Raw genomic sequence first — 42,532 nt, 5'->3', positions numbered from 1 at the left:
ACCTGTAATACCTTCATTGGAAGTGGTTGGCAGAGCTGTCAAACTATCTCCTGAACATATTGGACCTACTTGAGCAAATGTCGGGCTTACAATAGGGTTTACCGTTATAGTCATAGTCGCACTTAAAGCACACTGATTTGGATTGGGCGTAAAAGTATATATTGTTGTTTCTGTATTATTCAAAGCTGGCGACCACACACCTGTAATACCTTCATTGGAAGCGGTTGGCAGAGCCGCCAAGGCATCCCCTGAACATATCGGGGCTACTTGAGTAAATGTCGGACTTACTATAGGGTTTACCGTTATAGTCATAGTCGTACTTAAAGCACACTGATTTGGATTGGGCGTAAAAGTATATGTTGTTGTTGCTGTATTATTCAAAGCTGGCGACCAACTACCTGTAATACCTTCATTGGAAACGGTTGGCAGAGCTGTTAAGGTATCCCCTGAACATATTGGACCTACTTGAGCAAATGTTGGTGTAACATTGTTTGGTATTACCGTTATTGTAACGGTTGTAGGCGTCATAGAAGTACATTGACCTGGGTCAGGATTAAATGTATAATCTGAAGACCCTAAAACCGAGGTATCCACCACCGAAGGTGTCCACGTCCCTGTAATAGGCAATGAGTTATTTGAACTTGTTGGTAAAGGGGCTGTATCCCCCTGACAAACGGTAGATGGAATCCCGCTAAAAACCGGAGTAGCCAAAGGCAATACAGTTACATCCAAGGTTTGCGTTGTAGCACAGGGAAACAAAATAGGATCCGGGGTAAACACATAACTACCGCTTACGGTATTGCTCACGACTGCTGGCGACCAAGTTCCTGAAATTCCATTAGGTGAAGTAGGCTGTAAAATGGGAGCTGGTGACCCTGTACAAATTGGAGGGATCATTAGAAAATCGGGGCTCACGGTTGCTGTACCACATGGTATGGTACAAGTAAGAGTTTCAGAAGGAACACAAGGATATCTTGTATAAGACAAGGTTATAGTTGCACTTTGCCCTGGTTGCATTCCAAAAACTTGAAGATTTGAGGGTCCCGTTGTTCCCGTAACAGGAGCTCCTCCTTGAATAGTATAAGTATAAGTATAAAGATTAATAGGATTCAAGGGATTATTAGACCAATCAAAAAACACAGAACTATCCCTGTCTGCTGGCGCAATTTGGGATGGGTCACATCTCAAATTCAAAATTGCTCCCCCAGTATCAGCAACTACATTTACCACTATAGAGGCTCTTGGGCTTTCCTCGAGTCCATCGGTTTGGCTAACATAATAAGTAGTCGACCCTACGGTACTTGTTGAAGGTGTTGGAGCAATAGAAGATGGCGTTCCTCCAGTTGAGGCTGTGCCATACCAAATCAACGTATGCCCACTTAAGGCCGTTGCCGTTAAAGGCGACGCAGAACTGTTTTGGCACAAATAAATGGGCGAATTTACCACTGGTGCTGGCGGAGGAAGTATTTTAAAATCAGAAGAATAAACTAACTCTTCCTTTATACTCTTGGCTATCACACTCTCGTTACTATGTATGCTATTTTCCTTAGCTATGCTACTGCCATACAGATTAGTATGCAATACAAAAAGAACTATATAACTAAGACCAGTTAATGACATGGGGGGTTTTTTCATAATTCAAATTTTTATAAATGACTAAAAGTGATGAATTACTATTGCGTCAATTATTTAGTAAATATATAAATTTGTTCAGTCTTGAAAAAAGGCTATAGACCAAATACATCATTATAACCACAAAAAACATTTATAGGCAGGCTACAAACAATTTAGCATACAGCACTTACAATTGCTCGATGGTTTTATTTACCTAATATTTATCTATTTTAATAAAACATCAATCACTAAATATTTTGGAACCAGTTTGAAATAATAGAAACTCCAAAAACCTGAACCCATTCCCGTTATGAACTTTTGTCCATGACGCCAAAGAACAGTTAAATACTTTAAAAAAAAGCTCTATCACACCTGGGAATACTACCCCAACCAACCTTCTCTATCCAAACTTCTGTATTGAATGGCTTCACTAATGTGTGAACCATTAACTTCTTCTACTCCTTCTAAGTCCGCTATCGTTCTGGACACTTTTAAAATCCGGTCATAAGCTCTGGCGGACAAATTCAATCGTTCCATGGCTGTTTTAAGCAACTGTTTAGACCCTTCATCCAAAACACAATGCTTCCTGATTTGCTTCGTATTCATTTGTGCATTGTAATGCACAGTATCACTTTCTTTAAAACGTTCGGTTTGAATTTCCCTAGCTTTGGTAACTCGCTTTCTGATTTCAACTGAGGATTCACTTTTTCGGTCTTCCGATAATTTTTCAAAAGGCACCGGCGTGACTTCAATGTGAATATCGATTCTATCCAATAATGGCCCTGAAATTTTACTTAAATAGCGTTGCATTTCAGCAGGACTAGAGGTTACTGGGGCATTGGGGTCGTTAAAATAACCACCCGGACTCGGGTTCATACTCGCCACCAACATAAATGACGACGGATAGGTTACCGTAAATTTCGCTCTCGAAATGGTAACTTCTCTATCCTCCAAAGGTTGTCGCAACACTTCCAAAACATCGCGTTTAAATTCGGGCAATTCGTCTAAAAACAAGACGCCATTGTGCGATAAGGAAATCTCACCCGGCTGCGGAAAACTACCTCCGCCAACAAGCGCCACATTTGAAATGGTATGGTGTGGACTCCTAAACGGTCGTTGTGCCATCAAGCCAGTATCTTTTACACGCCCGACAACCGAATGTATTTTTGTGGTTTCCAGAGCCTCATGAAGTGTCATAGGTGGCAAAATACTTGGCAATCGTTTGGCTAACATGGTTTTTCCTGCTCCCGGTGGGCCGATTAAAATAATATTATGCCCTCCAGCAGCCGCAATTTCCATACAACGCTTAATACCCTCCTGCCCTTTTACATCGCTAAAATCAAACTCAGGGAAATCCAAACTTTTATTAAACTCTTCACGGGTGTTGATTATGGTTTGTTCTAAGGCTTCTCCATTATCAAAATAATTGATGACTTCCTTGATATTTTCAATGCCGTAAACTTCTAAATTATCAACTATGGCAGCTTCTTTGGCATTCACCTTGGGTAGAATGAAACCTTTAAAACCTTCTTCCCTAGCCTTTACCGCAATAGGCAATGCACCTTTTATGGGCTGTAAACTACCATCAAGGGACAATTCACCCATAATTAAATATTTCTCAAGGTTTTCGGCTTCTATCTGTTTGGACGCAGCCAATATTCCAATGGCCAAAGTGAGGTCGTAAGCACTTCCCTCCTTTCGTAAATCGGCAGGTGCCATGTTGATGGTAATCTTTTTACCGGGGATTTTATAGCCATTATTTTGCAGAGCAGCAGCAATACGATAATTACTTTCTTTTATTGCGTTATCTGGCAGTCCAACTAAATGGTAGCCAATACCTGCATCTACATTTACCTCAACCGTAATGGTTGTAGCTTCAACGCCAAAAACGGCGCTTCCAAAAATTTTTTTAAGCATATAATTTGTTTACTGCCTAAATGTAGGAAATGTATTTGAAATACTGCAAAGTCAAACTAAGAAGATTGCCATAATTTCTTTCTTAATAAAGAAAAAAAACTTCGTGTTAAATATTCAAATTTGTTCTACAATGATGCACAAATCAATTATATTTGTATGCATAATACAAAAAAACGCCAATAGTACGAACATTGACGTTTAAATAGGAGATTAGACTTTGGACACCTAATCGGAAACACTTTGAACATTCTTTTAGTAGCTTTGGACACCACTAAAGTTATTGAATATTGTAAGAGCAACTTTTTCCAGTAAAAAAATTACAAGCACTCAATAATGGGTGCTTTTTTATTTGTAGATACCTACACTTCAAAGATAAAACTAAAAGATTATAGTTCGAAACAAACTTATTAACATTCAGGCACCGTATTTGAAGTTAAAACCTCCAAAATAACTAATGCAAGAATTTGTTTTTCAATCACTTATGTTATTATATAATATTTTGATTTACAATAAAAACATTGAATGTTTAAAACTGAATATTAACTTATTGTTTTACACACGAAACAGAATTATTACTTTTAAGCCTCTTTTAAAATCACCAAAAAAGAATCCCGCCAAAGGCGGGACTCCGATTAAATTGGAAAATCAAACTAATAACATTAAAATGAAAATTATTTTTCCAATCCTTTATATATAAATGAATTTTTTAGTTGGATCCGTTTAAGAATTTTGGTTTAATCACTAACATGGCCCAGCCCCAGTTTTGCGAATCTGCAGCGGCACTTTCAGCAACTCCTTTTAGCTCATACATACCATCGCTTGGGAACATATGCGAATAACCCAACACTAAAGCATAACCTTTAAATGCCTTTTTGAACACCAAATCAAGTTCTGTCCCTAAAGATTTTTCACCACTTGGCAATTCTTGGTCGCCACTAAAGTTTAAGGCCTTAACCAAAAGGCTAGATTTTTCTCCTAATTTAAAGTTGGCACTTACGTGAACATCCACCAACCCAATACTATTTGCATGATTTCCTACGTAGAAATAATCCATGAAACCATTGAATTTATGGTTTGTTCCGTATAAAGGGAAGAATGCACCGGTATTGGCAGGGTCGGTTTCGTCATTACCGCTTATAATTTCAACCCCGGCACCCAAGGCTACTTTTGACGATGCCCTAAAACCTAAATCTAAACTAGCTAAGTATGCGCCTTTTACGTCTTTGTAAGATGTTCCATAAATCGCTTCACCTGTTTGCAAATAAGCATTACCCGTTAAGGAAAAATCACCTTTCGAATACTTTAAATGCGCACCGATAGTTTGCAAATTAGCTACATCGCCCAAGCCAGAACCCGTATTTTGGAATCCATTATTCATAAGTAATAGACTTCCTGAAAAACTTTCCCAAGCTTGGCTTAAATGCGCCATTTGCATGGTCTTATAGGAAAAGAATCCAGAAGTGTTGTACGCATTTCCCGCCGATATAAATCCTGTAGGGTGTGAGTAGTCTTGATTAAAGGCAAAAGCCACGTCTAGCGCAAATTTATCCTTTTTGTACTTTAACAGAGCAGCATCATGGTTACGCCCTTGTTGCGCCCAGTCTAAACCCCCAAGGATTCTTTGATCATCATACGACAGTACCTGACGTCCTAATTTAGTGGACCAACCCGACCCTAAATTAAGTTCTGCCCAAGCCTGAAATACTGCAAATGAATTGTTTAGGTCGTAAGGCAAAATCTGTCTGTTTTCACCCCAAACCATAATATCCTGAAAGCTTAAAAAGACTTTATAAGACTCTGTGCTGTAACCAGCATTTAGTCGGGCACGTGTTGAAATACCAAATCCTGGTTCGGCGGCTTCTGGAATGAGGCTGCCAAATCCATTTCGGTATTCTGTGCGTGGCCTAAATTCGCCATCTAAAGTAAATTGTGCTTGTGCAAATTGTAAACACCCTAGCAACAGACCTATTATTACAAATTGTTTTTTCATCGTTTTCTTGTTTTAAAGTTGAATTGTTTTTGAGTTTCTATTAATTAATTTTTAGAAAGTTAGGAGTTTCAAGTATGAATATTTTCATTGTAAACGTCATGACTACATACTTAAAGCCTAACTTGCTTAAAGACCTTTTAATGTTCCAAAAAGTCTATTAAATGTTTTCTGTATTTATAATAATCGTCATGTTCTAATACAGCTTTTCTAGTTCTAGGTCTTTTAAAATCAATATCTATAACATCACCTATTTTAGCCCTTGGACCACTGGTCATCATCACCACACGGTCGGCCAAAAAGATGGCTTCATCAACATCGTGAGTAATCATAACCGCGGTTATTTTTTCTTTGTTCCAAATTTCAATAAGGATATCCTGAAGTTCACCCCTTGTTAAGGAATCCAACATTCCGAAGGGTTCATCCAGTAATAACACCTTAGGCTTAATGGCAAAGGCACGAGCGATTCCAACACGCTGTTGCATACCTTGCGATAGGTCTGACGCTTTTTTATGAAAGGCATCTTCCAGGCCTACTTTTTGAAGGTAATATTTAGCCACATCGGTACGCTGTACTTTTGAAGCATCTGGAAACACTTGATTTATACCAAGCATGACATTTTGAAGCGATGTCATCCAAGGCATTAAACTTGGCGACTGAAAAATAACACCTCTGTCTGGCCCTGGGCCTTTTATATGTTTTCCCAATACGGAAATGTTTCCTCCTGAAATTTCGTTAAGCCCAGCTATCATGGAAAGCATGGTGGTCTTGCCACAACCAGAGTGTCCAATTATGGTAACGAATTCCTCTTTTTTAATTTGAAGGTTTAAGTTTTCCAATACGGTATAATCACCTTTAGGTGTTGGATAAACCTTTTTAAGATTATGCAAATCCAACATCACTTCAGATTCCGGAAAAAGCCCATTATCAGTTAGATTGACTGCTCTATTTTTAGTTAAAATATTCATCTGTTCCGTTTTTTAAAATTGATTAACAAAATCCTTCGGAGCCAAATCTGGAAGCTCATAAACTTCTTGCGCTTCAGACTTTCGTTCGTTGCCAATATCCATTAAATATTCAATAATGGCATTTCTCGTTTTCTTGAAGTTGATGTTATCATTCATTTCTGTTTTATCTCGTGGACGGTCAATATCTATTTTGAACTCCGGACCTAAAGTAGCATTTGGCCCCGGACGTAACGGAATAATACGATCGGCCATGTAAATACCCTCATCCACGTCGTTGGTAATCAACAATGCCGTACGCTTATCTTTTCCCCAGATATTTAAAATTTCATCTTGAAGATTTCCACGGGTTAACGCATCCAATGCCCCTAATGGCTCGTCCATAATAATCATCTCTGGTTTCATAGACAACGCTCTGGCAACTGCCACACGCTGACGCATACCACCCGATAATTCTTTTGGGCGCTTGTTTATCGCTGGTGTAAGACCTACCATATCAACATAGTCGGCTACTATAGCGTTCAATTCTTTCTTACTTTTCTTTGGAAAGGCTTCTTTTATGGCCATGTATACGTTTTGCCCAACGGTTAACCAAGGGAGTAGTGAGTAATTCTGGAAAATCACCCCACGCTCATGGCTAGTGCCCGTTACAGGTTGCCCTTTAAACAAAACCTCTCCTTCAGTAGGGGCCAACAAACCATTTATCAAGTTTACCAAAGTGGTTTTTCCACTTCCGGTGAAACCAACTATGGCTACAAACTCGCCCTCTTCGATAGATAGGTTGATATTAGACAACACTTCGGTGTCATTATCATAAGATTTGTAAACGTTTTTTAACTCTAAGTATGCCATTTTAAATTGCTTTTAGATTAGTCAATCCGTTTTATATACCTTCATTTTTATTAAAAGACACCATATTTTGAACGGTTAGCATCAGTCTGTCCAATAGGAAACCAATACCGCCAATCACGAACATGGCTACAATAATTTTAGAATTGGAATCTATCGCACCATTCTGGAATTCTTCCCAAACAAAAGACCCTAAACCGGGACTTTGTGCCAAAAGCTCAATGGCTATCAAAACCATCCATGCTACAGACAGTGTAATACGTAAACCTGTAAATATTAATGGTAATGACGATGGCAAAATCACTTTGAATACTTTTTGAAATGGTCCCAATTTTAGCACTTTGGCTACATTGATATAATCCTTATCTACTGATGCCACACCCATGGCCGTATTAACCAAGGTTGCCCACATGGAACAAAGCCCCACACTGATGAACGATATGATAAATGCGCTATCAGAATTTGAATCTTTGGTCATTGTCTTAACTATCATAAACACCAACAACAACCAAACTACGGGGGATACGGGTTTAAAAATTTGAATCAACCAGTTTACCGAACTGCGCAATGTTTTACTCAGTCCAATAATAACACCAATGGGTACGGCAATAATCAAGGCTAAAAGAAACCCTGCAAATACTGTTTTTAAACTGGTGAATATTTGATCGACAAAAGAAGGCCTTCCTGTATAAGTAATGGCATCTTTTCCTTCTGCAATACGTTTGGCATTTAAAGCGGCGGTTTTTTCAACAAACGCCGCTTTATCTGCGCTAATAATTCTATGATCTCTTAAAAGTGATTGATACGACTCCCAAACTTGTGCAGGAGACGGTAACGTATTCGGCTGGCAGCTCACCTCACCATTAGCTATACATTGACGCATGGCTTCGGCGGCCTCAGGCCCTTGATCAGTTAGAGCTTTTTCAATTTTATAGTCTGCCTCGATATTATAAAGCGTCCTTGCTCCTAAATGCCACAGACCAATAAATAATAGAATGGAAGCAATTGGCACGAACACTTTTCGTAAGACATTTTTAAAATCTTCCTTTCCTAACTTCCCAGTAAATAAATCTTTTAATGTGGTTAAAAAACCCAATCCCATAAATTTGGTTACTTTTCCTAATGTTAAACTTTGCTTCATAACTCCTCTTGTTTACTAAATCTGTAATTTAATCTATTGATTATTGTACGGCTTTCTCTTTGTTTCCTATTTTAAAACTGTTGATGTATGAAATAGGGTCTTTGGCGTCGTAAGTGGTACCATCGATAAAATCTGAAGTTGGTGCTTTGTAGCCGTCTGTTGTTGGTATATCTTTTTGTGGAATATGACCTTCTTCAACTAAAAGCTTAGCCGCTTTTTTCCAAATATCTGGTCTGTAAATATCATTAATGGTTTCTGAATACCATTCTGCTGGTTTAGACTCAGGAATTTGTCCCCATCTTCTCATTTGTGTTAAGAACCAAATACCATCAGAGTAAAATGGATATGTAGCGTTGTACTTGTAAAATACATTGAAGTCTGGCATCTCACGCTTATCACCTTTTTCGAATTCAAATGTTCCGGTCATAGAGTTTGCCAAAACAGCTTCATCAGCACCAACATATTGAGACATCGATAGAATTTTTACAGCCTCAGGTCTGTTTTCTGGCTCGTCTAACCATTTACCGGCCCTAATCAAAGCTTTGGTAACAGCTACTGCTGTATTAGGGTTCTCCTCTACAAACTTTTTGGTCATAACGAATACTTTTTCAGGGTTGTTTTTCCAGATATCGTAGTTTGTTGTTACAGGCACTCCTATACCTTTAAATACAGCTTGCTGGTTCCATGGTTCACCTACACAGTAACCGTAAATAGTACCTGCCTCTAGTGTTGCTGGCATTTGTGGTGGAGGTGTTACCGATAATAAAACTTCGGCATCAATTTGTCCTTGAACATTTTCTGCTGTGTACATACCTGGGTGGATCCCAGCTGCAGCTAACCAATACCTGATTTCGTAGTTGTGTGTTGAAACCGGGAACACCATGCCCATTTTAAAGGCTTTACCACTGTTTTTATATTCTGTAATTACAGGTTTTAAAGCATCAGCTTTTATTGGGTGTACTGGCTTCCCTTCAGCATCCTTAGGTACATTAGGTTTCATTTTAGACCACACATCGTTTGAAACGGTAATCCCATTTCCATTTAAGTCCATTGAAAAAGGAGTTACCAATTCCGCCTGGCGACCAAAACCTGCTCCAGCTGCAATAGGCTGACCGGCTAACATGTGCGAACCATCCAATTGACCATCAATAACACGGTCAAGTACATTTTTCCAATTTGATTGCGCTTCAACTGAAACAAACAAGCCTTCATCTTCAAAGAAGCCTTTTTCCTTTGCAATAGCTAAAGGAGCCATATCGGTTAATTTGATAAACCCGAAAGTTAATTGTGGTTTTTCTATGTCTAATGTTTTAGTTTTTGAAGTTTCAGCCACAACTGTTTCAGCTATGTCTTTCTTTTTTTCCTTACCACCGCAAGCAAATAGCAAGATGGCTACGGGTAAAATCCAAGTCGTTCTTTTAAGTAGAGATTTCATAATTATTGTTTTTTGTTTTAATTAAGTAGTAATACTTATTTTTTGACAAAGATATACGTAGTTAATCTTCTGCTCTATGACATTGCCCATGTAAACACCTCTTTTTACAACACAACCAAAACTGCGAAAAAACATGTCTTCCGAATAATGCACTCATTAACAACAACTTAAAATGGATAAAGCATAGAAAAAACATACGTATTTTACGTATGTTTTTTTTATGAAATATTTTAAAATACGTAAAAACTTCATTTATAACCGAAGTTTACTACGTAGTTTTTTATTTTAAGAAAAATAAAAGCCATAAATAAACCCAACTTTAAGTAAGATTCAGTAATTGAAGAGAATTCTTTATCTTATTTATTCAGATTTTCCAACCACTCCTTTTGGGATAGAGCAATGTATTTTTTGTCAGTTCCATATGGATCCTTTCCTCCATCAAAATAATGCTGAATAGATTGCATAGGTATAGTATCTGATATTTTTACAGGAACATCATACTTATGATTACCATGAAAATCATGACATTGGATGCATGTAAACCATTCATCTTTTGCAATTAATTCTTTATGAGAAACATCTAGCGGGTCATTATCAATTTCTAAATCTTCATGACAATTCATACAATAATCAATAGAAGCTACAGAAACACGTTCTTCTTTATGTTCGGTATGGCACGTAATACAGGTTGTAGCATCAATATTACTTATAGCATCTTTAAACCTTGGCTCAGAAAACCGATAGGTTGGGTGCCTATCATTTGGCCTATCATGACATTGCAAACAATTATCTACAGTCACGTCTTGAGTTCCAAAATCAACCCCATCTTTTCTCACACCAAAAGCATGCGATATATTAGATTGCACTTGCTGCACCAAATTGCCTTTAGCGTCGGCATGACAAGCAAAACAAGATAAATCTTGATGCCCTGTGTTCATTGGACCAATTGAAACATATTGTTCTGTTGCATCTAATGTTAATACATAAAATATTGCAACACCCACAACTACGCCTAGGATTCCTCCTAAAAATTGCCTTTTTCGTAACGGACTAATCTTAAACATTTAAATAATAATTATATTTCCAACACCACCTTTTCGCTAATCGGATAACTAACACAAGTAAGTATCGCTCCATTCTCCACCTCACTTTCTGGAAGAAAATGACCATCTATCATTTTAACCTCACCTTCAACACATTTAGCCTTACATGTTGAACACATCCCCGACCTACACGAATAAGGGATTACTACATTTCCTGACATGGCCTCTTGCAAGATGGATTTGTCTCTACGCACTTTAAACTGATGCTTTTTTCCTTCAAAACTTAGGGTAACATCACTTACCAAGTTTTTCCCTGTCAATTTAACCGTAGCTGGATTAAACACTTCAACCATTATTTTATCTCGAGATATACCATTTTCCCTCAAAATATTCTTTATGCTGTCCATATAGCCAAAAGGACCACAAATCATATAATGATAATCTTCATAACTTAAATTGTGCTTTTTAAAAATAGCATCTATTAATCCTTTGGTGGCTAAGCCATAATGGTAGTTACCTTTATCTGCTTTAATAGATGAAATTATATGCTCTACTGAAAATCTATCAGGATAATTATTTTCCAACGATTTAATTTCATCATGAAAAATAATAGAGTCCATATTTTGATTCGCATAGATTAACAATATGTTTGAACCGAATTCTTCTGATAAGACAGCCTTTAAAATTGAAAATATTGGAGTAACCCCACTCCCTCCTGCAAACAAAACATATTGCCTACCTACCCTTTTGTTTGGCTCTACAATAAATGAACCGGCAGGATCATCTACAACAAGCCTATCTCCTTCTCTAATATGGTCATGGACATAGTTTGAAACCAGCCCTTTTTCAACGCGCTTTATCGTTATTTTTAAATTCCTATCAGTAAACGGGTTACTACTGAAAGAATACGCACGCTTATGCACCACACCATCAATTGGCACATGGATTGTTAAAAATTGACCAGGTTTGTATTTAATTTTCTTGAAGAAGTTTCCATTATTAAAACAGATACTTACCGCATCTTTTGTCTCTTCAATTACATTTTTCACTTTCAATTTCATATTCAGAACCTATTTATAATAAAACACAATTGCCACATGGAACACCAGCATTATTGATACAATTATTGACAGAGCAACATGCATAATCATCCAACCTTTAAATAAAGCGTCACTATTATTTTTTACGACATCTAGATTGAAGTACCCCAAAAATGTATTAGCAAAAAATACATATGATAACAGCAATAAGTACCCGTAGCCTAACGACATGCTATGAATATAGAACAACAAAGGACTAACGGCACCTAACCATTTATGAATAGTTTGCATAGACATGGCATGCTTTCGCAATTTTTTAACTACCCTGGTGAAAGTTAAAGCCCATTGAAATATTATAAACAATGCTAAACCCAATCCGGACCAACGCTTATACATTTCATCTTGCTGAAGTTCAAACAACCAGTTCCAGTGCAGGTTTAAAAAAAACTGTAAAAAGAATGCCGTAAGCAATACCAACCCTACCAATGTAGATTTATTACTGAATACCATAATTAAATACTTGGAGATGTGTGCTTTTAAGGATAAAAATTAAAGAGACTATATTATTTAACTGCCACAAGGTGTTTCATTGTTTCGTAAGATGACAGTTTCTTGACACTATCAAGAAAAACTTCTGCCGTTGGCAAATATTTACCTTCTGCAGGCCATTTATCTCCTATTTCAGGTTTTTCGCTCTCTTCAAACTTCGCCACTTCATCTAAATATTCTAGATAAATATCTACCGTTCCTTTAGCATAAGAACTCAAAACGTCCACCGTTTCTTTATAAGATAACGAATCTTTTGGGTATTGCCATGTAGTTGCACCCATCACATCTCCCAGTACCCAATCTGATTTAGTGGTTTGTGGATGTTTATTATGACAGGACACACACGCCCCTGCACTGGCAAGATCAGCAAACATAGCAGTATGCAACTCTTGCTCTTCGTCATAGAAGAATTGAGGCTTTTGGTCCTTTTTAATTTTACTAAATAAATCGGCCTGTTTTCCCTCAAACTTATTGGCAGCGTTTACTGGAAAATCAGACCCCAAATACAAGCCCAATGGCACCGGACTTTTTCTTATACTTGTTGCAACTCCTCTCAAAAACAATGCTGGCAGCGGGCCGGCCTCAACATCATCTTTCCTCCAATCTTCGTCAAACTTCATGCCTTGCGCTTTTCCCTTGCCCACAATGGCTTTTGTATATAGTGTTCGGGTTACATCATTTTCCTTGGCGACCATTTCCAGAACTTCTGCCACAGAAAATACATTTTCGGTAGCTGCCGTCCCTGATTTTTCCTCTGGAACACCCCCACAGGAATTTAAAACAATTGCACTTAATATTATTGATATGTTGAATAAATATTTCATCGTATTAGTTTTTAAATTATTAGTAAGACGCCTCTATCATTACACTAGACATTGTACCATAAACGCTAGTCCAAGCTCCTTTAACCTCTGGCGTAAAATCATCTCCCAAGCCAGCTTCTAACGTTCCTAGCAAGGCAGCACCAACAGTGTCATAATGAGAAGGCTCTACCTTGTAAGCAACATGCCGTTTTCCTAAATCTTGTAATACTGGTATTAAAGCATCCAAATTACTCAACCCAGCCACGGCTGCTGCTAGCATAGTCATAAGCTTATTACCCTGGGTTTTCATTGCTTCCTCTCCACTTGGAAATAATGGTTTTAATTTAGGGTCTAGTTCAAACAATTTCGAGTAAAATATTTCTGCAGCGGTAGGCGCAATAGGCTTAACTTTTTCGAATGAATCTTGCACTAAGGCAATAGTTTTCTGTTCCATGGTTATAATGTTTTAATTTGTGATTTTTAGATTTAAGTATTAATACTTAATCGGTGGTAAAATTAAAAGATGTCCTGTTAACTAAGTATGAAATAATACAGTATCAAACAATCTTTTAGACATACTAAGGACTGCCAAAACACAGGTTTTCACTATAAACGTTACTTTTTAATGGGTTTCAACACCATAAAACAAAAAAACCATACGTAAACTACGTATGGTTTAAAGAAAAATTAACTTAAAAATTTGAGTATATATATATACTACTTAGCTGTCTAAATAAAAGTTATGTTCGCTAATCTCACTTTTAAGAAGTTGAATATCGTTAATACCTATTTTCTTTCCTTTTGTTATAATAAGGTTTTCTTTTTTTAAGGCCGAGAACATACGGATAACCTGTTCCTCAGTTGTCCCAGCATATTCAGCATATTCGCGTCTACTTAATGAAACGTCTAAAAACCCTTTGTTATTACCAAACTTTCTATTGATATATAGTAAGGTGTCTATTACGCGCTCTCTAACCGTCATCTGGGAGATGGACTTTACTTTTGACTCACTCCTATTCAATTCATTGGCATAAAATAACATTAAGTCATATGCAAACCTTGGATTGTTTTGCAGCGAATTCTGTAATTGGACTTTTGAAAAATAACACAACACTGTATCTTCAAGAGCTACTGCTCCAATCGAATAATATTCTTCAGTTCCGAAGCCTCTATGCCCAATTATTTCACCTTCTTTTGCAAAACGTACAATTTGCTCCCTACCATTAATTCCTGTCCTAAAAACTTTTACTTTACCTTTTAAGACAAAGAATAAACCATTTACAGGGGCACCTTCAATAATAAACTGCTGCCCCTTTTTACAACGCAAATTGTTTTTCTCAACAGGGTGCTTATTGTTATCTAGAGAATTTAAGTTTCTTTTTATCAAACAGTCGTGATTTTCACAAACACCACAAGACACATCATAAGAAGTACGCTTTCGGGCAGTTGTAGAAACGGTATTTAAATAAGCGGTTTGCAAAAAATATCTAATTTATTTGCTCAAATATAAGTATTAATACGTATTCAAATACATAAAATACTTATTTTTATTACTTATTGAATTATTTTAATACGTATTATTAATATGAAAATTCATTTATGAGAATTTTACAATATCATCAAATTTCCAAATTTTCATTTATGGAAAGACATTCAAATAGCAGTAATTCGTTATATTTGCAAAGACATAACGAGTAACAAAATGATTTCGATTAGGGAAGCTGTCCAATATGTAAAAAAACATTCCAAACCTCTTTTAAGGGAAGTTACAAAACCTTTGGAAAAATCTGGTGGTTATGTTTTGTGTAAAGATGTTATTTCTCCTATTGATATGCCCCCATTCAGACAATCTGCCATGGATGGTTATGCCTTAAACTTACACACCAAATTAGAATACGACTTAATTGGAGAAATAAAAGCTGGCGATAACTACCATCCTATTTTAGAACCTGGTGAAACCGTTAGGATTTTTACTGGAGCTGCTGTACCCAAATCGGCCAACGCCGTAGTGATGCAGGAGAAAGTGGAATTAACCAATTCAAAAATAAGAATTGAGCACCACATTGACCAGGATATCAATATCCGTCCGCAAGGCGAGCAGGTTAAAAAAGGAAGCATTGCCTTAAAAAAAGGTACGAAACTTACCCCGGCAGCGATAGGCTACCTAGCTTCACTTGGCATTACAGAGGTTTCTGTTTACAAAAAGCCTTCTATTTCAATAGTCACAACAGGTAATGAACTCATTGAAGCCGGGCAACCACTACCATATGGCAAAATATATGAAAGCAATGCTACGATGCTTCAAAATGCGTTGTACCAATTAAAATTTTACGACATTACCTTTCATAAAATAGAAGACGATTACAAGAAGACTGTCGAAAAGCTTCAAACGGTAATAAATAAAAGTGACTTAGTAATTGCTACAGGTGGTATTTCCGTTGGTGATTATGATTTTGTTGGAAAAGCACTTAACGAATTGGGGGTCAAAGAGATTTTTTATAAAGTAAAACAAAAACCAGGAAAACCTTTATACTTCGGAAAAAAAGACAATACGTTAATTTTCGCGTTGCCCGGAAATCCAGCGGCTGCCCTGACCTGTTTTTATATCTATACTTATATGGCTTTACAACTTATGATGAACAGAGAGGCTATTGAATTGTCTGGGGCTAAAGCTACATCTGTTTCAAGTTTTCATAAAAAAGGTGACCGACCACAATTTCTAAAAGCTATTTTTAATAATGGAGAAGTAGAAATTTTAGAAGGACAAAGTTCTTCCATGTTACAAACCTTTGCACTTTCCAATGCGATAGTTTTCATGCCAGAAGACAAGACACAGATTAAGATTGGCGATATTTTGGATGTTATTTTATTACCTGTTTAAAGATTAAATCATGAACTATAAAATTAAAAGTAGAATATGGATTGAAGCCAACGGCCACGTACTTTTAGGAGAAGGGCGTGTACAACTTTTAAAGGCCATTGAAGAAACAGGGTCGCTATCAAAGGCTGCTAAATCACTCAATCTATCTTACAAAAAGGCATGGCAACTTTTAGATTCAGTTAATAAATCAGCGAAAGAACCAGTAACTATCAATAGTATTGGCGGAAAAGGTGGTGGAGGTGCAGAACTCACAGAATATGGTCAATCGCTTATAACGGCTTTTGATGACATCAACAAAAACTGTTGGGCGTTTTTAGATAAGCAACTAGAAAAAATTAAAGACATGTAATTATGCTACAAGTAGAAAACACCTATTTATTTTTACTTATACTTCCCATTGTGGCGTTTTTATATTCCAGTGTCGGGCACGGGGGCGCTAGTGGCTACTTGGCATTAATGGCTTTATTTTCGTTTGCTCCAGAAACCATGAAACCCACGGCTCTTCTGCTTAATTTGTTTGTAGCCGGCATTTCATTTTACTATTATTTTAGGAGTGGCTTTTTCAACAAAAAGCTGTTTTTTTATTTCGCCATAGCTTCCGTCCCATTTGCATTTATTGGGGGAACTCTTGAAATCGAGGCACCAGTTTACAAAAAAATATTAGCAGCCTTATTAGTGTTCGCCATTCTTAAAATGCTTAATGTTTTTGGCAAGGAAAGTCAAACCATAAAAGACATAAAACTTTGGCAAGGGCTTTTAGTTGGGAGCATCATCGGCTTCTTTTCTGGATTAATTGGTATTGGTGGCGGCATCATTCTAACTCCAATAATTTTGCTCTTGCATTGGGGCAAAATGAAGGAAGCTGCTGCTGTATCAGCATTATTTATTTGGGTGAATTCTGCTGCGGGATTAATAGGGCAACTTAGTAGCGGAGTAAGTTTAGAAAAAGAATCGTTCATCTTAGTGGCCATCGCCTTAATTGGCGGTGTTTTAGGCGGCTATTATGGAAGCAAAAAAATAAATAACCAAAACCTAAGGTATATTTTGGCGTGTGTTTTAATAATTGCATGCATCAAATTAGTTTTTACTTAAATGATTTACAAGAGCAACATAACTGGTATTATTTTAGCGGGCGGAAAAAGCTCTAGAATGGGCACGGACAAAGGTTTTCTAATTTACGATGGCGAACCCTTTGTTAAGCATAGTATAAATGCCTTAAAACCGTTAACTTCTGAAATCATTATTGTTTCAGACCACAAGGAATACGATGTTTTTGGATTGAAACGCATAACCGACCAAGTAGAAGACGCTGGACCAGTTTCAGGCATTTATTCTGGGTTGAAACAGTCGAAAACAGCATATAATTTGGTATTAAGTTGTGATATACCGCGGATTACTTCCGAAGTGCTAAAGAAATTGATTGATGCCACTGATGAAAAAACTGAAATTACCCAAATAGAAAGCAACGGCAAAACCATGCCTTTGGTTGCGCTTTATAAGAAAGCTTGTGCCAACAGGTTTTATGAACTTTTACAAACCAACGAAAGGCGATTGCAAGTGGCGGTTTCAAACTTTAAAGTTAGGACTATTCCGCTAAATATTAACGAACAACAAGCTGTAATGAATGTAAACACAAAAGAAGAACTAAAACAACTTGAAAATGAAAATAACCATTAAATATTTCGGACAAATTGCTGAGATTACCCGGCAAGACGAAGAGCACTTGGAGTTTTCAGGAACCTTAGTTTCTGATCTTTTAGAAACCCTTCATTCAAAATATGAATTATTACAAAACAAAGATTTTCAGGTGGCACAAAACCAAGAGTTAGTGAACACAAATACAGAATTAATAGGACCGGAAATTGCACTTTTGCCTCCGTTTTCTGGTGGATAATTTTTGTTTAAACGATTCAACAAATTAACAATTCAACAATGGTGAACAGATACAACAGACATATCATTTTATCAGAAATCGGTAAAGCTGGGCAAGACAAAATTTCCAATGCTAAAATTTTGGTTATTGGAGCTGGTGGGCTTGGATGTCCTATTTTACAGTATTTGGCTGCGGCTGGTGTGGGCACTTTGGGTATTATTGATTTTGATGTTGTAGAATTGTCGAATCTTCAGCGCCAAACTTTATTCGGAACATCATCCCTTGGAGAATATAAGGCTAGCGCTGCAAAAAAACGACTGGAAGACCTAAACCCAGAAATTTTAATTAACGCTTACACAGAAAAATTAACCTACCAAAATGCGATTGAACTATTTGAAAATTACGACATCATAGTTGATGGCTCCGATAATTTTGAGACCCGTTATTTGGTAAACGATGCCTCCATCATAACCAATAAACCTTTGGTATTTGGTGCGATTTTTAAATTTGAAGGACAGGTTTCCGTGTTCAATTATCAGAACGGACCAAGTTACCGGTGTTTGTTTCCAACTCCACCAAAAAAAGGTACTGTACCAAACTGTTCAGAAATTGGCGTTTTAGGTGTTCTGCCCGGAATTATTGGTAGTATGCAAGCTAATGAAGTATTAAAAATCATTTTAGGAATTGGCAATCCACTTTCTGGAAAGTTGCTTTGCTACAATGCATTAACAGTGCAATCTTCCATTTTGAAAATCAACAAATCAAAAGGTGAAATTCAAAAAGTACTAAATGTGAAAGCCAACTTTAATAAAAAGAAAATAATAAATGAAGATTGCGAATATAATTTCTCAAAAGTTTCCTTTGAAGCCATTCTTGAAAAAGAAAACATTCAGTTTATAGATATTAGAGAGCCACACGAGTTGCCTAAAATTGAACGTTTGGAAGTTACCTACATTCCGTTAAGTCAGTTAGAAAAGAATCTTGACCTGATGGATTCAAAAAAAGAAAAAGCCTTTTTTTGCCAATCGGGTATTAGAAGTAAAAAAGCCGTTTCAATGTTGAAAACTTTGAAAATCGAAAATTGTTTTAGCATAAAAGAAGGCGCTTCAGAAATAAAAAACTATTTAGAAAAATAACATAAAACCACAACTCATGTCCGCTAAAAAACCAAAAAACGTATTTAAGGCAGGAGCGATTTCTTCAGAGTTTATTGGAGAATCTATAGCCAAGCACCAAACCAAAACCAGCATTGGCGCCCATAACATTTTTTTGGGACAAGTACGCGCCGATAATATTAACGGAAAAACGGTTACAGCCATAGAATATACCGCTTACGAAGAAATGGCGAACCAAAAATTCTATGAGATTAGAGAAGCTGCTTTTGAAAAATTCGATATGACCTGTATGCATATTTACCACAGTTTGGGAACCGTGAAGGCGGGTGAAATTTGCCTGTTTGTATTTGTGTCTTCACCCAGACGAAAAGTGGTTTTCGAAGCCTTGGAATATATCGTTGAAGAAATAAAAGCCCATGTTCCTGTTTTTGGAAAGGAAGTTTTTGAGGACAACTCACATCAGTGGAAAGTTAATAATTGATTATTGACTAATTATTATTGATTATTATGAAAGAAACACTCAAGACAAGAACCAAAGTATTTGCACATTATTGCATAAAATTAACTAGCTATTTTCAAAATTCCTATTTAGCCAACCATATAAAAGGTCAGTTAATCAGGTGTTCTACATCAGTCGCTGCAAATTACAGAGCTACTTGTATTGCACAATCAAAGCCGAGTTTTATTGCTAAAATAAGTATTGTTATTGAAGAAGTGGATGAATCAAACTTTTGGCTAGAATTTGCTATGGATGAAAATTTAATTCAATAAGATAAAGTAAATATTCTTCTAAAAGAATCACGCGAATTAACTGCCATCTTTATGGCTTCAAGAAAAACAGCAAGCAAAAAACAATCAATTTTCAATAATAAATAATCAATCGGAATGGTCGACATTACACATAAAAATACAACATTAAGAATCGCAGTGGCGCAAGCTTTAGTTAAAGTAAGTAAAGCCGAAACTATCGAGGCTATTAAAAATGATGCAGTGCCAAAAGGCAATGTATTTGCCATGAGCAAAGCCGCTGGCCTACTGGGTGTAAAACGCACTCCGGATATTTTACCAGACTGCCATCCTTTACCTATTGAATTTACGGGTGTTGAATACGAAATTAACGGATTGGAAATAACCATACTTTTCACCGTAAAAACCATTTACAAAACTGGCGTTGAAGTCGAAGCTATGCATGGTGCCAGCGTTGTAGCATTGAATATGTACGATATGCTAAAACCTATTGATAAAGGCATTGAAATACACAGCATCAAATTACTGAACAAAAGAGGTGGAAAATCTGATTTTAAGGATAATTTCAGAAGAGATTTAAAAGCAGCGGTTGTGGTTTGTAGTGACACCATTTCGGCGGGCAATAAAGAAGACAAAGCTGGAAAGGCTATCATTAAAAAACTAGAGGAATGCAACGTTGAAATTTCAGAATATGTAATTATTCCCGATGAAAAAGAAATCATCACAGAAAAAGCAAAAAATTACGAATCACAAGGCATAGACATGGTCATTTATACCGGTGGTACAGGGCTTTCAGGCAGAGATGTTACCCCAGAAGCTTTAATACCTTTGTTGGACAGACGCATTCCTGGTATTGAAGAAGCCATTCGAAATTACGGTCAAGAACGAACGCCTTACGCGATGCTTTCTCGAAGTATAGCTGGTACTATGGGAAACACATTGTTACTCGCTTTGCCAGGCTCAACCACCGGCGCCAAAGAATCGATGGACGCTATTTTCCCATCGGTTTTACATGTTTTTAGAATTTTAAAAGGAGCGAGACACGATTAAAATGTTTATTCGAGGAGTCATTAAGTCGTTTAACCGATTACACAGCTCAGCGATTCAAAAATTAAACAGAGCGAAGAAATGAACGAAAATAATAACATATTACAAGATAAGTTTGGCAGAGACCACACCTATTTGCGCATTTCATTAATTGAAAGGTGCAATCTACGCTGTTCATATTGTATGCCTGCTGAAGGCATTCCATTAACTCCCAAGAGTCACTTAATGACTTATGAAGAGATTTGCGAAATAGCCAAAACCTTTGTTAAACATGGGGTTACAAAAATCAGATTAACCGGTGGCGAACCTTTGGTTAGAAAAGATTTTCCTGTTGTACTAGAAAAGTTAGCCACGCTTCCCGTTGAGCTTTCCATAACGTCAAATGCCGTTATAATCGATAAATTTATTGACGTTTTAAAGTTGAATGGTGTCAACAAAATCAATGTGAGTTTGGATTCGCTAAATGAAACTAAATTTAAACACATTACCCGTCGAAACGAATTCAAAAAAGTTTACGACAATATTTTATTGTTGGTTAAAGAAGGGTTTACCGTTAAAGTGAATGCGGTTTTAATGAAAGGATTCAACGACAATGAAATCATCGATTTTATAAATTTCACTAAAGATTTACCTGTTTCCGTTCGGTTTATAGAATTTATGCCTTTTGATGGCAATAAATGGGATATGAGCAAAATGGTATCGTACGCTGAAGTCATGGAACATGTCAATGCTTCTTTTAGTGAAGGTGAAATTGTAAGACTAAAAGATGCACCAAACGATACTTCAAAAAACTATAAGATAAAAGGTTATAAAGGTAGTTTCGCTGTAATAAGTTCTGTTACCAATCCGTTTTGCGATTCATGCAATAGGTTGCGCTTGACGGCCAACGGACAATTAAAAAACTGTTTGTTTTCTTCATCAGAATCCAATTTACTAACAACCTTCCGAGCTGGAAAACCTATTGAGCCCATCATTAATAAAGCGGTTAGCGCCAAGCTAAAAATGCGAGGCGGTATGGATACGCTTAAAAAATTAAAAGAACCAAAATTACACAATAACAATCGAAGTATGATTGCTATAGGGGGCTAATATGAACTGATTTTAAACAAATTAAAAGACAATACTTCTTCCTCATATTTTACAGTTATCTTATTACTGACAATATTGCTTGGTAACGGAATCTTTATTTTAAAATACGCTGAAGGATAGCAATAATTGTGATTGCTTTTTCCTCCGTCTCTATTTTCAGAAATAGTGGTTTTACTCTTCTCTGTAGTAACAACTAAGTCTTTTCCTGATACGTAAAAATTAAAATCTTCCCTAACATATCCAGGAATTTTTAATTCATAATGAAATCCTGTTCGGGTTTCCTGAACTTTAATATTATTCTTGCTAGGCTTATTTTGTGAATTATAATTTGATGTGTAGTTTGCACGTCTTTTGGACGCCTGAATGTTAATAGGGGACATAATAAAAGAATTAAAAATGATGTCTTAAAGAGGTATAGAATAGAATATATCTACCTAGAATAGTTCATCTTAAAGTTACATTAAAACCTTCATCAAAACAATAAAAATCAAACATTTAATAATTTCTTAACGAACTAGCCTTATCAGGTTATTAAACCTGGTTAATTTAAACTTCCTTATGCAACACTTTTGGTTTAAAACTACTTTTTGGTGCCTCGCAAATTGAACATTGGTAAGTTTCTGGTAAATTTTCAAAAGTTGTGTTTGGCAGGATATTTTGAGTTATGTCACCATAAACTTCATTGTAAATGGTAAGACATTCTTCGCATTGATACACTTCCTCTTCAATAGATTCTTTTATTGTTCTTAAATCTTCGCCATCTTCCCTTTCAGTTCCCAGTTGTTCAAAATACAACTGACTCAATTCCATGAGCAAGCCAGGCAATTCTACCATATCGACATCTTGCACGTGTAAAATATAATCCCTGGTATTCGGGTCGAAATTTTTTGCGTATAACAGGTTGTAGGTATCTCTAATTTTAAAACCACCTATAGATTCCGGCTTCTTGTTTTTTTCAATAACAATAGAAGTAAAATTATAGGTATCGCTATCGAAACTGGTAATTCCGAATGTTAATCCGTAGGTGCTAATATCGTTTTGGTCGAAATTGGTAACCAGATATTTTTTTAAATTAAGAGCACCCTTATCGTTAACAGGTAAATGCCAGTTCATTTCCAACATTGAATGTCGAACATTGATTCCGAATTTACCCAAAAATTTCTCCCATTGCAGTTTATGCTTTTGAGGAATACCTTTAACGATAAACGATTTCCATGGTGTAATGGATATTTTCCCAATTTTATTATCGGAACACAAATCGCACATGGCTTTTAAGAACTTTAAATCGTAACGATTATTACGCCAGTAAAGTCCGAGCCAATACCTATCGGTACCAATTCTGTTCATGCCTTCGTAATAAGGAAATGGGTAAAATGGCACATCCAACGGCTTATCAACGGTTCTATTATTGGTATCAACAGCATCGCTTACCAATTCAAAAAGGGTCTCAACATCTTCTGGCTCTTCTTGTAATACACTTTCAATAGCATGTTCTATCTTATCCATATCCCAACTATAAATAAGCGCTGGATACATCACCGTATTTTTCCATTCGGGAAGCCTTACATAGAGATACCAGTAATCTTCATGTTCTGATGCAATAAAATTTATATTACCCGTAAATAATGGCACCAAACGCTGTTTAGGGTCAGTAACGTTGATTCGTAATTTTGGTTTATGCTTAAACTGCTCAATGACATACAAATACCTATCACTGGTAAGCCAAGAGGTACTAGGCAAAATCTCAGCAGAAACATACGAAGAAGCAATGTTCTCAACACCATCTCTTCTGGGTTTAACGAATTTGATTTTATCAAACTGACTGAACTTACTTTCGTCTATTGCCTCAGGAAAAATAATGTCTTGGCGAGAACCAAAAGATATAGCATCTAAACCCAGTCCTTCTGCCGCTTCACAAATATATTTGAGTTCTCCAGGCGAAAGCACACCACCATTTATTCTTAATCTGTATGGTTCTTCCATTATGCTAATACTTTTGAATTATTAAGAATTTCCCTAACTTCTGTTTTACAACTTCCGCAACCCAATCCTGCACCTGTTTTATTACAAAGTTCAGTAAAATCGGCGCATCCTTTAGCAATGGCTTCTTCAATATTCCCTTCACCTACTTGACTACACGAACAAACCAATTTACCAACTACAGGCTCATTATTTGAAGAACCTCGCAATAAGGTCTCTCGTTTTTCGGCCATTTCAATTTTACTCTCTATCATGGTTTTAAATTCGGCAAATTCATTTTTATCGCCCATTAAAACCGCACCAATCAATAAATCGTCTTTAACAATACACTTTTTATAATAGCGTTTTTTAATATCGGTAAAAATGATTTCCTCATAACTATCGTCATTTTCAGGAACGCTAATTTCACCAATACTACACAGGTTTAAATCGTTAAACTTCAAAATGTTCATCAACACCGATCCGTTATAAGAACAACTGATATCACCAGCAATAAAGTTAGCCAAAATATTGGCCTGCTCTTCTGCTGCAGACGTAATTCCGAACAACTGATTATTAAACTCTGCAATTTCACCTATTGCAAAAATATCAGGATGCGATGATTGCAAATGCTGATTGACCTTAACGCCTCTACTACAAGCTATACCATTTTCTCTAGCAATTTCAATATTTGGAATGGTTCCAATAGCATAAACAATGGCGTTTGCTGTTATTAATTTTCCGCTTTTCAAAGTGATGTTTAGCTCCCCTGTATCTTCATCATCAAACACAGTGCTTACCTCATTATCAAAATATATTTGAATGCCACGTTCTTGCACATCTAAAGCCAATAATTTACTGGACACCTTATCCAACTGGCGCTCCATTAAACGCGAGCCACGTTGAACTATGGTTATTTTTACATTTTTATGTTTCATGGCTGCGGCCAATTCCAAACCTAACAAACCACCTCCAACAATAACTACATGCTGCTCTTCAGGAGGCAATCCTGTAGCATCTAAATAAGCCTTAAACTCGTCGGCATCTCTTTTGTTTCGCATGGTAAAGCGGCCTGGCAAATCAATTTGAACATCTTTTGGGATAAATGCTCGACTTCCTGTTGCTAGAATAAGTTTATCGAAAGTATGCGATTCATTACTGCTATCGGTAACAATTTTATTTTGCTTATCGATATCTGTTATGTACGTTTCGGGGTGACAATGAATATTCAGTTTAGACAATTCCTTTTGTTTGATTTTCAATAACTGCTCCCAACTTAATTCTTCAGTTACATACTCTGGCAACAACACCCTGTTGTAAAACAAATTGGGTTCTTTTGAAAACACATGTATTTCGTCGACTTCGTTAAATTCTCTATAATTTTGAACGAACCTGAAAGCCGCTGCACCAGCACCTGCTATAATAATTTTTTCGGTCTGTTTTTTATATTTTGAAACCGATACACGAGTGAATTTAAAATCGGGTTCCTTAGAAGTGGGGTCTACATGGGTATTGGTTAAATTGTTAGTCCGATTCAAATCGCTCTGAAGCTGTTTGCCCCAGTGCATTGGTAAAAACACAACGCCTTTTTTAATATCGTCGGTTACTTTTGCTCGTACCCTTACTACACCATTTTCACTTTTAATTTCGGTTATATTACCATCTTTAACCTTGTTTAAATAAGCATCAACTGGATTTATCTCAAGAACAGGTGTTGGGTAATGCGTTTTTAATCGCGACACCTTACCTGTTTTGGTCATGGTATGCCATTGATCGCGCACTCTTCCAGTAGTTAATATCAACGGAAAATCATCATTGGGCTGTACCGAGGTGTTTTCGATATGGCTTGGTATATTAAACTGGGCCTTTTGCGAGGGCGTGTAAAACTTTCTATCTTCAAAAAGCCTTGGCGTTCCTTTGTGCCTGTACTCTGGCACTGGCCATTGAAATGTGCCTTCGGTTTTTAGTCGTTCGTAATTTAAAAATGAAACATCAATATTAGTGCCTTTTGTCATGGCTGCGTACTCATCGTAAATTTCTTCGGAGTTGTTGTAGTTAAACCCTCTAAAGCCCATTCTACGTGCAAAATCACAAAATATTTCAACATCTGGCCTCGCTTCCCCTGGCGCATTTATTTCTTTGGGTAAATATGAAATTCTACGTTCAGAATTCGTCATGGTTCCTTCTTTTTCCAACCATGCCGCTGCAGGTAAAACCAAATCAGCATGAGCCACTGTATCTGATTTATGTGAAATATCCTGAACCACCACAAACTTAGCATTTTTCATGGCTTTTTCAATACGATGAGTATTGGGCATACTCACCAACGGGTTGGTACAAGCAATCCAAACGGCCTTCATTTTTCCGCTTTCAAGCGCATCAAACATTTCGGTAGCTGTCAATCCGGGTTTCGGGTTAATTTTATCAACCCCCCAAAATTGGGCAACTTCTCTTCGGTGCTCCTCATTCATTAAATCCTTATGGACTGCTAAAAGGTTGGCCATACCTCCAACTTCTCGACCACCCATAGCATTAGGTTGACCAGTTAAGGAAAATGGACCAGAACCTGGTTTCCCGATTTTTCCGGTAATAAGTGAAAGGTTTAATAACGAGACATTTTTATCGGTACCCACCACACTTTGGTTAAGCCCCATGGCCCACATACTTATAAAACCTTTTGAAAGCCCAATAATATCAGCTGCTTTTCGTATATCTTTTTCTGGAACACCACATAATTTCGACGCTTGTTTTAAAGAAGTCTTAAAAATTAAATCTTTATAATCGTCGAAACCTTCGGTGTGCTTATTTATAAAATCTTCGTCAATTAAACCGCGTTTGTAAAGACATCTGCCAATAGCGTTATAAAGAACTACATCGGTTCCAGGAAGTAATTGCAAATGCAGATCGGCAAAGTTTGCTGAGTCTGTTTTTCGAGGATCGACTACTATGATTTTTACTTCGGGATTTTCTTCCTTTCGCTTCTCAATTCGTCTAAATAAAATCGGGTGACACCAAGCTGGGTTTGCACCAGTAATTAAAAAACAATCTGCCAACTCAATATCTTCATAAGAAATAGGCACGCTGTCTTCTCCAAATACTTTCTTATAACCTACTACTGCGGAACTCATACACAAACGTGAATTGGTATCGATGTTGTTGGTTCCTAAAAATCCTTTGGTAAGTTTGTTTGCAATGTAGTACTCTTCGGTTAAACTTTGACCAGATACATAAAAGCCAACACTATCCGGTCCGTGTTTTTTTATTATGGATTTAAAAACGCTTGCCGCCCTGTCTAAAGCATCGTCCCAACTAACCCGCTCACGAGGGTGCGAACGGCTCCAACGCATTTCGGGATATAAAACCCTATCAGAAACATCATTAGCAACGTAATGAAGGTTCATGCCTTTAGAACATAGCATACCCTTATTTACAGGATGGTCTTTGTCGCCTTCAACAAAAACTTTATCGTTATTGTCTTTTTTAACAACAATACCGCAACCTACACCACAATAAGAACACGTTGTTTTTACTTCGCTTTTTACCATTTAAACCAACATTTTTATACTAAGTAATACATTTTATGAACAGAAAACAAATGCTTAACACATTATTCTTGATACCCTAAAAAAGAGCTTAATAATTTTTCAATCCGTAAAATTTCACGCTATAATTTGGCTATTTGCGCACACTTTTTTCCATATTATGACTTTACAGGAATCAAGTCTTTTTCTGTAACTTTTAAAGCTGAAGTTTCGGCGCTTTCTTCTTCAGTAGAAAACTTAATAGCCAATGCCGAAACAGCCGCTATCAACACCACAATACCAATAATAAAATAACCCGAAGATACAGCTGTTGATGATGCGGCTGATTGCGCTGCCTTTACAACTTCCTCACCTAAACCTTGGTTTGCGGATATGGCAGCCTTTTCTGCTACGGCAGACTGCGATTTTAACAACATAGCCGCTAAAAACGCTCCTACATTTCCTCCAGCACCAACAATACCGGACACTGACCCAATAGCTTTTTTATTAATAAAGGGCACCACTGAAAATGTTGCTCCCTCTGCCATTTGAACCGATAAACTAAATAATATCAAAAATACAATTCCTAATATAAGACTTGTTGTTGTAGAAAACGTCATGAGCATAACACCTTGCAAAGCTAAAATTCCAGATAGAAACAACACCCTTCCTCTTAATCCTTTCAATTTACCAAATCTATCACCAAAGAACCCACCAAGCGTTCTAGCAAAAATATTCATTAATGCGAAGGACAATACAATATTTCCGGCCGTAACTCTTTCCAGTTGAAATGTATTTTGCAAATAATCATCCATGGTGCCATAAACCGTAAGTTCAATACCAAAACTAGCAGCATAAACCAAGAAAAGAATCCAAGTTCTATAATCTTTTAAGACCGTGGCAAAACCTACTTGATCTTTCTTTTTTTCTATTTCAACACCTGATGCTCTTAACTCACTAAAATTTCCTTTAGGCGTATCTTGGGTAAAAAAGTAATAAACAATTCCCATTAAAAAACATACTACTCCAGCTATAACCATTGAATATCTCCAAGCATTCCCTTCAGCAACCCCAAGACCCACAACCGCAGCGGCTATGATTGGCATACCCAATCGGTTAGCACCACCACCAAGGTTACCCCAACCTGCAGATGTAGCATTAGCTGTTCCAACAATATTGGGCGCAAACATTAAAGAGGTATGCACTTGAGTAATTACAAATGAAGCACCAATAAAACCAATAAACAACCTACATATTAAAAATTGAAGTGGTGTTTGTACTAAACCACATAAAATAACAGGAATGGCCCCTAACATAAGCAACCAGGTATAACATAATCTCGGACCGTATTTATCACATAATTTACCAATAAGCAAACGTGCAAACACAGTACCGGAAACAGCCAAAATAATAGAATTCCATTTTTGATCTGGAGTTAGACCTAAATCCTTAACCACATCTGGCATAAAAGGAACAATACCAAACCATGAGAAAAAACACAGAAAAAATGATATGGCCGTAATCCAAAATGTACGTATTGAGACGTTTTTAAGGTCGAATAAATTAAGCTTTGTAGACTTTGTTTGTGTTAAATTTGACATAATACATTGTTTTATACGTACAAAACTAAGTATTTATACTTAATATATGTCTATAAAATTTACGTATTTACGTATTTATATCAGATTAACAATTTTAGAATGTTGTTTTTGACAATTTGGTAAAACCGGTCAATTTAGGTTTTGATTTTTTAATTATCATCACTCATTTAAAATAATAATGCTTAAACCAGTTCGTATTCTTTGGCTTTGTTGGTTAGCTCCATTAGGTTCTTCACTTCTAGTTTTTTCATTAGGTTAAAACGGTGTACTTCGGCCGTGCGCTTGCTGATTTGAAGTTCTTCAGCAATATCTTTATTGTTTTTTAACTGGAGAACCAATTTAAGTATTTGCTTCTCGCGCTTTGTTAGCTTAAAAGGTATTTCTTTGGGTTCATTTTTAGTAACGACTTTGTTGGTGTTTCCGTTTACAAAATTATTCATAATTATGGCAGAAACATCACCAGTAAAATACTTTCCACCCGAAGCCACATTATTCAAAGCTTTTAAAAACTCTTCTTTACTAGCGCCTTTCAATAAGTATCCATCAGCACCAGCCTGAATGGCCTGTACAACATATTCCTCTGAATCATGCATAGACAACACCAAGGTCTTTACATCTTTATAACGCTTATTAATTTCGCCAACTACTTCAATACCGTTCATCTCAGGCATTCTAATATCAACAATCAACACATCTGGCCTATTCTGCTCTACAATCTCCAATGCTTCTTTGCCGTTTGAAGCTTCATCAACCACAACAATACCGGTTTGATCTTCTAAAAGAGCCCGAATACCGTCTCTTACCAAAACATGATCGTCTGCTAGCACTACATTAATAACTTCTTTCATAATATTTTAAATTTATCCCTGCTTGTAAAGGTAAAACTAGGATGGCTTGCAACAAAAATAAGTATTTCATAATTAAACTACGTAGTTTAATTTAATGGAATGTTCAGGGTTACCCGCGTTCCCTTTCCTAATTCAGAATTAAGAAACAGTCTACCTCCAATATAATTTATACGTTCTCGCATAAATGTCATACCCATTCCGCCATCTCCGTTTTTAATCTTTTTTACTTTTTCAGGCTCAAAGCCCTTGCCGTTATCATCAATTACAATGCTTATAATATTTTCACTATGCGATAGCGACACCACAATATGCGTAGAATCGGCATATTTAATTGCGTTGTTTATGGCCTCCTGAACGATTCTATAAATATTAATTTCAGCTAACGAATCCAACCTTTGATTAAAATCGGTTTTATTAAAAAGCACAATTTCCTTGCCTGTAAGTCTAGTCAACTCATGGGTGAGTTTGGTTATGGCTGGTACAATTCCGTGGTCTGTTAATTCAGGGGGCGTTAAATTAAAAGTAGCTGTTCTTACACCCTTTATAATGTTCGATGTGAGTTCTTTTAGGTGTTCAATTTTAACAGTAGCCTTTTCAACATCCTTTGCATCTATACTTTCCAAATTATATTTTAAACCAGTTAACATCTGGCCAATACCGTCGTGAACATCTTTTGCTATTCGGTTTTGTTCCTTTTCTTGGTTTTCAATAATTTTACTAGAGATGATTTTTTGTTGGCTCATTTTCTCCTCGAAACTTTGTTTTGTGAGGCGTTCAATTTCTACCTGAGCCATTTTTCGTGCTGTAATTTCCGATGCAATAATTAACAATTCCGATTTATCTTCTGTCGGACTAAATGGTGTTATCGCCATTTCCAACCACACATCATCACCGTCTTTGGCTGTTGCCTTCACCTCACCCTGCCAACCTGTTTTTTTGTTTTTGGAAACTATCTCCTCTATAATCAACTGTTCAATTTCAACACTCGATAAAACGTTCCAAATCAATGTGCTATCACCAAACTTTGAAAACTTGAACAACCTTGAGAACTTATTACCCATATGCACGACCTGTCCATTAGGCAAAACCCTGGCGAACAATAGTGTTTCGTCCATGGCGTGACTAAGCGCACGCAATTCCTTAATAGACTTTTCTTTTGAAATGCTCAATTTATCAGCATCCATGGCCATTTTCTTGGCACGCTTTTCAGCCGACAATAATTCTGCTAAAGTATTTCTAACGCTTTTCGCTGTGGGCCAGAAAATAAACATAAACTCACCCAATAAAATGAGTAAGGTAAAACACATTAGCCAAATCTCGAGGTTGCGCAGCCAATCAACTTTTTCGTCAGCTTCCTGATCATATTGATTAACAATATCATCCATCATAGCTAGAAAACCAGCTTCATTAGCCTTTACCTTCTCAATATCAGCACTAAACGTACTAACCGGCAAAGGTGGTATATTTTCAATCTTCTCTATAATGGCCTTGGTGGCGCTTGAAATAGTATCAAAAACTGGATTTAAAGAATAAAATTTCTGACTGACCGCCTTACTATTTTTTTTAGGCAAGCCCAAACTATCATTTCCACGTTGAAGCGCGTAATGTGAAACCTCCCAAAGATGAAGGGTTTCTTTTATCTTATCTTTAAGGAGTAACCTTTTTTCCAAATTGGGTTCTGCCGATATTGAAACCACATCTTTAGTGAGTTTCTGGCTGAGCATACGCTGTCTACCGGCCACATTGATTACAGTAGAATCACTCTGTTGGTCGTTTAAGTGTTTTCGTATAAGAATTTGGCTAGCAATTACCGAAACGGCAATAGTGCTTAAAGCAATAATATATAAACGGCTTAATTTATCAAACGTACGTTGGTCTAATGAATTACCGCTTTTTGACATCTGTTTATAGTTTAAGAAATCGCTCTTTTAACGAGAGACAGGCCTTTATCTGAAAACGGCAACTTCAGTGCTTCCTCATGGCCTCTTTCAGACATTTTAACCCATGTTTTTTTCAAAATATCAATAACTTTATCATCCTCATGTTTGGCAGCAAACTCTTCAAAATAATAATCTAAAAACACCAAACAAATAGTGTCTTCCAAAGTTTGTGTCTCCTCATTTTTCTTAATGAGTTTTTTGTTTATTAAGAATGAAACACGGTCTACAAACTGTTGGTCGTAGCCCACTTGATTTAAAATTTCGGATGTGAGTTCTGCATGCATTTTTTTCAAAGTTTCACGCCATTTTAAATAACCCACTCGATCCATTGGGTATTCGTCCCTACCAATTTTCCATCGGCAAATATGTTGGGCCCGCGCTGCAATTTGTAATGCTTTCGAAGCATTGGGTTCAAATTGCAAAAGCTTACGCGTCATACGCTGAGAATACAAAAGTTCCTTAGGGTAGTTTAGTCCAAACACATCATAAGTATTAGTGTCTTGGCTGTTTTTTTCGTCTATTAGTGCTATCGCTGTTTCAAATCTGGTCGGTTTCATATTCAGTGTATTTTGTACTTATCATCAATCTGAAAAGCCAATATACACATTTCCTTCTTCAATTTTAACAGGATAAGTTGCAATTTTTAAATCTTCGCCGCCAAGATTATTTCCGTCCTCCAAAGAAAAATTCTTTTTATGCATTGGGCAAGCGACCTTTGGTATACCGTCCTTATCGCCAATCATCCCTAATGACAAAACCATTTCCATTTTATGCGGACATAAATTCTGGCAAGCATACCATTTATTGGTTCTCGAAAAATTATAAACCGCAATTTGTTTGGTTTTGTACTTAATACAAGCCCCACTGTTTTCTGGAAAATCTCCAACCAAACCTACTTTAAACCATTCTTTAACATCGGGTTCAGCGACTGTTTTGTACTGTTCTAGAATATCTTGCATAATTACAATGTGTTTTTTTACTGATTTTTAATTCCAAGCTTTTGGCATTTTTTGCTCTCTCATAGGCACAAACACCAAGTTATCGTCTGTATCATCAGAGTTAACAAAATGCCTGAAGCGTTTCATCATTTCTGGATTTTCTATAGCTTGTTTCCATTCGCATTCATATTTACCAATAAGACCTTGCATTTCGTGCTCAAGTTCCTCGGCAATACCTAACGAATCCTCAATAACCACTTGTTTTAAATACTCTATACCTCCTTCAAGCTTATCCAACCACGGTGCTGTTCTCACCAATGGCCCTGCCGTTTTTATATAGAACATTAAAAATCTATCTAAGTATTTTATGGCGGTTTCATCATCCAGTTGCTCGGCAAACAATATAGCATGTTTTGGAGTTGCCCCACCGTTTCCGCAAACGTATAGGTTCCAGCCTCCTTCAACAGCAATGAGTCCGAAATCTTTACCTCTGGCCTCGGCACACTCTCTAATACATCCAGAAACCCCACCTTTTAATTTATGTGGCGAACGTAATCCTTTATATCTATTTTCTATCTCGATGGCAAAGCTTACACTTTCGTGCATACCGTAACGGCACCAAGTAGAACCTACACAACTTTTTACAGTTCTCAATGATTTTCCGTAAGCATGGCCACTTTCAAAACCAGCATCAATCAATTCTTTCCAAATTAATGGCAATTCGTGAATTTGCGCTCCGAATAAATCAATACGCTGTCCACCGGTAATCTTAGTATATAAATCATATTTTTTTGCAACTTCACCCAGTACAATTAAATGTTCGGGGGTAATTTCACCTCCAGCAACTCGCGGTACTATAGAGTAAGTTCCATTACGCTGTATATTCGCTAAAAACCTATCATTGGTATCTTGAATAACAGGTTGTTTATTTGGTGTTTCCATAGTTATTGTTGCAAAAATGGAAGCCAATGCCGGCTTACAAACCTCGCAACCGTGACCTTCACCAAATAAGTTTAAAGCCTCTTCGTAATCTGCAACTTCGTTTACTTTTATTAAATCGTAAAGCTCCTGACGGCTAAAACTAAAATGCTCACAAAGCACTTCTTTAACCTCTTGTCCAAGTGATTTAAGCGTTTCGTTTACTAAATCTACCACCATCGGCTTACAACCTCCACAACCTGTAGTTGCTTTGGTTTTTTCGATAACATCTCCTAGATTTTGGCTGTCACCATCTGTAATAGAACAGCAAATATCGCCTTTGGTAACACTTTCGCAAGAACAAACCTGAGCCGCATCTGGAATATCCAAAACACTTCCAAAAGAAGAGTCGCCTTCTCCCCTAGCACCAATTACCAATTCTTCGGCATCTTCAGGTATTGGCAACCCATTTAAATATATTTGATGGAACATATTATAATCGGAAGCATCACCTATTAGAATACCCCCAAGTAATTTTTTTCCATCATGGCTAATGTTTATACGCTTATAAAGATTTTTAGTTTTATTTTCAAAAATAATGGAATAGCCTTTTTCAACCGGCATAAAAGGCACACCGTAACTCGCCACGTCAACACCGATAAGTTTAAGTTTGGTAGACATGTCGATATCATCGTTCATCACCACATCCGTATTGCCCAAAATTTGTTTTACAGCAACATCGGCCATATCGTACCCCGGTGCCACTAAACCATAAATCATTTGGTTCAACAGCGCCACTTCACCAATAGCAAAAATTTCCGGGTCTGAAGTTTGCATTTTATTGTTTACTACAATACCGCCACGCGTACCCATTTCAAGACCACAGGTTTTAGCCAACTCATCTCTTGGTCTAATACCCGCAGAAACGACAAGCATTTCAACATCAATTTTATCATATTCGCCGAACTCCATTCCAGTAATGGCCTTCTCTCCCAATATTTTGTTGGTGGCTTTTGATAAATGAACGTTTATACCAATAGATTCTATCTTTTCTTGAAGTACTTTACTACCTCGAGTATCCAATTGTCTAGGCATTAGTTTAGGCGCAAACTCCACTACATGAGGCTCAAACCCCATATCCATAACAGCTTTAGCCGCTTCTAAACCCAACAGTCCACCACCCAAAACAGCGGCTTTTACTTTTTCTTCTCTCCCTTCTTGAATTTTATCAGCATACGCAAGCATACCCTCCAAATCTTCAATTGTACGGTAAACAAAAACACCTTTTTTCTCTATACCCTCAATATTGGGAACAAAAGGTAACGACCCCGTTGCCAATACTAAATAATCATATTTATAATTGATATCTTTTGTGGAAGTTACTTTTTTTGAAGACCTATGAATATCAGTAATGCGCTCACCTGTTACCAATTCAATACCATGCTCTTCATACCACTCACGAGGTGCCATTTCTAATGCTTTGGCATCCTTGTTTTCAAAGTACTCACTTAAATGAACCCTATCATAAGCTGGTCTTGGTTCTTCACCAAAAACAGTAATTTTAAAGTTCTTACTTTCAGGTTGTTCTACTAATTTTTCGCAGAATTTATAACCAACCATACCGTTTCCAACTACAATAATTTTTTGCATATCTAAGTATTTATAAGGCAAATCTAAGTATTTATACTTAATTATAATTTATTTATACTAAGAATTTTACGTAGAACGCTAATTATTGAAGTTTTCTCAAATTCAAATGATGATAATTGGTTTTTAGAAAATTTAAAGGATTGGTTTTTGATGAAACCTTAAACTACTTCAATGGTTATTACAATACTCTTTGAAGCGGGTGTTTTTGCAGTATGTGCAAAGTTATCGAGCGGCACAAGCGGATTGGTTTCTGGAAAATAAGTAGCACAACAGTTTTTTGGGATATCGTATGCCACCACTTTAAAATTTTTAACGGTTCTAGTGACGTTGTTAAAAACCGACTTCAAATCAACCACTTGTTGGTCTTCTAAATTGCGAGTTTTCATATCTTCTTGGTTCATAAATATGATGCGTCGTTCGTTAAAAATGCCGCGATATCTATCATCTAAACCATATATTGTAGTGTTGAATTGGTCATGACTGCGAATGGTCATCATAATCAATTCGTTATTTTTTAATTTCCATTCCGGAAGTTTATTAATCGAAAAATTGGCTTTTCCTGTTTTAGTTTTGAACTTTCTAACTCGTGCTCCGTTTGGCAAATAAAATCCGGATGGCTCTTTAATGCGCTCATTGTAATTCATGAAACCGTCAACAACCTCAGCGATATCACTCCTCACTAGGTTATAGTTATCTTTGTAGGCCAACCAATTTATGTTAGAGCGTCCCTTTAAACTCGCATTAGCAACACCGCACACCACAGCAACCTCACTTAAGAGCCATTTTGAACATGGCTCTAAAACGCCTTTAGTGGAAGACACAATTCCCATAGAGTTTTCTACAGATTGAATTTGAAGCCCCGTTTTTTGATAATCTTTCTCGGTACGCCCCAAACATGGCAAAATAAGTGCCTCTTTGCCCGTTACCAAATGTGAACGATTTAATTTCGTACTCACATGAACGGTTAAACTACAATTGGCCAGAGCCTGTGCAGAATAATACGTATCAGGAACAGCCGAGATAAAATTCCCGCCTAAACCAAAAAATACTTTAGCTTTGTTTTCATACATGGCTCTAATAGCATCAATCACTGAATAGCCGTGGTTTGAACTTGGCTTGAATCCGTATTTGGCTTCAATTTTATCTAAAAATGCTTGAGGTGCAGCTTCCCAAATACCGACAGTTCTGTCCCCTTGAACATTACTATGGCCACGAACGGGACAAGTGCCCGCTCCTTCTTTCCCGATGCTACCCTTTAATAACAACAAATTGACAAGTTCGCGTATATTATCAACCGCATTTTCGTGTTGCGTCAAGCCCATCGCCCAACAACATATAATTTTATTGTTGTTTAGTATGATATTGAAAACTTCTTCAAATATTTCTCTTGAAACACCAGAAGCATTAAGGCAATCAATGAAATTATAAGTTTTTAAATCTGAAATAAAAGCGTCGAATCCATTTGTATGCTGTTCAATAAATCCTTTATCGAATACATTGCCCAATTCTTCTTCTTTTTCCAAAAGCTTCAGCAGTAAAGCTTTTACAAAAGCCACATCACCGTTGATGGTTATCGGGACAAAAACATCCGTGATTTGCGTTCCTCCAGTGAGCATTTTTATGGGACTCTGCGGATTAGTAAATTTTATCAAACCAGCCTCGGGCAACGGATTGATGGCTATAATTTTACCTCCATTTTTTTTGCATTCTTCGAGTGCGGTGAGCATTCTGGGGTGATTGGTGCCCGGATTTTGACCAATGACCACTACCACCTCAGCCTTATACAAATCATCTAAAGTTACTGAACCCTTTCCAATACCTAAGGTTTCGGTAAGCGCCTTCCCACTTGCCTCATGGCACATATTAGAACAATCGGGTAAATTTGATGTACCAAACTCACGTACGAAAAGTTGATATAAAAATGCCGCTTCATTAGTGGTTCTGCCCGAAGTGTAAAACACGGCTTCATCAGGAGAGTCAAGATTATTTAAATGTTTTCCAACCTTTTCAAATGCTTCTTCCCAAGAAATGGGTTGGTAGTTTGATGCCCCTTTAGCCAAAAACATCGGTTCTGCCAACCTGCCCGATTTACCAATTTCAAAATCGGACCAAGTAGACAACTCATCAATAGAATGTTTTCTAAAAAACTCAGTTCCAATAGTTTTGTTTTGAGCCTCTTCGGCAATGGCTTTCATCCCATTTTCACAATATTCACCCAGCGATGAACGCTCATCGTCTGGGTCTGGCCAGGCGCAACCTGGACAATCAAACCCTCCTTTTTGATTTATTTTTAATGACAGCTTAAATGCATCAGCAGGTTTCATGTACTTTGTAACCTGACCAATGGCCGACTTCACAGCATCGAAACCAGCACTATTTACCGCAGGATTTGTGGTTTTTAAGTCCAGAAAATGCTCTGGGGTTTTGGCTTTATCTTGAGGAGATGAACTCATGTTTTATTTACTAAAATTTTGGGCTTTAGCCTTATGGTAATCTTCTTTAGAATCGATATCCATATTCACAAATGACGCTTTCAGAATATCAACAAAATTTTTGTTTTTTTTAATAATCAAATGGGCACCCTCATCCTTACTTAGTTCAGACAATTCAGTAAAATAAAAGTTATCAAAAAGCACAGGAACACCTAGCTTTCCATCATTATATTGGGTTGCTAAAATCTGCTTGTTATTTGGTGTGAAAGAATCAATCATTTTCATTAAATAAGCACTTGTAACAAAAGGCTGGTCTGCTAAAATAATCATTAAAGCCTCTATTTTAGACTTCTTTGACATAAAATACAAAACCGCTTTAGAAATAGAATGGCCTAACCCACTATTCCACAAATTGTTATTAATGATTTTTACCGGGTAATCTTTTAACTGTTTATTTATCTCATTGTAATGAGCTCCTAAAACGACTGCGACATCATTAACATTAACCTCTAGCACATTTTTAACTACGTGTTCAATAAGCGTAGTTTTCTTCCATGAGAGCAATTGCTTGGGTTCACCCATCCGACGAGATTCTCCGGCAGCCAATATTACTATGGCTACATGAGGTGATAAAGTTTTCATGACATGAATTTTTAACTTTTGTGAATTTTACCCTTTTTCTTGCTTAACGAAATGGTATCTCGTTTTCTAGCAACTGCCAAAATCTCAGAAATAATGGATACCGCTATTTCCTGCGGCGTTTCAGAGCCTATATCAATTCCAGCGGGCCCGTGGATGATATCTAAAAGTTCTGAATCTATTTCTGGACAATATTCAATGAATTGAGACAATAAATCCTCACGGCGTTTCGTTGGCCCCAGAATACCAATGTAAATAGGTCGGCTTTCTTCCAAAGCAACCAAATAGCGTAAATCCTTTGCAAAATTGTGCGACATTATCACCACAGCAGTTTGCTCATCAACAGGAATTTCTGAGACTTCCTCGGGTGAAATGGAAAAAAATTGATTCGCGCCATGGAAGTTTTCAATAGTTTTAGCCTCGTTATGACCAGTCACAATCGTAACCTCCCAGCCGGTTAATGCCGCATATTTACACAACTGAACTGCATCATGCTCGGCACCCAAAATAACCAGTTTAAAACAGGGTGGCATAGTTTGAGTGAACACATTTAAATGTTCGGGTTTTGACAGTTGTTTTCCTTGAATAGAAAAATCGTTATTATCTATTTTTACGATCGAACCCATTTCAGGAACAGAACCAAGTTCTTTGCTGAAATATGATTGAATTTGAAAAGCATGTCGGCTTTTAAGACAATCTTTAAAAGATTTTTCGAAAGTTGCATCGGGATGAAACAACTCCAACAAAATATATAAAACGCCTTCGCAACCCAATCTATATTTACCGTCGTAAGTCATTATTTTTGGTTCTTCAGTCTTGAAAACAGATTCAGATTGCAATAAAATTTCCTTTTCAACGCATCCTCCACTAACCGCACCAATCATTTCTCCGTTCTCAAGAATGAGCATTCTAACACCAGGTCTTCTATAAGATGAACCGTCTAGTCCTACAACCGTAACAAGCACTGACTTAAGCTTACTTTTTTGAGCCTGTAATGCTCGTAGAACGATTTCTTTGAATTCGTGCGTCATATCTTAACTGTATTTTAACCAACAACAGGTTTTGAAGTCATAAATGGCTGATCGTAATAACGCTTTCCAGTGGCCTTATAAAGTGCATTAGACAACGCTGCTATTGCGGGCGGCAAACCGGGTTCCCCCAATCCTGTTGGAGCAATTTCGTTTTCAACAAAAAACACCTCAATATCTTCTGGGGCTTGAGCATGACGAATTAATTGGTATCTATCAAAGTTCATCTCATAAGGAGCACCATTATTAAAGGTAAGCTGACTGTACATAGAATGTCCTACGCCATCAATAACAGCACCTTGCATCATGTTTTTCGCCGCATCACGGTTTATCACAATGCCACAGTCAACCGCACACCATACTTTCTTTATTTTTGGGTCTCCATTTTCCATAGCTATATCAAACACCTCGGCAACATAAGTAGAATGACAAAAATAAGCTGCCACACCTCGATAAACCCCTGGTTGTGTCTCGCCCCAATTCGATTTTTCTTTAACTAATTTCAAAACACCTGCATAACGTTCAGCCTCATAATCATTCTTTTCACCTACAGGATTTTTTATGGCACGCTCAAACAATTCCAATCTAAAATCAATGGGGTCTTTTTCTGCTAATTCAGCCACCTCGTCTAAAAAAGCTTGCTCTGCAGCCGCAGTAAAATTAGATCTTGGTGCACGCCATGCCCCAGTAGTTATATTTGTTTTTTCTTGAATTTCCTCGGCCAAATAATGGTCAACCACACCAGCTGGAAAACGATTTGGAAAGACCGGGCTTTGAGGTAACCCTGTTCCCCTTACCGAAAATGCTATGAGATTATTATTTTCATCCAACCCAGCTTTATACCTTGAACTGTATGCCGGTCGATACGTTCCTTGCGTCATATCATCTTCCCGAGTATAAATAAGCTTTATGGGAGCACCTGCCTTCTTTGAAATAGCTGCTGCTTCAACACCAAAATGCACGTAAAGTCTTCTTCCAAACCCACCGCCCATTCGGGTCATGTTTACAGTTATATTTTCAACAGGCATGTCTAGCAGTTTTGCAACCGACTTTTCAAGTGCGTCTGGCGTTTGTGTAGGGCCAACTAATTCGACGCTATCCGTAGTAACATGAGCAAAGAAATTCATGGGTTCTAGAGTATTGTGCGCAATAAACGGGCAACTGTAAGTACGCTCAATAACTTTAGCCGCTTTTTTAAAAGCCGCTTCCGGATTCCCATCTTTTCTACTTTCTTTTATAGTTCCCGAATCAAGCGATTTTGCCAAAAGTTTGTTATGACTCTCGGTACTCTCCAATGTATCAGCAACCTCCCAATTAGCCTTCAAGGCTTTTTTGGCCTTCATTAACTGCCATGTTGATTTACCCACAATAGCAATTAAATTCACGAAGCCTCTTTCGTCAAACCACCCCGGCTCAGATGATGTAATGTCTATTGCAAACGCATCTATAACACCTGGCATTGCTTTAATCTCTTCTTCATTAAAATCTTTCAATCTCATTCCGAATGCAGGCGGATGCTGAATCATGGCCAGTTGCATACCTTCTCTTTTAAAGTCTAAACCATACATTGGCTCACCTGTTACTATTTTATGCCCATCCACATTTTTGACACTGGTTGAAATGAGCTTAAAATCTTTTGGTGCTTTTAGCTCTACCTCTTCTGGAACTTTAATTCCAACAGCTTTTGACGCGATTTCACCATAACCAATGCTTCTATCACCATTTACTTCTTTTATAATACCGTTTGAAACTGATAAATCTGAAACCGTTAACTGCCATTCTTTAGCGACCGCTTCTAACAACATACGTCTTCCAGTGGCTCCGGCCATTCTTAGGGCATTCCAACCACGACGAATGGACTGGCTACCTCCTGCAAATTGATTTTGATAAATCGCCGTATTCAGGGGAGCCTGTTCTACCACAACGTTTTTCCAATCTACATCCAATTCTTCAGCAACAATCATGGGCATTGAAGTTCTCACGTTTTGCCCTATCTCTGGGTTTGGAGAATAAATGGTTACTAGTCCCGTATCTCCAATTTTTATAAAGCCATTTATCTCAAACCATTCATTTGGAATGGCTATTTCTTCTTTTAAATTTTTATCTGAAACGCATCCTGTTAGCCAACTAAATCCAATAAGCATGCCTCCTCCAGCTGCTGCAGAAATCTTTAAAAATGAACGACGGTTGTACTGTGTTTTTATTTTTGTCATGATTCTGAGGATTTAAAGTTTAGATGCCGTTTTTATCGCCTGCTTAATTCGAATATATGTACCACACCTACATAAATTGCCATTCATAGCCAAATCGATATCATCATCTGTCGGGTTTGGATTATCCTTTAACAACGAAGCAGCGCTCATAATTTGTCCCGCTTGACAATAACCACACTGCGGAACATCGCGCTCCAACCAAGCTTGTTGCACCGGATGGTCTCCGTCTTCTGAAAGCCCTTCTATGGTAGTAATTTTAGAATCACCCACAGCTGAAACCCTCAACAGGCAACTTCTTACGGCAACCCCATCGAAATGAATGGTACAGGCCCCACATTGGCCTATACCACAGCCATATTTTGTTCCCAATAAACCTAGATGATCTCGTAAAACCCATAACAAAGGGGTATCATCATCTACATTTACTGAATACGATTTGTTGTTAATGTTTAAATTGTAAGATGGCATATCTGTTTGTTTTTATTATAAGAGATTGACAACGTCTAAAATTGACGTAAAAACATTTCGTTTTAAAAATACAAAAAAATATAGCCTCTTTCTGGTTTTGCGGATTTTTAATAGTTCATCACGAAATCCAAGGCTTTACGTTCATTATAATACACATTCTTTTTATCAACAAACCCTGCATGCCCACCATGTTTAGGCATTTCTAAATGAATATTTTTGTTTTGTTTTGCTTCTTTTACAGGATAACACTCTGGAGACAGAAACGAATCGTTAAGCGCGTTG

Annotated in this window: 38 protein-coding genes (1 of these 38 cut by a window edge); 10 read left to right on the top strand and 28 right to left on the bottom strand. The window is 37.1% G+C overall.

The window, feature by feature from the left end:
- The 13 genes from ACIEHO_RS05125 to ACIEHO_RS05065 form a co-directional block, all read right to left on the bottom strand.
- The coding region (locus ACIEHO_RS05125) for an immunoglobulin domain-containing protein (protein ID WP_456237549.1) at positions 1–1,635 on the bottom strand (1,635 nt) is incomplete at its 3' end.
- Between the two features lie 360 nt (positions 1,636–1,995).
- Complete coding sequence (locus ACIEHO_RS05120) at positions 1,996–3,531, bottom strand: YifB family Mg chelatase-like AAA ATPase (RefSeq protein WP_406969331.1); 1,536 nt, start codon at positions 3,529–3,531, stop codon at positions 1,996–1,998.
- A 706-nt stretch (positions 3,532–4,237) separates the two neighbouring features.
- Complete coding sequence (locus tag ACIEHO_RS05115; RefSeq protein ID WP_406969329.1) at positions 4,238–5,521, bottom strand: alginate export family protein; 1,284 nt, start codon at positions 5,519–5,521, stop codon at positions 4,238–4,240.
- Between the two features lie 137 nt (positions 5,522–5,658).
- Entirely contained in the window at positions 5,659–6,486 is an 828-nt protein-coding gene (locus tag ACIEHO_RS05110) for an ABC transporter ATP-binding protein (protein ID WP_406969327.1), read from the bottom strand.
- A gap of 12 nt (positions 6,487–6,498) precedes the next feature.
- Positions 6,499–7,335 carry an ABC transporter ATP-binding protein gene (locus tag ACIEHO_RS05105; protein WP_406969325.1) on the bottom strand — a complete coding sequence of 279 codons (837 nt, stop codon included), beginning with the start codon at positions 7,333–7,335 and terminating at the stop codon, positions 6,499–6,501.
- 31 nt (positions 7,336–7,366) lie between these two features.
- Positions 7,367–8,473 carry an ABC transporter permease gene (locus ACIEHO_RS05100; RefSeq protein WP_406969324.1) on the bottom strand — a complete coding sequence of 369 codons (1,107 nt, stop codon included), beginning with the start codon at positions 8,471–8,473 and terminating at the stop codon, positions 7,367–7,369.
- A 40-nt stretch (positions 8,474–8,513) separates the two neighbouring features.
- Positions 8,514–9,908 carry a CmpA/NrtA family ABC transporter substrate-binding protein gene (locus ACIEHO_RS05095; RefSeq protein ID WP_406969322.1) on the bottom strand — a complete coding sequence of 465 codons (1,395 nt, stop codon included), beginning with the start codon at positions 9,906–9,908 and terminating at the stop codon, positions 8,514–8,516.
- Between the two features lie 356 nt (positions 9,909–10,264).
- On the bottom strand, positions 10,265–10,972 hold the full coding sequence (locus ACIEHO_RS05090) for a cytochrome c3 family protein (RefSeq protein WP_406969320.1): 708 nt from the start codon (positions 10,970–10,972) through the stop codon (positions 10,265–10,267).
- Between the two features lie 11 nt (positions 10,973–10,983).
- Positions 10,984–12,012, bottom strand: a complete 1,029-nt coding sequence (locus tag ACIEHO_RS05085; RefSeq protein WP_406969318.1) for a 2Fe-2S iron-sulfur cluster-binding protein — start codon at positions 12,010–12,012, stop codon at positions 10,984–10,986.
- 9 nt (positions 12,013–12,021) lie between these two features.
- A complete protein-coding gene (locus tag ACIEHO_RS05080) occupies positions 12,022–12,501 on the bottom strand; it encodes a hypothetical protein (protein WP_406969316.1) in 480 nt (159 codons plus the stop codon).
- A gap of 53 nt (positions 12,502–12,554) precedes the next feature.
- Positions 12,555–13,364 carry a c-type heme family protein gene (locus ACIEHO_RS05075; protein WP_406969314.1) on the bottom strand — a complete coding sequence of 270 codons (810 nt, stop codon included), beginning with the start codon at positions 13,362–13,364 and terminating at the stop codon, positions 12,555–12,557.
- Between the two features lie 19 nt (positions 13,365–13,383).
- Positions 13,384–13,797, bottom strand: a complete 414-nt coding sequence (locus tag ACIEHO_RS05070) for a globin family protein (RefSeq protein WP_406969312.1) — start codon at positions 13,795–13,797, stop codon at positions 13,384–13,386.
- A 267-nt stretch (positions 13,798–14,064) separates the two neighbouring features.
- The gene (locus tag ACIEHO_RS05065; RefSeq protein WP_406969310.1) at positions 14,065–14,823 is read right to left on the bottom strand and encodes a Crp/Fnr family transcriptional regulator; all 759 of its coding nucleotides are present in this window, start codon (positions 14,821–14,823) and stop codon (positions 14,065–14,067) included.
- A 222-nt stretch (positions 14,824–15,045) separates the two neighbouring features.
- On the opposite strand from ACIEHO_RS05065, the gene ACIEHO_RS05060 reads away from it, so the two are divergent.
- From ACIEHO_RS05060 to moaA, 10 genes are all read left to right on the top strand, one after another.
- A complete protein-coding gene (locus tag ACIEHO_RS05060) occupies positions 15,046–16,224 on the top strand; it encodes a molybdopterin molybdotransferase MoeA (RefSeq protein WP_406969308.1) in 1,179 nt (392 codons plus the stop codon).
- Positions 16,225–16,234: 10 nt separating this feature from the next.
- On the top strand, positions 16,235–16,573 hold the full coding sequence (locus ACIEHO_RS05055; RefSeq protein WP_406969306.1) for a winged helix-turn-helix domain-containing protein: 339 nt from the start codon (positions 16,235–16,237) through the stop codon (positions 16,571–16,573).
- Positions 16,574–16,575: 2 nt separating this feature from the next.
- Entirely contained in the window at positions 16,576–17,316 is a 741-nt protein-coding gene (locus ACIEHO_RS05050; RefSeq protein ID WP_406969304.1) for a sulfite exporter TauE/SafE family protein, read from the top strand.
- Positions 17,317–17,901, top strand: coding sequence for a molybdenum cofactor guanylyltransferase (gene mobA, locus ACIEHO_RS05045; RefSeq protein ID WP_406969302.1), 585 nt, complete (start codon positions 17,317–17,319; stop codon positions 17,899–17,901).
- Positions 17,885–18,118 (top strand): MoaD/ThiS family protein, encoded by a 234-nt coding sequence (locus ACIEHO_RS05040; RefSeq protein WP_406969300.1) that lies wholly within the window; start codon positions 17,885–17,887, stop codon positions 18,116–18,118. Before mobA ends, ACIEHO_RS05040 begins: the two co-directional genes overlap by 17 nt.
- 38 nt (positions 18,119–18,156) lie before the next feature.
- Complete coding sequence (gene moeB, locus ACIEHO_RS05035) at positions 18,157–19,233, top strand: molybdopterin-synthase adenylyltransferase MoeB (RefSeq protein ID WP_406969298.1); 1,077 nt, start codon at positions 18,157–18,159, stop codon at positions 19,231–19,233.
- A 16-nt stretch (positions 19,234–19,249) separates the two neighbouring features.
- On the top strand, positions 19,250–19,693 hold the full coding sequence (locus ACIEHO_RS05030; RefSeq protein WP_406969296.1) for a molybdenum cofactor biosynthesis protein MoaE: 444 nt from the start codon (positions 19,250–19,252) through the stop codon (positions 19,691–19,693).
- 26 nt (positions 19,694–19,719) lie between these two features.
- Positions 19,720–19,983 carry a four helix bundle protein gene (locus tag ACIEHO_RS05025; protein ID WP_406969294.1) on the top strand — a complete coding sequence of 88 codons (264 nt, stop codon included), beginning with the start codon at positions 19,720–19,722 and terminating at the stop codon, positions 19,981–19,983.
- Positions 19,984–20,097: 114 nt separating this feature from the next.
- Positions 20,098–21,009, top strand: a complete 912-nt coding sequence (gene moaCB, locus ACIEHO_RS05020; protein WP_406969292.1) for a bifunctional molybdenum cofactor biosynthesis protein MoaC/MoaB — start codon at positions 20,098–20,100, stop codon at positions 21,007–21,009.
- A gap of 78 nt (positions 21,010–21,087) precedes the next feature.
- Positions 21,088–22,095, top strand: a complete 1,008-nt coding sequence (gene moaA / locus ACIEHO_RS05015) for a GTP 3',8-cyclase MoaA (protein WP_406969290.1) — start codon at positions 21,088–21,090, stop codon at positions 22,093–22,095.
- Here moaA and ACIEHO_RS05010 read toward each other — a convergent pair.
- The 15 genes from ACIEHO_RS05010 to ACIEHO_RS04940 form a co-directional block, all read right to left on the bottom strand.
- On the bottom strand, positions 22,092–22,475 hold the full coding sequence (locus tag ACIEHO_RS05010; RefSeq protein ID WP_406969288.1) for an Hsp20/alpha crystallin family protein: 384 nt from the start codon (positions 22,473–22,475) through the stop codon (positions 22,092–22,094). The genes moaA and ACIEHO_RS05010 overlap by 4 nt on opposite strands.
- A 166-nt stretch (positions 22,476–22,641) precedes the next feature.
- Complete coding sequence (locus ACIEHO_RS05005; RefSeq protein ID WP_406969286.1) at positions 22,642–24,078, bottom strand: rubredoxin; 1,437 nt, start codon at positions 24,076–24,078, stop codon at positions 22,642–22,644.
- On the bottom strand, positions 24,078–27,599 hold the full coding sequence (locus tag ACIEHO_RS05000) for a molybdopterin-dependent oxidoreductase (RefSeq protein ID WP_406969284.1): 3,522 nt from the start codon (positions 27,597–27,599) through the stop codon (positions 24,078–24,080). The genes ACIEHO_RS05005 and ACIEHO_RS05000 overlap by 1 nt, the downstream gene beginning before the upstream one ends.
- A gap of 155 nt (positions 27,600–27,754) precedes the next feature.
- Complete coding sequence (locus ACIEHO_RS04995) at positions 27,755–29,176, bottom strand: MFS transporter (RefSeq protein ID WP_406969282.1); 1,422 nt, start codon at positions 29,174–29,176, stop codon at positions 27,755–27,757.
- A 182-nt stretch (positions 29,177–29,358) separates the two neighbouring features.
- Positions 29,359–30,024, bottom strand: a complete 666-nt coding sequence (locus tag ACIEHO_RS04990) for a response regulator transcription factor (protein WP_406969280.1) — start codon at positions 30,022–30,024, stop codon at positions 29,359–29,361.
- Positions 30,025–30,110: 86 nt separating this feature from the next.
- Complete coding sequence (locus ACIEHO_RS04985; RefSeq protein ID WP_406969278.1) at positions 30,111–31,925, bottom strand: ATP-binding protein; 1,815 nt, start codon at positions 31,923–31,925, stop codon at positions 30,111–30,113.
- Positions 31,926–31,936: 11 nt separating this feature from the next.
- Entirely contained in the window at positions 31,937–32,521 is a 585-nt protein-coding gene (locus ACIEHO_RS04980) for a DUF4202 domain-containing protein (protein WP_406969276.1), read from the bottom strand.
- A gap of 24 nt (positions 32,522–32,545) precedes the next feature.
- Positions 32,546–32,923, bottom strand: a complete 378-nt coding sequence (gene nirD / locus ACIEHO_RS04975) for a nitrite reductase small subunit NirD (RefSeq protein WP_406969274.1) — start codon at positions 32,921–32,923, stop codon at positions 32,546–32,548.
- A 27-nt stretch (positions 32,924–32,950) separates the two neighbouring features.
- Positions 32,951–35,470, bottom strand: a complete 2,520-nt coding sequence (nirB, locus tag ACIEHO_RS04970; protein WP_406969272.1) for a nitrite reductase large subunit NirB — start codon at positions 35,468–35,470, stop codon at positions 32,951–32,953.
- A 158-nt stretch (positions 35,471–35,628) separates the two neighbouring features.
- On the bottom strand, positions 35,629–37,923 hold the full coding sequence (locus ACIEHO_RS04965; protein WP_406969270.1) for an FdhF/YdeP family oxidoreductase: 2,295 nt from the start codon (positions 37,921–37,923) through the stop codon (positions 35,629–35,631).
- A 3-nt stretch (positions 37,924–37,926) separates the two neighbouring features.
- The gene (locus tag ACIEHO_RS04960) at positions 37,927–38,544 is read right to left on the bottom strand and encodes a nucleotidyltransferase family protein (protein WP_406969268.1); all 618 of its coding nucleotides are present in this window, start codon (positions 38,542–38,544) and stop codon (positions 37,927–37,929) included.
- Positions 38,545–38,555: 11 nt separating this feature from the next.
- Positions 38,556–39,572, bottom strand: a complete 1,017-nt coding sequence (locus ACIEHO_RS04955) for an XdhC family protein (RefSeq protein ID WP_406969266.1) — start codon at positions 39,570–39,572, stop codon at positions 38,556–38,558.
- A gap of 14 nt (positions 39,573–39,586) precedes the next feature.
- Positions 39,587–41,782, bottom strand: coding sequence for a molybdopterin cofactor-binding domain-containing protein (locus ACIEHO_RS04950; RefSeq protein WP_406969264.1), 2,196 nt, complete (start codon positions 41,780–41,782; stop codon positions 39,587–39,589).
- A gap of 12 nt (positions 41,783–41,794) precedes the next feature.
- Positions 41,795–42,250 (bottom strand): (2Fe-2S)-binding protein, encoded by a 456-nt coding sequence (locus ACIEHO_RS04945; RefSeq protein WP_406969262.1) that lies wholly within the window; start codon positions 42,248–42,250, stop codon positions 41,795–41,797.
- A gap of 107 nt (positions 42,251–42,357) precedes the next feature.
- Positions 42,358–42,532: the 3' end of a YheT family hydrolase gene (locus ACIEHO_RS04940; protein WP_406969260.1), read on the bottom strand. 782 nt of this gene lie beyond the right edge of the window; 175 of the gene's 957 nt are visible here — the last part of the coding sequence; its start codon lies beyond the right edge, outside the window; the stop codon is at positions 42,358–42,360.

This window comes from Flavisericum labens, from assembly GCF_045446075.1.
GTDB lineage: Bacteria > Bacteroidota > Bacteroidia > Flavobacteriales > Flavobacteriaceae > Flavisericum > Flavisericum labens.
Note: the sequence above shows the minus strand (reverse complement) of the source record. Positions and strands in the feature narration are given on the sequence as shown.

Coding starts and splice junctions, on each gene's coding strand:
- ACIEHO_RS05120 (WP_406969331.1), bottom strand. CDS start 3,531: ATGCTTAAAAAAATTTTTGGAAGCGCCGTTTTTGGCGTTGAAGCTACA.
- ACIEHO_RS05115 (WP_406969329.1), bottom strand. CDS start 5,521: ATGAAAAAACAATTTGTAATAATAGGTCTGTTGCTAGGGTGTTTACAA.
- ACIEHO_RS05110 (WP_406969327.1), bottom strand. CDS start 6,486: ATGAATATTTTAACTAAAAATAGAGCAGTCAATCTAACTGATAATGGG.
- ACIEHO_RS05105 (WP_406969325.1), bottom strand. CDS start 7,335: ATGGCATACTTAGAGTTAAAAAACGTTTACAAATCTTATGATAATGAC.
- ACIEHO_RS05100 (WP_406969324.1), bottom strand. CDS start 8,473: ATGAAGCAAAGTTTAACATTAGGAAAAGTAACCAAATTTATGGGATTG.
- ACIEHO_RS05095 (WP_406969322.1), bottom strand. CDS start 9,908: ATGAAATCTCTACTTAAAAGAACGACTTGGATTTTACCCGTAGCCATC.
- ACIEHO_RS05090 (WP_406969320.1), bottom strand. CDS start 10,972: ATGTTTAAGATTAGTCCGTTACGAAAAAGGCAATTTTTAGGAGGAATC.
- ACIEHO_RS05085 (WP_406969318.1), bottom strand. CDS start 12,012: ATGAAATTGAAAGTGAAAAATGTAATTGAAGAGACAAAAGATGCGGTA.
- ACIEHO_RS05080 (WP_406969316.1), bottom strand. CDS start 12,501: ATGGTATTCAGTAATAAATCTACATTGGTAGGGTTGGTATTGCTTACG.
- ACIEHO_RS05075 (WP_406969314.1), bottom strand. CDS start 13,364: ATGAAATATTTATTCAACATATCAATAATATTAAGTGCAATTGTTTTA.
- ACIEHO_RS05070 (WP_406969312.1), bottom strand. CDS start 13,797: ATGGAACAGAAAACTATTGCCTTAGTGCAAGATTCATTCGAAAAAGTT.
- ACIEHO_RS05060 (WP_406969308.1), top strand. CDS start 15,046: ATGATTTCGATTAGGGAAGCTGTCCAATATGTAAAAAAACATTCCAAA.
- ACIEHO_RS05055 (WP_406969306.1), top strand. CDS start 16,235: ATGAACTATAAAATTAAAAGTAGAATATGGATTGAAGCCAACGGCCAC.
- ACIEHO_RS05050 (WP_406969304.1), top strand. CDS start 16,576: ATGCTACAAGTAGAAAACACCTATTTATTTTTACTTATACTTCCCATT.
- mobA (WP_406969302.1), top strand. CDS start 17,317: ATGATTTACAAGAGCAACATAACTGGTATTATTTTAGCGGGCGGAAAA.
- ACIEHO_RS05040 (WP_406969300.1), top strand. CDS start 17,885: ATGAAAATAACCATTAAATATTTCGGACAAATTGCTGAGATTACCCGG.
- moeB (WP_406969298.1), top strand. CDS start 18,157: ATGGTGAACAGATACAACAGACATATCATTTTATCAGAAATCGGTAAA.
- ACIEHO_RS05030 (WP_406969296.1), top strand. CDS start 19,250: ATGTCCGCTAAAAAACCAAAAAACGTATTTAAGGCAGGAGCGATTTCT.
- ACIEHO_RS05025 (WP_406969294.1), top strand. CDS start 19,720: ATGAAAGAAACACTCAAGACAAGAACCAAAGTATTTGCACATTATTGC.
- moaCB (WP_406969292.1), top strand. CDS start 20,098: ATGGTCGACATTACACATAAAAATACAACATTAAGAATCGCAGTGGCG.
- moaA (WP_406969290.1), top strand. CDS start 21,088: ATGAACGAAAATAATAACATATTACAAGATAAGTTTGGCAGAGACCAC.
- ACIEHO_RS05010 (WP_406969288.1), bottom strand. CDS start 22,475: ATGTCCCCTATTAACATTCAGGCGTCCAAAAGACGTGCAAACTACACA.
- ACIEHO_RS05005 (WP_406969286.1), bottom strand. CDS start 24,078: ATGGAAGAACCATACAGATTAAGAATAAATGGTGGTGTGCTTTCGCCT.
- ACIEHO_RS05000 (WP_406969284.1), bottom strand. CDS start 27,599: ATGGTAAAAAGCGAAGTAAAAACAACGTGTTCTTATTGTGGTGTAGGT.
- ACIEHO_RS04995 (WP_406969282.1), bottom strand. CDS start 29,176: ATGTCAAATTTAACACAAACAAAGTCTACAAAGCTTAATTTATTCGAC.
- ACIEHO_RS04990 (WP_406969280.1), bottom strand. CDS start 30,024: ATGAAAGAAGTTATTAATGTAGTGCTAGCAGACGATCATGTTTTGGTA.
- ACIEHO_RS04985 (WP_406969278.1), bottom strand. CDS start 31,925: ATGTCAAAAAGCGGTAATTCATTAGACCAACGTACGTTTGATAAATTA.
- ACIEHO_RS04980 (WP_406969276.1), bottom strand. CDS start 32,521: ATGAAACCGACCAGATTTGAAACAGCGATAGCACTAATAGACGAAAAA.
- nirD (WP_406969274.1), bottom strand. CDS start 32,923: ATGCAAGATATTCTAGAACAGTACAAAACAGTCGCTGAACCCGATGTT.
- nirB (WP_406969272.1), bottom strand. CDS start 35,470: ATGCAAAAAATTATTGTAGTTGGAAACGGTATGGTTGGTTATAAATTC.
- ACIEHO_RS04965 (WP_406969270.1), bottom strand. CDS start 37,923: ATGAGTTCATCTCCTCAAGATAAAGCCAAAACCCCAGAGCATTTTCTG.
- ACIEHO_RS04960 (WP_406969268.1), bottom strand. CDS start 38,544: ATGAAAACTTTATCACCTCATGTAGCCATAGTAATATTGGCTGCCGGA.
- ACIEHO_RS04955 (WP_406969266.1), bottom strand. CDS start 39,572: ATGACGCACGAATTCAAAGAAATCGTTCTACGAGCATTACAGGCTCAA.
- ACIEHO_RS04950 (WP_406969264.1), bottom strand. CDS start 41,782: ATGACAAAAATAAAAACACAGTACAACCGTCGTTCATTTTTAAAGATT.
- ACIEHO_RS04945 (WP_406969262.1), bottom strand. CDS start 42,250: ATGCCATCTTACAATTTAAACATTAACAACAAATCGTATTCAGTAAAT.